Source organism: Pseudomonas sp. GNP012 (assembly GCF_054343835.1).
The window spans coordinates 2,727,653-2,785,158 of sequence record NZ_JBTGUU010000001.1 but is presented as its reverse complement, the minus strand read 5'-3'; the positions used below and the strand labels follow the sequence as shown (position 1 = coordinate 2,785,158).

47 protein-coding genes and 5 pseudogenes (2 of these 52 running past the window's edge) are annotated in these 57,506 nt (G+C 61.8%); 20 read left to right on the top strand and 32 right to left on the bottom strand.

Going from position 1 to position 57,506, the window contains the following annotated elements; genetic code table 11:
• Both ACXX83_RS12395 and ACXX83_RS12390 read right to left on the bottom strand, forming a co-directional pair.
• A protein-coding gene (locus tag ACXX83_RS12395) for a GNAT family N-acetyltransferase (protein ID WP_458548604.1) crosses the window boundary here: on the bottom strand, positions 1-461 show its 5' portion. It extends 43 nt beyond the left edge of the window; 461 of the gene's 504 nt are visible here — the first part of the coding sequence; the start codon lies at positions 459-461; the stop codon falls past the left edge of the window.
• Positions 462-631: 170 nt separating this feature from the next.
• A complete protein-coding gene (locus ACXX83_RS12390) occupies positions 632-2,578 on the bottom strand; it encodes a DNA topoisomerase III (protein ID WP_458548603.1) in 1,947 nt (648 codons plus the stop codon).
• Between the two features lie 257 nt (positions 2,579-2,835).
• Here ACXX83_RS12390 and ACXX83_RS12385 point away from each other — a divergent pair, with 257 nt between their 5' ends.
• Entirely contained in the window at positions 2,836-3,204 is a 369-nt protein-coding gene (locus tag ACXX83_RS12385; protein WP_102675744.1) for a DUF427 domain-containing protein, read from the top strand.
• 54 nt (positions 3,205-3,258) lie between these two features.
• Here ACXX83_RS12385 and ACXX83_RS12380 read toward each other — a convergent pair whose 3' ends face one another.
• Both ACXX83_RS12380 and ACXX83_RS12375 read right to left on the bottom strand, forming a co-directional pair.
• The gene (locus tag ACXX83_RS12380; RefSeq protein WP_458548602.1) at positions 3,259-4,881 is read right to left on the bottom strand and encodes an MFS transporter; all 1,623 of its coding nucleotides are present in this window, start codon (positions 4,879-4,881) and stop codon (positions 3,259-3,261) included.
• Between the two features lie 141 nt (positions 4,882-5,022).
• Positions 5,023-6,684: a GMC family oxidoreductase gene (locus tag ACXX83_RS12375; RefSeq protein ID WP_458548601.1), complete on the bottom strand. Its 1,662-nt coding sequence runs from the start codon at positions 6,682-6,684 to the stop codon at positions 5,023-5,025.
• A gap of 132 nt (positions 6,685-6,816) precedes the next feature.
• On the opposite strand from ACXX83_RS12375, the gene ACXX83_RS12370 reads away from it, so the two are divergent.
• Positions 6,817-7,707 (top strand): LysR family transcriptional regulator, encoded by an 891-nt coding sequence (locus ACXX83_RS12370; protein ID WP_458548600.1) that lies wholly within the window; start codon positions 6,817-6,819, stop codon positions 7,705-7,707.
• A 105-nt stretch (positions 7,708-7,812) separates the two neighbouring features.
• Here the strand turns inward: ACXX83_RS12370 and ACXX83_RS12365 are convergent, their stop codons facing one another.
• The 3 genes from ACXX83_RS12365 to ACXX83_RS12355 form a co-directional block, all read right to left on the bottom strand.
• The gene (locus ACXX83_RS12365) at positions 7,813-8,910 is read right to left on the bottom strand and encodes a DNA alkylation repair protein (RefSeq protein ID WP_458548599.1); all 1,098 of its coding nucleotides are present in this window, start codon (positions 8,908-8,910) and stop codon (positions 7,813-7,815) included.
• A gap of 160 nt (positions 8,911-9,070) precedes the next feature.
• Positions 9,071-10,879 carry a monovalent cation:proton antiporter-2 (CPA2) family protein gene (locus tag ACXX83_RS12360; RefSeq protein ID WP_458548598.1) on the bottom strand — a complete coding sequence of 603 codons (1,809 nt, stop codon included), beginning with the start codon at positions 10,877-10,879 and terminating at the stop codon, positions 9,071-9,073.
• 238 nt (positions 10,880-11,117) lie between these two features.
• Entirely contained in the window at positions 11,118-11,783 is a 666-nt protein-coding gene (locus tag ACXX83_RS12355) for a LuxR C-terminal-related transcriptional regulator (RefSeq protein ID WP_458548597.1), read from the bottom strand.
• 204 nt (positions 11,784-11,987) lie between these two features.
• On the opposite strand from ACXX83_RS12355, the gene ACXX83_RS12350 reads away from it, so the two are divergent.
• The 4 genes and pseudogenes from ACXX83_RS12350 (at position 11,988) to ACXX83_RS12335 (ending at position 21,802) form a co-directional block, all read left to right on the top strand.
• On the top strand, positions 11,988-12,275 hold the full coding sequence (locus tag ACXX83_RS12350; protein ID WP_458548596.1) for a PilZ domain-containing protein: 288 nt from the start codon (positions 11,988-11,990) through the stop codon (positions 12,273-12,275).
• Positions 12,276-12,364: 89 nt separating this feature from the next.
• A pseudogene (locus tag ACXX83_RS12345) lies at positions 12,365-13,603 on the top strand (VCBS domain-containing protein); the annotation flags it as partial.
• Positions 13,604-13,675: 72 nt separating this feature from the next.
• Positions 13,676-13,906, top strand: a pseudogene (locus ACXX83_RS12340) (VCBS domain-containing protein); the annotation flags it as partial.
• Between the two features lie 120 nt (positions 13,907-14,026).
• Positions 14,027-21,802: a VCBS domain-containing protein gene (locus ACXX83_RS12335; protein ID WP_458550197.1), complete on the top strand. Its 7,776-nt coding sequence runs from the start codon at positions 14,027-14,029 to the stop codon at positions 21,800-21,802.
• A 98-nt stretch (positions 21,803-21,900) separates the two neighbouring features.
• On the opposite strand, the pseudogene ACXX83_RS12330 reads toward ACXX83_RS12335, so the two are convergent.
• Positions 21,901-21,990: pseudogene (locus ACXX83_RS12330) on the bottom strand (hypothetical protein); the annotation flags it as partial.
• Positions 21,991-22,441: 451 nt separating this feature from the next.
• Here ACXX83_RS12330 and ACXX83_RS12325 point away from each other — a divergent pair.
• Together ACXX83_RS12325 and ACXX83_RS12320 are read left to right on the top strand one after the other, a co-directional pair.
• A complete protein-coding gene (locus ACXX83_RS12325) occupies positions 22,442-22,999 on the top strand; it encodes a chalcone isomerase family protein (RefSeq protein WP_420832590.1) in 558 nt (185 codons plus the stop codon).
• Between the two features lie 10 nt (positions 23,000-23,009).
• A complete protein-coding gene (locus tag ACXX83_RS12320; RefSeq protein ID WP_217835441.1) occupies positions 23,010-23,546 on the top strand; it encodes a DUF3833 domain-containing protein in 537 nt (178 codons plus the stop codon).
• 56 nt (positions 23,547-23,602) lie between these two features.
• Here the strand turns inward: ACXX83_RS12320 and ACXX83_RS12315 are convergent, their stop codons facing one another.
• The 7 genes from ACXX83_RS12315 to ACXX83_RS12285 form a co-directional block, all read right to left on the bottom strand.
• On the bottom strand, positions 23,603-24,091 hold the full coding sequence (locus ACXX83_RS12315; RefSeq protein ID WP_458548595.1) for a DUF2878 domain-containing protein: 489 nt from the start codon (positions 24,089-24,091) through the stop codon (positions 23,603-23,605).
• A 1-nt stretch (position 24,092) separates the two neighbouring features.
• Positions 24,093-25,352: an SAM-dependent methyltransferase gene (locus ACXX83_RS12310; RefSeq protein WP_217835439.1), complete on the bottom strand. Its 1,260-nt coding sequence runs from the start codon at positions 25,350-25,352 to the stop codon at positions 24,093-24,095.
• Entirely contained in the window at positions 25,327-26,139 is an 813-nt protein-coding gene (locus tag ACXX83_RS12305; protein WP_458548594.1) for a DUF1365 domain-containing protein, read from the bottom strand. The genes ACXX83_RS12310 and ACXX83_RS12305 overlap by 26 nt, the downstream gene beginning before the upstream one ends.
• Complete coding sequence (locus ACXX83_RS12300) at positions 26,136-27,383, bottom strand: NAD(P)/FAD-dependent oxidoreductase (protein ID WP_458548593.1); 1,248 nt, start codon at positions 27,381-27,383, stop codon at positions 26,136-26,138. Before ACXX83_RS12300 ends, ACXX83_RS12305 begins: the two co-directional genes overlap by 4 nt.
• Before the next feature lie 6 nt (positions 27,384-27,389).
• A complete protein-coding gene (locus ACXX83_RS12295) occupies positions 27,390-28,139 on the bottom strand; it encodes an SDR family NAD(P)-dependent oxidoreductase (protein WP_217835436.1) in 750 nt (249 codons plus the stop codon).
• Positions 28,136-28,558 (bottom strand): nuclear transport factor 2 family protein, encoded by a 423-nt coding sequence (locus ACXX83_RS12290; protein WP_458548592.1) that lies wholly within the window; start codon positions 28,556-28,558, stop codon positions 28,136-28,138. Before ACXX83_RS12290 ends, ACXX83_RS12295 begins: the two co-directional genes overlap by 4 nt.
• 125 nt (positions 28,559-28,683) lie before the next feature.
• Positions 28,684-29,130: a PAS domain-containing protein gene (locus ACXX83_RS12285; protein ID WP_217835434.1), complete on the bottom strand. Its 447-nt coding sequence runs from the start codon at positions 29,128-29,130 to the stop codon at positions 28,684-28,686.
• Positions 29,131-29,306: 176 nt separating this feature from the next.
• Here ACXX83_RS12285 and ACXX83_RS12280 point away from each other — a divergent pair, with 176 nt between their 5' ends.
• Together ACXX83_RS12280 and ACXX83_RS12275 are read left to right on the top strand one after the other, a co-directional pair.
• Positions 29,307-30,212, top strand: coding sequence for a MerR family transcriptional regulator (locus ACXX83_RS12280; protein WP_458550196.1), 906 nt, complete (start codon positions 29,307-29,309; stop codon positions 30,210-30,212).
• A 34-nt stretch (positions 30,213-30,246) separates the two neighbouring features.
• Positions 30,247-30,596: pseudogene (locus ACXX83_RS12275) on the top strand (PrpF domain-containing protein); the annotation flags it as partial.
• 13 nt (positions 30,597-30,609) lie between these two features.
• Here ACXX83_RS12275 and ACXX83_RS12270 read toward each other — a convergent pair.
• A pseudogene (locus ACXX83_RS12270) lies at positions 30,610-30,753 on the bottom strand (citrate-proton symporter); the annotation flags it as partial.
• A gap of 36 nt (positions 30,754-30,789) precedes the next feature.
• Positions 30,790-31,863, bottom strand: a complete 1,074-nt coding sequence (locus ACXX83_RS12265; RefSeq protein WP_458548591.1) for a diguanylate cyclase domain-containing protein — start codon at positions 31,861-31,863, stop codon at positions 30,790-30,792.
• A gap of 173 nt (positions 31,864-32,036) precedes the next feature.
• Between ACXX83_RS12265 and ACXX83_RS12260 the strand changes: the two genes are divergently transcribed.
• A complete protein-coding gene (locus tag ACXX83_RS12260; RefSeq protein WP_007981061.1) occupies positions 32,037-32,375 on the top strand; it encodes an FKBP-type peptidyl-prolyl cis-trans isomerase in 339 nt (112 codons plus the stop codon).
• A gap of 19 nt (positions 32,376-32,394) precedes the next feature.
• Here the strand turns inward: ACXX83_RS12260 and ACXX83_RS12255 are convergent, their stop codons facing one another.
• Together ACXX83_RS12255 and ACXX83_RS12250 are read right to left on the bottom strand one after the other, a co-directional pair.
• Positions 32,395-32,718, bottom strand: a complete 324-nt coding sequence (locus ACXX83_RS12255; protein WP_015095452.1) for a protealysin inhibitor emfourin — start codon at positions 32,716-32,718, stop codon at positions 32,395-32,397.
• Positions 32,715-33,776, bottom strand: a complete 1,062-nt coding sequence (locus ACXX83_RS12250; protein ID WP_015095451.1) for a M4 family metallopeptidase — start codon at positions 33,774-33,776, stop codon at positions 32,715-32,717. Before ACXX83_RS12250 ends, ACXX83_RS12255 begins: the two co-directional genes overlap by 4 nt.
• 200 nt (positions 33,777-33,976) lie before the next feature.
• Here ACXX83_RS12250 and ACXX83_RS12245 point away from each other — a divergent pair, with 200 nt between their 5' ends.
• Entirely contained in the window at positions 33,977-34,453 is a 477-nt protein-coding gene (locus tag ACXX83_RS12245; protein WP_015095450.1) for an MEKHLA domain-containing protein, read from the top strand.
• 7 nt (positions 34,454-34,460) lie between these two features.
• Here the strand turns inward: ACXX83_RS12245 and ACXX83_RS12240 are convergent, their stop codons facing one another.
• Positions 34,461-35,582 carry a cytochrome P450 gene (locus ACXX83_RS12240; protein WP_015095449.1) on the bottom strand — a complete coding sequence of 374 codons (1,122 nt, stop codon included), beginning with the start codon at positions 35,580-35,582 and terminating at the stop codon, positions 34,461-34,463.
• 79 nt (positions 35,583-35,661) lie between these two features.
• Here ACXX83_RS12240 and ACXX83_RS12235 point away from each other — a divergent pair, with 79 nt between their 5' ends.
• Positions 35,662-36,435 (top strand): ArsR/SmtB family transcription factor, encoded by a 774-nt coding sequence (locus tag ACXX83_RS12235; RefSeq protein ID WP_458548590.1) that lies wholly within the window; start codon positions 35,662-35,664, stop codon positions 36,433-36,435.
• A gap of 277 nt (positions 36,436-36,712) precedes the next feature.
• Here ACXX83_RS12235 and ACXX83_RS12230 read toward each other — a convergent pair whose 3' ends face one another.
• From ACXX83_RS12230 to ACXX83_RS12210, 5 genes are all read right to left on the bottom strand, one after another.
• The gene (locus tag ACXX83_RS12230) at positions 36,713-37,732 is read right to left on the bottom strand and encodes a branched-chain amino acid aminotransferase (protein ID WP_015095447.1); all 1,020 of its coding nucleotides are present in this window, start codon (positions 37,730-37,732) and stop codon (positions 36,713-36,715) included.
• 242 nt (positions 37,733-37,974) lie between these two features.
• Positions 37,975-39,357 (bottom strand): dihydrolipoyl dehydrogenase, encoded by a 1,383-nt coding sequence (gene lpdA, locus ACXX83_RS12225; RefSeq protein ID WP_458548589.1) that lies wholly within the window; start codon positions 39,355-39,357, stop codon positions 37,975-37,977.
• Positions 39,358-39,375: 18 nt separating this feature from the next.
• Positions 39,376-40,647 (bottom strand): dihydrolipoamide acetyltransferase family protein, encoded by a 1,272-nt coding sequence (locus ACXX83_RS12220; protein ID WP_217835426.1) that lies wholly within the window; start codon positions 40,645-40,647, stop codon positions 39,376-39,378.
• The gene (locus ACXX83_RS12215) at positions 40,648-41,706 is read right to left on the bottom strand and encodes an alpha-ketoacid dehydrogenase subunit beta (RefSeq protein ID WP_015095444.1); all 1,059 of its coding nucleotides are present in this window, start codon (positions 41,704-41,706) and stop codon (positions 40,648-40,650) included.
• A 1-nt stretch (position 41,707) separates the two neighbouring features.
• A complete protein-coding gene (locus ACXX83_RS12210) occupies positions 41,708-42,943 on the bottom strand; it encodes a 3-methyl-2-oxobutanoate dehydrogenase (2-methylpropanoyl-transferring) subunit alpha (protein WP_007976592.1) in 1,236 nt (411 codons plus the stop codon).
• 185 nt (positions 42,944-43,128) lie between these two features.
• On the opposite strand from ACXX83_RS12210, the gene bkdR reads away from it, so the two are divergent.
• Positions 43,129-43,617 carry a Bkd operon transcriptional regulator BkdR gene (gene bkdR, locus ACXX83_RS12205; RefSeq protein WP_007976593.1) on the top strand — a complete coding sequence of 163 codons (489 nt, stop codon included), beginning with the start codon at positions 43,129-43,131 and terminating at the stop codon, positions 43,615-43,617.
• A gap of 117 nt (positions 43,618-43,734) precedes the next feature.
• Here the strand turns inward: bkdR and ACXX83_RS12200 are convergent, their stop codons facing one another.
• A complete protein-coding gene (locus ACXX83_RS12200) occupies positions 43,735-44,598 on the bottom strand; it encodes an MBL fold metallo-hydrolase (protein WP_458548588.1) in 864 nt (287 codons plus the stop codon).
• A gap of 96 nt (positions 44,599-44,694) precedes the next feature.
• Between ACXX83_RS12200 and ACXX83_RS12195 the strand changes: the two genes are divergently transcribed.
• The 6 genes from ACXX83_RS12195 (at position 44,695) to nahK (ending at position 52,650) form a co-directional block, all read left to right on the top strand.
• A complete protein-coding gene (locus ACXX83_RS12195; protein ID WP_007976596.1) occupies positions 44,695-45,036 on the top strand; it encodes an ArsR/SmtB family transcription factor in 342 nt (113 codons plus the stop codon).
• Between the two features lie 165 nt (positions 45,037-45,201).
• A complete protein-coding gene (locus ACXX83_RS12190; protein ID WP_458548587.1) occupies positions 45,202-46,446 on the top strand; it encodes an NAD(P)/FAD-dependent oxidoreductase in 1,245 nt (414 codons plus the stop codon).
• Positions 46,447-46,455: 9 nt separating this feature from the next.
• Positions 46,456-47,262, top strand: coding sequence for a sulfite exporter TauE/SafE family protein (locus ACXX83_RS12185; RefSeq protein WP_458548586.1), 807 nt, complete (start codon positions 46,456-46,458; stop codon positions 47,260-47,262).
• 209 nt (positions 47,263-47,471) lie between these two features.
• On the top strand, positions 47,472-48,656 hold the full coding sequence (locus tag ACXX83_RS12180) for a porin (protein WP_126046098.1): 1,185 nt from the start codon (positions 47,472-47,474) through the stop codon (positions 48,654-48,656).
• Positions 48,657-48,929: 273 nt separating this feature from the next.
• Complete coding sequence (nosP, locus tag ACXX83_RS12175) at positions 48,930-50,087, top strand: nitric oxide-sensing protein NosP (RefSeq protein WP_458548585.1); 1,158 nt, start codon at positions 48,930-48,932, stop codon at positions 50,085-50,087.
• Complete coding sequence (nahK, locus tag ACXX83_RS12170) at positions 50,017-52,650, top strand: hybrid sensor histidine kinase/response regulator NahK/ErcS' (RefSeq protein WP_083884574.1); 2,634 nt, start codon at positions 50,017-50,019, stop codon at positions 52,648-52,650. Before nosP ends, nahK begins: the two co-directional genes overlap by 71 nt.
• Positions 52,651-52,763: 113 nt before the next feature.
• Here nahK and ACXX83_RS12165 read toward each other — a convergent pair whose 3' ends face one another.
• The 6 genes from ACXX83_RS12165 to ACXX83_RS12140 form a co-directional block, all read right to left on the bottom strand.
• Complete coding sequence (locus tag ACXX83_RS12165; protein WP_007976602.1) at positions 52,764-53,429, bottom strand: response regulator transcription factor; 666 nt, start codon at positions 53,427-53,429, stop codon at positions 52,764-52,766.
• A gap of 56 nt (positions 53,430-53,485) precedes the next feature.
• Positions 53,486-54,043: a PQQ-dependent catabolism-associated CXXCW motif protein gene (locus ACXX83_RS12160; RefSeq protein ID WP_218474427.1), complete on the bottom strand. Its 558-nt coding sequence runs from the start codon at positions 54,041-54,043 to the stop codon at positions 53,486-53,488.
• 226 nt (positions 54,044-54,269) lie between these two features.
• A complete protein-coding gene (locus ACXX83_RS12155; protein ID WP_458548584.1) occupies positions 54,270-55,061 on the bottom strand; it encodes a lanthanide ABC transporter permease protein PedC in 792 nt (263 codons plus the stop codon).
• Positions 55,058-55,789, bottom strand: a complete 732-nt coding sequence (locus ACXX83_RS12150) for a lanthanide ABC transporter ATP-binding protein PedB/LutE (RefSeq protein ID WP_104447418.1) — start codon at positions 55,787-55,789, stop codon at positions 55,058-55,060. The genes ACXX83_RS12155 and ACXX83_RS12150 overlap by 4 nt, the downstream gene beginning before the upstream one ends.
• Positions 55,786-56,745, bottom strand: coding sequence for a YVTN family beta-propeller repeat protein (locus ACXX83_RS12145; RefSeq protein ID WP_458548583.1), 960 nt, complete (start codon positions 56,743-56,745; stop codon positions 55,786-55,788). The genes ACXX83_RS12150 and ACXX83_RS12145 overlap by 4 nt, the downstream gene beginning before the upstream one ends.
• Before the next feature lie 30 nt (positions 56,746-56,775).
• Positions 56,776-57,506 carry the 3' portion of a lanthanide ABC transporter ABC transporter substrate-binding protein PedA1 gene (locus ACXX83_RS12140; RefSeq protein ID WP_458548582.1) on the bottom strand. The gene runs 454 nt beyond the window's last position, so the window shows 731 of its 1,185 coding nt (coding positions 455-1,185); its start codon lies off the right edge, out of view — the gene reads right to left on this strand; the stop codon is at positions 56,776-56,778.

Genomic DNA, 57,506 nt, shown 5'->3' with positions numbered 1-57,506 from the left:
GGATGACCGTCTACCCGCTGCTGATGCAGGGTGAACTCGCCAACGCCGAGCCCCGGCATCACGGTGGCCCAGAACAGGCGTGCCGGCTGATTCGCCTCGAGATGGAAAATCTGCCATTGACCGGGGAATTGACTCAAGAGGGTGGAAACGACAAATCGCGCGACACCCCGGCCACGAAAGCGTCGACTGACAAACAGATAGCCGATGTTGTAGTCGGCACCGGCGAGATGAGTCCGGTTATCCACGGTCACGAAGCCGGCCAGTTCCCCGTCGACCTTGATCAGGAAAGGTCGGGTGGCCGGGTGTCGCCAGTACTCCGGCATGGGCAGGATGTTGAAGAATCCGGATTCACCCAGCTTTAGCGGCAACCATTCGCTGAAGTCGTAGGTGTAGAACTGCATCAGGTTTTCGATGGTTTCCAGTTCGTCGCGTTGGGCGGCGTGCAGTGCTATCGAAGACATACAGGGTGGCTCCCTGATCGGCCAAGGGACACCATCGATTATGGTCGGCATCGGACGATCCGTGGCGAGGGAGCTTGCTCCCGTGGAGTCGCGAAGCGGCTCTCGCTTTCAAACAAAATCATTGGGCCTGCTGCGCAGTCCAGCGGGAGCAAGCTCCCTCGCCACAGGGTTTACGTTTTGCCTGCCGGCTTTGCCCTGCGCCTGGTGCCGCTCGCTGGTTTGCGCGGGGCGCTCTTGCGTTTTTTCTTCCAGGGGGCTGCGGCGGATCCGGTAGGCGGCGGACCGCTGATGCTCAGGCTCAGTCCGGCGCAACGGCTGACCTGCTTGCTCATCCACGCCGCCTGTTTGGTGACGAACTCTTCAAGGCTCATTTCACCGCTTTGCACCATGTCCAGGGCCTGTTCCCAGATCGCCGTGGTGCCCGGGTCGGCAATGGCCCGCGGCACGGCGTCGATCAGGCTGAACGCAGCCGGCGTGGCGGCCAGGGCCTTGCCGTTCTTGACCAGATAGCCACGGTCGAGCAGGCCCTGGATGATCGACGCACGGGTCGCTTCGGTGCCGATGCCGGTGGTGTCCTTGAGCTTTTGCTTGAGCAGCGGGTCTTCCACCAGTTTGGCGACGTTCTTCATGGCCTTGATCAGATCGCCTTCGGTGAACGGCTTTGGCGGTTGCGTCCAGAGGTCCTTGAGTTGCACGCCGGCCACTGCGCAATCGATGCCTTCGGCCAGGTTGGGCAGTGTCTGTGGCGCTGGAGCTTCGCGTCCTCTGGTCGGAGCCAGTGCCTCGGGCAGGGCGCGTTTCCAGCCCGGCTCGATGATCTGCTTGCCGACAGCGCGCAAGGCTTGGCCTGCGCAATCGAAGTCGGCCTGGGTGCGGTCGTATTCGTGATTGGGCAGGAACTGCGCCAGATACCGCGCGCGGATCAGTGTGTAGACCGCGCGCTGCTTGCCCGCCAGCTTGTCGAGGTTCTTCGCCGCCGCGGTGGGGATGATGCCGTGGTGAGCGCTGACCTTGGCGTCGTTCCAGGCCCGTGAGCGCCGTTGCGGATCAAGGTGATCGTGCAAGGCGTTCAACGCCGGGTCAGCCTGGCGCAGCGCCGCCAGAATGGCCGGTGCCTCGCTGTGCTGGCTGAGGGGCAAGTAGCCGCAATCGCTGCGCGGATAGGTGATGACCTTGTAGGTTTCGTACAGAGCCTGGGCGATGTCGAGGGTTTCCTGGGCGCCGAGGCCGAGTTTCTTTGAGCAGACCTCCTGCAGGGTGCCCAGGTCGAACGGCAGCGGGGCCACTTCGCGCATCCGTTCGGTGCGCAACTTGATCACCCGTGCACTGGCCGCGCCGCGCATGGCGTCTGCTGCTTGTTGGGCCAGCGCCTGATTCAGGCAGCGGTCCTGATCGTCGCAAACCTCGGATGCCGCGCGCCATTGCGCTGTGAATGCGGTGCCGTTGTGCAGCAGTTGCACATCGATGGCCCAATAGGGGACGGGCACAAAGTCGGCGATGCTGCGATCGCGATCCACTACCAGGCGCAAGGTCGGTGTTTGCACCCGGCCCACCGGCAGCACGCCTTGATAGCCGGACTGTCGCCCCAGCAAGGTGAACAGCCGGCTCATGTTCATGCCGATCAGCCAGTCGGCCCGGGAACGCCCCAGGGCCGAGTGATAGAGGCTGAACGTCTCGTTGCCCGGTTTCAGTGCCGCGAGGGCCTTGCGGATGGACGCATCATCCAGGGCCGACAACCAGAGGCGGCGGATCGGCCCGCGATAGCGGCAATGCTCCACCAGTTCCCGGGCGATCATCTCGCCCTCACGGTCGGCGTCCGTGGCAATGACCAGTTCGGACGCTTCACCGAGCAGGCGCTTGACCGTCTTGTACTGGCTGGCGGTGCGCGGCTTGACGGTCATTTTCCACTTTTCGGGAATGATCGGCAGGTCGGCCAGCACCCAGCGCTTGTAGCGCGCGTCGTAGGCATCCGGCGGCGCGGTTTCCAGCAGGTGGCCGATGCACCAGGTCACCGTGACATCCGTTCCCAGCCAACAGCCATCGCCTCGGCGCCGGGCGCCGAGGACTGCCGCAATGTCTTTGGCCTGGGAAGGTTTTTCACAGAGGTACAGCCGCATAACCACCATCGTCGATCTATGTGTCAGGGGTGCACAGAATGGCGCTTGATGGACGATGGAGCAATCTTTATCTGTATGGATGTACAGCCTGGTGTGTCGCTCCCGTTCGGCTGTGAAGCCGTCGGGAGGGGGAAACTTGGGTTATACCTGATAAATCGTGGTTTCAGGTTTGGGGCTGCTGCGCAGCCCATCGCGGGCAAGCCACGCTCCCACATCATCGATTTGCAGGTCCATCACCGTCATGAGGAACGTATTCCATGAAAAGCTCCGGTCCTAGTCCTGTCATCACCATCGCCGAGCAGCCTGGCTGTCTGCTGGTGAGGTTTCACGGTATTCAAGTAGCCGCCTCGGCGCGGGCCCTGGTGTTGCTGGAGGCCAACTACCCGCCGGTGTACTACGTGCCGCGGGAGGATATCGACGAGAAATATTTCGCCCGCACCGACCACACCAGCTATTGCCCGTACAAGGGCGATGCGAGTTATTTCAGTTTGCAGGTGCCGGGGCATGAGAGTGCCAATGCGGTGTGGAGTTATGAGAACCCCAAGATATCGGTGCAGCAGATACGCGAATACGTGGCGTTCTACCCGGATCAGGTGAAGTTCGAGTTGCTTGACGCCGAGGTCTGATCGGGGTTGATCGCCGCGACGAGGGAGCCAGCTCCCTCGTCGGCAGGCATAACCTCAGTTCTTGTCGAGATCCACGTTACGCGTCTCACGCAGGCAAATCATCCCCACCACCAGGCTCACCCCGGTGACCACCACCGGATACCACAGCCCGTAGAAGATGTCCCCGGTGTACACCACCAGCGCGAACGACACCGTCGGCAGGAAGCCGCCGAACCAGCCGTTGCCGATGTGGTAGGGCAGGGACATCGAGGTGTAGCGGATGCGGGTCGGGAACAGTTCGACCATCAACGCCGCCAACGGGCCGTAGCACATGGCCGAGATGATGATCAGCGCGACAATCAGCGCCACGATCATCGGCTTGTTGATCTGTTGCATGTCCGCCTGTTGCGGGTAACCGGCGAGAGTCACGGCACCGCGCAAGGCGGCTTCGTCGAATCCATCGATCTTCACGTCACCGACGCTTACCTGCACGTCGCTGCCGGCCGGGGCCGCTGCGCTCTGGTAGGGCAGGCCCTGCTTGACCAGGAAGGTCTTGACCTTGTCGCAGGGGCTGTCGAATTTCGCCTTGCCCACCGGGTCGAACTGGAAGGTGCAGGTGGCCGGGTCGGCCATCACGGTGATCGGTGCCTGGCGGCTGGCCTGGTCGATGGCCGGGTTGGCGTAGTGGGCCAGGGTCTTGAAGATCGGGAAGTACAGCGCGGTGGCCAGCAGCAGGCCGATCATCAGCACCGGCTTGCGCCCGACCTTGTCCGACAGCCAACCAAAGAAAATGAAGAAAGGTGCGCCAATGGTCACGCTGACAATCAGCAAGCCGTTGGCCACCGCCGGGTCCATTTTCAGGAACTGGGTGAGGAAGAACAGCACATAGAATTGCGCGGCGTAGAAGGTCACCGCTTGCCCGGCATTGATGCTGAACAGCGCGATCAACACCACCTTGAGGTTTTCCCATTTGCCGAAGGAGTCGCGAATCGGCTGCTTGCACAGCTTGCCTTCCTCTTTCATTTTCACGAAGGCGGGCGACTCGTGCAGGCTCAGGCGAATCCAGGTCGAGATGCCCAGCAGCACGATGGAAAACAGGAACGGAATGCGCCAGCCCCAGACTTCGAACTGGTCGCCGGTGAAGTAGCGGCAGCCCAGCACCACCAGCAGCGAGAGCAGCAGGCCCAGGGTCGCGGTGGATTGAATCCAGCTGGTGTGGAAGCCGCGCTTGCCCATGGGCGCGTGCTCGGCGACATAGGTCGCGGCACCACCGTATTCACCGCCCAGGGCCAGGCCCTGGAGCATGCGCAGCACCACCAGGATGATCGGCGCGGCGATGCCGATGCTGGCGTAGGTCGGCAGCAGACCGACACAGAACGTCGCCAGGCCCATGAGGACGATGGTGGCAAGGAAGGTGTACTTGCGCCCGATCATGTCCCCCAATCGACCGAACACCAGCGCGCCGAACGGCCGGACGATGAAGCCGGCGGCGAAGGCCATCAGCGCAAAGATGAACGCCGTGGTGTCGTTGACCCCGGCGAAGAATTGTTTGCTGATGACCGCCGCGAGGGCGCCATAGAGGAAAAAGTCGTACCACTCGAAGACGGTCCCGAGGGACGAGGCGAAGATGACTTTCTGGGTTTCCTGGCTGGTGCCCGCGCTGCGCACGGCTTCCAGGGGCTGAACGTGTTCTGACATACCGGTATCCCTCACAGTGATTGTTTTTGTTGTTCCACTGGTGTTGCGTGTTCCATTTCAGGGGTAATGCTCAGTGTCCGTGAATCTAATGCGGTCCTTGTGGGAGCGGGCTTGCTCGCGAAGGCGTCGTGTCATTCAGCATCAATGTGAATGATCCACCGCTTTCGCGAGCAAGCCCGCTCCCACAGGGTTGGTGTATATGTCTGGATTGAGAATCATCTGCGCAGCCTTCTCGGCAATCATCAGCGTCGGCGAGCAGGTGTTGCCCGAGGTGATGCGCGGCATGATCGAGGCATCGGCGATGCGCAGGCCGGGGACGCCACGGACCTTGAGTTGCGCATCGACCACGGCGTCGGCGTCATTGCCCATGCGGCAGGTGCCCACGGGGTGGAAAATCGTGGTGCCGATGCGCGCGGCGGCTTCGTGCAGTTGTTCCTCGCTTTGCAGGCTGGCGCCGGGCAGGTATTCCACCGGATTGAAGGCGCGCAGGGCCGGCGCGGCGACGATGCGCCGGGTCAGGCGAATGGCGTCGGCGGCGACCCGCAGGTCTTCCGGGTGGCTCAGATAATTGGGCTGGATCAGTGGTGCTTGTTGCGGATCGGCAGAGCGGATATCGACCCGGCCACGGCTTTGCGGGCGTAGATCGCAGACCGATGCGGTGAACGCCGGAAAGGCATGCAGCGGTTCGCCAAAGCGCTCCAGCGACAGGGGCTGCACGTGGTATTCGAGGTTGGCTGAAGTCTGTTCCGGCCCCGAGCGGGCAAAGGCGCCCAACTGGCTCGGCGCCATGGACAGCGGGCCGCTGCGGTCATACAGGTAGCGCAGGCCCATGCCCAGCTTGCCCCACAGGCTGCCGGCAATCTGGTTCAGGGTGCGGGCATTTTCCAGCTTGTAGATCAGCCGCAGTTGCAGGTGATCCTGCAGATTGCCGCCGACACCGGGCAGTTCATGGGCGACACCAATTCCCAGCCGCTCAAGCAACGGACGCGGGCCGATGCCGGAGCGTTGCAGGATGCCGGGCGACCCGACCGAGCCGGCACAGAGGACGATCTCCTTGCGTGCCTTGAAGGTCTTCACCTCGCCCTGCCAGCGGGCGCTGACTGCAGAGGCGCGGCCATTGTCCAGCCGCACGCGGTCGACTTCGACACCGGTCAGCACAGTGAGATTGGAGCGTTGGCGAATCGGTTTGAGAAACGCCTTGGCCGCGTTCCAGCGGATGCCGGCCTTCTGATTGACCTGGAAATAGCCGCAACCTTCGTTGTCGCCCTGGTTGAAGTCATCGATGCTGGCGATGCCGTTTTGTTCGGCGGCACTGCGGAAGGCGTCGAGAATCGGCCACGACAGGCGCTGGCGTTCGACTCGCCATTCACCCGCGTCGCCGTGAAATTCGGCGGCGCCGGCGAAGTGGTTTTCACTCTGCTTGAACAGCGGCAACACGTCTTGCCAGCTCCAGCCGGGGTTGCCGTCGGCGCCCCAGCGGTCGTAGTCACCGGCCTGGCCGCGCATGTAGATCATGCCGTTGATGGATGAGCAGCCGCCCAGTACCTTGCCGCGCGGATAGCTCAGGGCGCGACCTTGCAGGCCGGGTTGCGCTTCGGTCTTGAAGCACCAGTCGGTGCGCGGGTTGCCGATGCAGTACAGGTAACCCACGGGGATGTGAATCCACGCATAGTTGTCGCGGCCGCCGGCTTCGAGCAACAACACGCGATGTTGAGGGTTGGCCGACAGTCGATTGGCCAGCAGACACCCGGCTGGGCCGGCCCCGACCACGATGTAATCGTATTCATCAAGGGAAGCCTGCATCCCTGACCTCATTTTGTTGTTCTTGTTGTCTGTCATCCTAGTTGTTAGCTTTCGTCAAAAGAATGTTAGTTTTTGCGCAGCCGCTGTGCGTTTTTAAACAGCATCCCGAACGGCAACGAACAAGGACGCTTCATGTTCGACTGGAATGACCTGCGGTTTTTTCTCGAATTGCAGCGCAGCGGGCGTTTGCTCACGGCTGCCCGGCGCTTGAACACCACCCATGCCACCGTGGCGCGGCACATCGAGGCCATCGAAAAGAGCCTGGGTACGGCATTGTTCGTCCAGCATGCCCAGGGTTATGAGATGACCCCGGCGGGCGAGGCGTTGCTTAAACACGCCGAGGCGATGGAGAACGTGGCGCTGCTGGCCCAGGAGGAAATCACCCAATCCACCGCGCCGCTAGGCAAGATCCGCGTCGGGGTGACCGAAGGCCTGGGCATCATGTTCCTCGCCAGTCGCATGAACGGCTTGTTCGAACGTTATCCGGGGCTGGAAGTGGAGCTGGTGGCGGTGCCGCGGTTTGTCAGCATCCTCAACCGCGAGGCGGAAATCAGCATCCACCTCGAACGCCCGGCCGCCGACATGCTGGTCACCCGCAAACTCACCGACTATCGCCTGGCGTTGTATGCCAGCCAGGACTACCTCGATCGTTCGCCGCCGTTGCGCAGTCGCGAGGACCTGGGGCGTCACGCGTGGATTGGCTACGTCGATGATTTGCTGTTCAGCCAGGAATTGATGTTCCTCAACAGCTTCTGCCGCAACCCGCAGGTGGTGTTTCACAGCACCAGCGTGATCGCCCAGCAACAGGCTGCGCGCTCGGGCCTGGGGATTGCGGTGTTGCCGTGCTACATGGCCAGTGCCGATCCGGGGCTGGTGCCGCTGTTGCCGGATGAAAGCATCCAGCGCAGCTACTGGATCAGCACTCGTCGGGAGTTGCACAAGTCGGTGCGGTTGCGGGTGTTGTGGGATTATGTGGTGGAGTTGTGTGAGCGGGAGCAGGGGTTGTTGTTGGGCGGTGCCTGAACTGGCGCCTTCGCGAGCAAGCCCGCTCCCACAGGGGAACGCATTCCAATGTGGGAGCGGGCTTGCTCGCGAAGGTGTCGGTAGATTCACAATTGATCTAATGGTTTAAGCGAGAATCTCGAACGCGGTACTGGCCAGCCGTTCACCATTAACCATGACATGCACCGCATGGTGCCCCGCATAATGCCGGCGGGTGGTGAGTTCCTTGATGTGTTGCCCACGGCTGACGGCTTCGCTGGCGTTGCCGGGCAGCGTCAGCGCCTTGAGCTTGAAGACCTTCGCCGAGGTGCTGCCGTTGGCCTTGACGTAATCGATGGCGTAGTCGATCACCAGGCGCTGGCTGCTTTCAACGGTGGATCTGATGGCAAACGACAGGGTGATCTTTTCTCCCAGGCCAATCACCGGCGGTTCGACTTTCACATCGACGATCTCGACTTCAGGCTTGCCGCCCGCGCCGATGATCGCCAGTGCCCGCTGGTTGCCCTGTTTGATCAGGCTGCGCAGGGCGTGCCTGGCGATCCATGCCGTGTGCCGGTTGTCCAGCGACCAGCCTTCGATCAGGTCCAGCACCCAGTCGGGGTGGTCCTTGGTGATGTCGTTGAGGTGGTTGGCCACGGACTTGCGCACGTACAGGCTGGTGTCGGCCTTGAGGTTGTCGAGGATCTTCGCGGCGAGTGTCGGGTCGGCCTGGACGGGTTCCAGGCGGAATGACCAGGGCAGGCGTGGCCGGCAGCCTTCACTGGCCAGGCGTCGTACGTGCTCGTTGTCATCCAGTGACCAGTCGTGCATCAGCTTGAGCGAACCCTCGAGGTCGCTGCGCAGAAAGTGGCGGATCGCGAATTCCGAAGAGCCGAAAGCGGTGAAGTACTTCAGTGCGTCCATCGACTGCTCGAACGCATGGGCGCCGTAGCGGGCGACGTAGTGCGGCAGGCACATGCTGACGAAACCGCTGTTCAGGCGCGGGGCGAGGGCGCGCAGCACCTGCAGCGATGCTTCATAGTCCAGCGGCAACACCGCGTGCAGGCATTCGCTGACCCGGGCCATGCGCTGCATGACGCTGAGGTCTGCCAGGCCGGATTGGGCCAGCTTGAGGAATTTCTCGCCGTCAAAATCGGGGTACACCGCCGTCATCTCTGTGGCGATGTGCTTGAGGCGCTCGGCGTTGAAGATTTCCTTGAGGGCGGGGGAGGCTTGGTCAGTCATGGGGGTTCCTTTGAAATTGTGGTTATTCCGTCACACCGCGTTATCGTTCTTCGCGAGCAAGCCCGCTCCCACAAGGGGGCTCTGCCAGGCTCAATATTTGTGAGCACCTCAGATCCAGTGTGGGAGCGGGCTTGCTCGCGAAGAGGCCATTCCCGTCACCTCATTTCTTACCCGCCTGCTCCTGCAGTTGATCCGACTCGAACAACCTGGCCAGTTCCGCCCGCGCTTCCTGCGCCGTCTGCAGCACTTTCACCGCGTCGTCATACACCGCGTGCTGGGCTTCCAGCACCTCTTCGTCGTGCTGCTTGAAACGCTTGATCCGCGCATCGGCCTGGGCCTGGGTCAATCCCAAGCCGATCAGGGTCTGCCGGCTCATTTCCAGGCTCGAGAAAAAGGTCTCGCGCACAGCGTGAGCATCGACGTCCATCAGCCGGTGCACATGCTGGCGGTTACGGGCGCGGGCGATGATTTTCATATGCGGATAGAGCTTGCGCACCAGCTCGGCGGTCTTGATGTTGGTGTCCGGGTCGTCTGTTGCGATCACAAAAAACTCGGCTTCGCCGACCTTGGCCGCGCTGAGGATTTCCGGGCGCATCGGGTCGCCGTAGAACACCGGAACGCCACCGAAGCTGCGGGACAGTTCGATGGTTTCCACCGAGGTGTCCAGGGCCACGAACTTGATGTTCTGCGCGCGCAGAATCCGCGCAACGATCTGGCCCATGCGGCCCATCCCGGCGATCACCACCCGCGGCGCGTCGGCGTCGATTTCACGGAACTTCTCCGGTACTTCCACCGGTTGCACTTTCGGGCTGACCAGGCGTGCGCAAATCAGCAGCAATAGCGGCGTCACGGCCATGGACAGGGTGATGGTCAACACCAGCAAGTCATACAGCCCGGCGGCGAACAGCCCATGATCGCGACCGATCTTGAACACCACAAAGGCAAATTCACCTCCGGCCGCCAACACGATACCCAGGCGGATGGCACTGACGTTCTTCAAACCTCCGGCCAGGCGACCGACAATAAACAGCAGCGGCAGTTTGATCGCGATCAGCAGCAGGGTCAGGCCCAGCACCGCGACGGGCGTGCTCAGCAACAGGCTCAGGTTCGCGCCCATGCCGACGCTGATGAAAAACAGCCCCAGCAGCAGGCCCTTGAACGGTTCGATCTGGGCTTCCAGTTCATGGCGGTACTCGGAGTCCGCCAGCAGCAGGCCGGCGAGGAATGCGCCGAGGGCCATGGAAATACCGACCAGCTCCATCAACCAGGCAGTGCCGATCACCACCAGCAGCGCGGTGGCGGTGGAAACCTCCGGCAACGCGGTCTTGGCCACCACGCGGAACACCGGTCGCAGCAGGTAACGCCCGCCGATCACCACCACGGCGATGCTGGCCAGCACTTGCAGGCCGTGGTTCAGGTTTTCGCTGGCGCTGGTGCTGTGATCGCCACCGGCCAGCAACGGCACCATGGCAATCAAGGGGATTGCGGCGATGTCCTGAAACAACAGGATTGCGAACGCCAATCGCCCGTGGGGGCTGGTCAGCTCCTTGCGTTCAGCCAGGCTTTGCAGGCCGAACGCCGTGGACGACAGCGCCAGGCCCAGGCCGAGGACGATCGCGGTGTTCAACGGCTGGCCAAACAACCACAAAGCCACCACGCCAATCAGCGTGCCGGTCAGCAGCACTTGCGCCAGACCCACGCCGAACACTGATTTGCGCATCACCCACAAGCGTCGCGGCGACAGCTCCAGGCCGATGATGAACAGCAGCAACACCACGCCCAGTTCGGAAATGTTCGCGACGCTTTGCGGGTTGTCGATCAACCCCAGTACCGACGGACCAATGATCACCCCGGCGAACAGATAGCCCAGGACCGCCCCCAGTTGCAGGCGCTTGGCTAACGGAACGATGAGCACGGCCGCCATCAGGAACACGACAGCGGCTTGTAGCAGGTTGCCTTCATGGGGCATGGGCGAAACTCCAGGACTCGGGGCAGCGGGGGGCGTCAAGGATAAAGGTTGGGTTCTGTGAAGATCCACTGCGGGAGTGGTCTGTCATGTCAATTGATGGCGAATCTTACCGCCCTCGCAGGAGATGGGGGGTAGATCGGGTTCTCGATAAATCCGGAAAGAATCGGCGAATGACCTGTGCTGGCGTTTCGGGACAAGGTCAGACTGCGGCAATACGCCCGGCGTGTTGCCGCAGTCCTCAGTCGCCAGTGGACAGCCCATGCTTGTGTGCGTAGGCGTACAGATCTACGCGGTTCGTCAGGCCCAGCTTGCTGTAGATCGATGTCAAATGGTTGCGCAGCGTGTGCTCGCTGATGTGCAGTTTCTCGGCCACCAACTTGCCAGGCGCTGAGGGGTCGCGGGCCAGCGATGCAATGGTTTGCTGCTCGCGGCGCGTTAACTTGGCGATTTTTTGTTGCTCCGGGTCTATATCGCGCTCGGCTTTCTTGCGCGCCAGTTCAAGAAAGATACGGCTGGTGGCATTGCGGTCAATCCAGAGTTCGCCGTCATGCACTTTTTCTATGGCTTTGAGCAATGTTGATGCGGAGGCCGACTCCCGCTTATCCACCACGCCACGTGCGCCCGCCAGCACAGCACGGTCATGCAGCGCCACGTCGCTCGACCCTGTCACGACCAGAATCCTGGCTTTGGTCTGGTTGTGCAAGTCGGCCAGCGACTCGATACAGTCCTCGCTGTCCAGGTCCAGCACCACCACATCCGGTGCGTATTGGTGCGGCGAAAGCAGGTATTGCGCCACCGACGACACCGAACCCGCCAGCGCCAACCTTGGTCGAGCGCTTTCCACCAGACGCTCAAGGCCCCAGGCCACGAGCGGTAGAGCGACTAACAGAACTTGAATTGGCATGCGTGTCGCTGCCCCTTTAGGCGGGTTGTGTTAGCTGATCATGATAGCAATCGTTGCAGTCCTTAGTGTTTTCAATAGCGCTGCAGTCCCCCCCCTCCCATGACATTTGTCCCGCAAAACACTGTTTTGATGGGTGATTGACTCCCAGAAAAAAAGGGATAGCGCGCTCATGTAATAAACAGCGGTGGTTTTTAGACTGCCGACATGAAAGACACACACCGCATTGAGCCCCGTGAACAAGTCACCCTGTCGCTGCAACTGATCGGCGGGGGCAACGGTGTCACCCGTGACATCAGCGCCTCAGGTTTGTATTTCGAAACCGATAGCGAGCAGCAGGTGGGTAGCTTGATTGACTTCGAGATCGAGCTCGACGCTCCCGGCGGCCCCATGAAGTTCAGGGCGCAAGGACAAATCGTGCGCATTGAGCCGCTGGGCGGCAGGGCCGGGGTGGGCGTGAAGCTACTGGCCAGCCGGCTGGTACCGGTGGAGTGAAGTGTTTGTGGGTTGAGCGAGGATCGGCTTGCGGCTGTTGGCGGCCTACAGCGGTTTTTTGCTCTGAGTGACATTCTTGGGAGAAAGACATGGCTAGCACCACCACTACCAGCGGCGGAACCGTTACCTCGTTTTCCAACACGCCGCAGGCGAAGGATGACGTCTTTACCACCACTGAAAATCTGCTGGGGGTCGTGTATTGGGACGTCATGTCCAATGACCTCGGCGGTAACGCGAAGACGCTCTGGTCACTCGACAACGCGGACAGTCTTTCTACTGCCACCAAGGCTTATGCTCCGGCCGACCTCCTGACCCAGGATACGTCGAGGGCTGAGGCGACGAGTTCTGACACCAGTGTGAATGGTGCAAAGATCTGGATCACCCCGGACGGTAAGGTCGGCTACGACGCCGCTACTTTCACCACTGCTTTCAAGGCACAACTTCAGGCGCTTGCTGTCGGAGAGGTCCTGACGGACAGCTTTACCTATGCGATGCGCCTGGGCAACGGCACGCTCAGTTGGGCCACCGCGACAGTGCAGTTCTCGGGCGTGAATGATGGTGTGACGATCAGTCTCGGCGAGCAGGCCGGCATGGTGACCGAAGACGCCGACACCACTGCGAGCGCGACCGACTCGCTGACGGCCAGCGGCACGATTGTGTTCAACGACGTCGACCTGAGTGACACGCACATGGCGACGTTCGCACCGGCGGCGGGCAACGCTACTGATCTTGGTACGTTCGTGCTCTCGCCGGTAAGCGAAGCCGCGAACGCGGCCAATGGTTCGGTGCAATGGACGTACAACCTGAGCAATGGGGCGGCGCAGTACCTGGCCCAGGGACAGACAGTTACCGAAACCTACCTGGTCACCATTAGCGATGGTCATGGTTCGACGGTAACGCAGAATGTGACTATCACCATCACCGGCACCAACGACGGGCCAACGGTGACGGCGGCAGAAATCGAAAGCGGTGCGATGACCGAAGACGGCACCACGCAGGCCAGCGGCAGCTTCTCCTTTGGCGACGTGGACCTGGCCGACGACACCCATGTGGCCAGCGTGAGCGCACCGGCCGGAGCGCTGGGTACGCTGGTGGCCACCGTGAGCGACGAGAGCACGGACGACGCAGCGGGCAACGTGGGCTGGAGCTATACGCTGAACAACAGCGCGGCGCAGTACCTGGCCGAGGGCCAGACCAAGACCGAAGTGTTCACGGTGACCCTGACCGACGACTTCGGGGCGACGGTGACCAAGGATGTGACGATCACCCTGACCGGCACCAATGACGCGCCAACGGTGACGGCGGCAGAAATCGAAAGCGGTGCGGTGACCGAAGACGGCACCACGGTGGCCAGCGGCAGCTTTGCCTTCGGCGACGTGGATCTGGCCGATGACGCCCATGTGGCCAGCGTGAGCGCGCCGGCCGGAGCGCTGGGTACGCTGGTGGCCACCGTGAGCGACGAGAGCACGGGCGACGCGGTGGGCAGCGTGGGCTGGACCTATACGCTGAACAACAGCGCGGCGCAGTACCTGGCCGAGGGCCAGACCAAGACTGAAGTGTTCACGGTGACCCTGACCGACGACTTCGGGGCGACGGTGACCAAGGCTGTGACCATCACCCTGACCGGCACCAATGACGCGCCAACGGTGACGGCGGCAGAAATCGAAAGCGGTGCGGTGACCGAAGACGGCACCACGGTGGCCAGCGGCAGCTTTGCCTTCGGCGACGTGGACCTGGCCGACGACGCCCATGTGGCCACCGTGAGCGCGCCGGCCGGTGCGCTGGGCACGCTGGTGGCCACAGTGAGCGACGAGAGCACGGGCGACGCGGCGGGCAGCGTGGGCTGGACCTATACGCTGAACAACAGCGCGGCGCAGTACCTGGCCGAGGGCCAGACCAAGACTGAAGTGTTCACGGTGACGCTGACTGACGACTTCGGGGCGACGGTGACCAAGGCTGTGACCATCACCCTGACCGGGACCAACGACCAGCCGACGCTGACCATCGATGACACGACCGGGGCGATGAACGAAGGCAATGGCACAGCCACGCTGAGCGACAGCGGGGCGCTGAGTTTTGCCGATCTGGACAGCAACGACGTCGTGACGGTCAGCCAGACCGCCAACAACGACATCGCCTGGAGCGGCGGCACCCTCGGTGCGGCGCAAGCCGCGGCACTGGTGGCCGGCTTCTCGGTCGATCAAACCGGCTGGAACTACAGCAGCAGCGAGAACCTGGACTTCCTGAGCGTTGGTGAAACCATCAGCTTCTCCTACACCGTGGTGGCCAGCGACGACAGCGGCGCAGGCAATGCGACCTCGGCACCGCAGACGGTGACGATCACCCTGACCGGGACCAACGACCAGCCGACGCTGACCATCGACGACACGACCGGGGCGATGAACGAAGGCAATGGCACAGCCACGCTGAGCGACAGCGGGGCGCTGAGTTTTGCCGATCTGGACAGCAACGACGTCGTGACGGTCAGCCAGACCGCCAACAACGACATCGCCTGGAGCGGCGGCACCCTCGGTGCGGCGCAAGCCGCGGCACTGGTGGCCGGCTTCTCGGTCGATCAAACCGGCTGGAACTACAGCAGCAGCGAGAACCTGGACTTCCTGAGCGTTGGTGAAACCATCAGCTTCTCCTACACCGTGGTGGCCAGCGACGACAGCGGTACGGGCAACGCCTCTTCGGCGGCGCAGACGGTGACGATCACCCTGACCGGTACCAACGACGCACCAGTGCTCAGTTTCGAAATGGGAAATGATGCCGGCGCGGTGCAGGAAGACACCACGCTCAGCGTGACAGGCCAGTTCAGTTCGGCCGACATCGATCACGACGCCACCGCCACTTGGAGCATTGCGGGTACGGATACGGGCACCTACGGCTCGATTGCCGTCGATAACAGCGGCCAGTGGACCTACACCCTGGCCAATGGCACCGATGGCGTTGCCAGTGCGGTGCAGTCACTGAAGGCGGGCGAGAGTCATGATGAGGTGTTTACGGTACAGGTCAGCGATGGCCTTGGCGGCGTCGACACCCAACTGGTGAATATCACCATCACCGGCAGCAACGACGCGCCCGTGCTCAGTTTCGCGACCGGCAATGATGCCGGCGCGGTGCAGGAAGACACCAAACTCAGCGTGACTGGCCAGTTCAGTTCGGCTGACATCGATCACGACGCCACCGCCACTTGGAGCATTGCGGGTACGGATACGGGCACCTACGGCTCGATCGCCGTCGATAACAGCGGCCAGTGGACCTACACGCTGGCCAACGGCACCGATGGCGTTGCCAGTGCGGTGCAGTCACTGAAGGCGGGAGAAAGTCACAACGAAGTGTTCAGCGTGCAGGTCAGCGATGGCCTGGGTGGTGTGGACACCCAGCAGGTGACCATCACCATCACCGGCAGCAACGACGCACCCGTGCTCAGTTTCGCAACAGGCAATGATGCGGGCGCGGTGCAGGAAGACACCAAACTCAGCGTGACAGGCCAGTTCAGCTCGACCGACATCGATCACGACGCCACGACCAGCTGGAGCATCAATGGCTCGCCAACCGGCACCTACGGCTCGATCGCCGTCGACAACAGCGGCCAGTGGACCTACACCCTGGCCAACGGCACCGATGGCGTTGCCAGTGCGGTGCAGTCACTGAAGGCGGGAGAAAGTCACAACGAAGTGTTCAGCGTGCAGGTCAGCGATGGCCTCGGCGGCGTCGACACCCAGCAGGTGACCATCACCATCACCGGCAGCAACGACGCGCCTGTGCTGAGTTTCGCAACGGGCAATGATGCCGGCGCGGTGCAGGAAGACACTACGCTCAGCGTGACTGGCCAGTTCAGCTCGGCCGACATCGATCACGATGCCACGGCGACCTGGAGCATTGCCGGGTCAAATACCGGCACCTACGGCTCGATCGCCGTCGATAACAGCGGCCAGTGGACCTACACCCTGGCCAATGGCACCGATGGGGTGGCCGGGGCGGTGCAGTCACTGAAGGCGGGCGAGAGTCACAACGAAGTGTTCAGCGTGCAGGTCAGCGATGGCCTCGGCGGCGTCGACACCCAACAGGTGACTATCACCGTCACCGGCAGCAACGATGCCGCCGTGCTGTCCTCGGCCAGCGTTACGCTGAGCGAAACCAATGCTCCGCTGACCACCGGCGGCAGCCTGACCATTAGCGATATCGACAGCCCGGAAAGCTTCCAGGCGCAGTCCAACACCGCCGGCAGCTACGGCCAGTTCTCCATCGGCACCGGCGGTGCCTGGACCTACGTCGCCAACTCCGCCCACAACGAGTTCGCCGCCGGTACCACCTACACCGACACCTTCGCGGTGAGCAGTGCCGATGGCACCCTCACTTCGGTCACCGTGCATATCCTCGGCACCAATGATGCGGCCGTGCTGTCCGCCGACATCGCCAACCTCACCGAGACCAATGCCGCCGTCGACATTTCCACCACCGGCACCCTGACCATCAGCGACGTCGACAGCGCCGCAACCTTCGTCGCCCAAACCAACACCGCCGGCAGCTACGGCCAGTTCTCCATCGGCACCGGCGGTGCCTGGACCTACGTCGCCAACTCCGCCCACAACGAGTTCGCCGCCGGTACCACCTACACCGACACCTTCGCGGTGAGCAGTGCCGACGGCACCCTCACTTCGGTTACCGTGCATATCCTCGGCACCAACGACGCCGCCGTGCTGTCCGCCGACATCGCCAACCTCACCGAGACCAATGCCGCCGTCGACATTTCCACCACCGGCACCCTGACCATCAGCGACGTCGACAGCGCCACAACCTTCGTCGCCCAAACCAACACCGCCGGCAGCTACGGTCAGTTCTCCATCGGCACCGGCGGTGCCTGGACCTACGTCGCCAACTCCGCCCACAACGAGTTCGCCGCCGGCACCACCTACACCGACACCTTCGCGGTGAGCAGTGCCGATGGCACCCTCACTTCGGTCACCGTGCATATCCTCGGCACCAATGATGCGGCCGTGCTGTCCGCCGACATCGCCAACCTCACCGAGACCAATGCCGCCGTCGACATTTCCACCACCGGCACCCTGACCATCAGCGACGTCGACAGCGCCACCACCTTCGTCGCCCAAACCAACACCGCCGGCAGCTACGGCCAGTTTTCCATCGGCACCGGCGGTGCCTGGACCTACGTCGCCAACTCCGCCCACAACGAGTTCGCCGCCGGTACCACCTACACCGACACCTTCGCGGTGAGCAGTGCCGATGGCACCCTCACTTCGGTCACCGTGCATATCCTCGGCACCAATGATGCGGCCGTGCTGTCCGCCGACATCGCCAACCTCACCGAGACCAATGCCGCCGTCGACATTTCCACCACCGGCACCCTGACCATCAGCGACGTCGACAGCGCCGCAACCTTCGTCGCCCAAACCAACACCGCCGGCAGCTACGGCCAGTTCTCCATCGGCACCGGCGGTGCCTGGACCTACGTCGCCAACTCCGCCCACAACGAGTTCGCCGCCGGTACCACCTACACCGACACCTTCGCGGTGAGCAGTGCCGACGGCACCCTCACTTCGGTTACCGTGCATATCCTCGGCACCAACGACGCCGCCGTGCTGTCCGCCGACATCGCCAACCTCACCGAGACCAATGCCGCCGTCGACATTTCCACCACCGGCACCCTGACCATCAGCGACGTCGACAGCGCCACAACCTTCGTCGCCCAAACCAACACCGCCGGCAGCTACGGTCAGTTCTCCATCGGCACCGGCGGTGCCTGGACCTACGTCGCCAACTCCGCCCACAACGAGTTCGCCGCCGGCACCACCTACACCGACACCTTCGCGGTGAGCAGTGCCGATGGCACCCTCACTTCGGTCACCGTGCATATCCTCGGCACCAACGATGCCGCCGTGCTGTCCGCCGACATCGTCAACCTCACCGAGACTAATGCCGCCGTCGACATTTCCACCACCGGCACCCTGACCATCAGCGACGTCGACAGCGCCACAACCTTCGTCGCCCAAACCAACACCGCCGGCAGCTACGGCCAGTTTTCCATCGGCACCGGCGGTGCCTGGACCTACGTCGCCAACTCCGCCCACAACGAGTTCGCCGCTGGCACCACCTACACCGACACCTTCGCGGTGAGCAGTGCCGACGGCACCCTCACTTCGGTCACCGTGAATATCCTCGGTACCAATGATGCGGCCGTGCTGTCCGCCGACATCGCTCACCTCACCGAGACTAATGCCGCCGTCGACATTTCCACCGCCGGTACCCTGACCATCAGCGACGTCGACAGCGCCGCCACCTTCGTCGCCCAAACCAACACCGCCGGCAGCTACGGCCAGTTCTCCATCGGCACCGACGGTGCCTGGACCTACGTCGCCGACTCCGCCCACAACGAGTTCGCCGCCGGCACCACCTACACCGACACCTTCGCGGTGAGCAGTGCCGATGGCACCCTCACTTCGGTCACCGTGCATATCCTCGGCACCAATGATGCGGCCGTGCTGTCCGCCGACATCGCCAACCTCACCGAGACCAATGCCGCCGTCGACATTTCCACCACCGGCACCCTGACCATCAGCGACGTCGACAGCGCCACCACCTTCGTCGCCCAAACCAACACCGCCGGCAGCTACGGCCAGTTCTCCATCGGCACCGGCGGTGCCTGGACCTACGTCGCCAACTCCGCCCACAACGAGTTCGCCGCCGGTACCACCTACACCGACACCTTCGCGGTGAGCAGTGCCGACGGCACCCTCACTTCGGTCACCGTGCATATCCTCGGCACCAACGATGCCGCCGTGCTGTCCGCCGACATCGCCAACCTCACCGAGACCAATGCCGCCGTCGACATTTCCACCACCGGCACCCTGACCATCAGCGACGTCGACAGCGCCACAACCTTCGTCGCCCAAACCAACACCGCCGGCAGCTACGGCCAGTTCTCCATCGGCACCGGCGGTGCCTGGACCTACGTCGCCAACTCCGCCCACAACGAGTTCGCCGCCGGCACCACCTACACCGACACCTTCGCAGTGAGCAGTGCCGACGGCACCCTCACTTCGGTCGCCGTGCATATCGCCGGCAGCAACGACTCACCGACTATCACTTCCAACGGTGGCGGAGCGACGGCTTCGATCAACGTGGCGGAGAACACCGCGGCGGTTACGACGGTGGTGGCGACCGATGCTGATCTACCAGCGCAGACGCTGAGCTACTCGCTCCTGAATACGGCCGGGACGGACTTCAGCAAGTTCTCGATCAGTTCGAGTGGGGTGCTGACGTTCAATTCGGCGCCCGATTATGAGAGTCCCCAGGATGTCGGTGGTACCGATGGCGACAACGCCTACGTTGTGGATGTTCAGGTGTCCGACGGCAATGGCGGAGTCGACACGCAGACGATTACGGTGAATGTGCAGAACGTCGTTGAGACGCCAGTTGATACCGTGGCGCCAACGGTGACAGTGACAGGGACTGCCTTAGGGAATTCGATGGGTTCAACGTCGACGGTCACATTCCAGTTCAGCGAGACGGTGAGCGGTTTCAACCTGTCTGATGTAGCAGTGTCGACCACGAGCGGAACGCCACGCGGAACCTTCAGTAACTTTACCCAGGTTGACGGCGATACCTACACGGCAACGCTGACCAGAACGCTGGGCGGTAGCATAAAAGTCGATGTTGCCGCGAACAGCTACACCGACCTGGCGGGTAATCCTGGTGCGGCCGGGAGCAGTGCAAACCTTCCGGCAGGCGTTGCCGGCGAACCTGTCAATCTGGCCCTCAACGTTCCACTGGCCGATATCAGCGGCCCCGTGACGGTGACCATCAGCGGTGTTCCTTCGGGGTGGATGTTCAATGCAGGAACCGACAATGGCGATGGCACCTGGACTGTGCAGACCAGCGATCCCGGCGCATTGACTGTGACAACTCCAAGGGAATTCGCCGGTGCGTTGGTGCTCGATGTCAACCTGTACTGGAGCAACAGCGACGGCAGCACCGCAAGCGCCTACGTGTTCAACAACGTCGAAATCTATGCCCCGGACGCACCGATCTTCGCCTTGTCCACCGACGACAACCTGACCGGCTCGTCCGGTGCCGACACTTTCGTATTCGCGCGGCCGATCGGCAACAACGTCATTTACAGCTTCGATGCGACGGCGGACAAGATCGACTTGATCGGCTTCACCGGCGTCAACGATTTTGCGGATGTGAGTATCGTCAACGACGCGAGCGGCAATGCCGTGCTCAGCATCAGCGCCGACCAGACGATCACCATCAACGGCGTGGATGCGGCGGCGTTGAGCGGGGCCAACCTGCTGTTCGATGTGGACCCGGTCACGACCAATACGGGCACCCTCACCATTGCCGACGGCGCGATCATGCCGTTCGGTGGCAGCATCGACAACAGCGGCACCATCGCGCTCGGCTCCACCGGCAGCGAGGCCGAACTCGAGATCCTGTTCCGTGGCGCGACGTTGACCGGTGGCGGGCAAGTGGTTTTGTCCGACAGCGCGCACAACGTAATCTTCGGTGGCAGCGCGGACACGGTGCTCACCAATGCCGACAACACGATCTCGGGCGCCGGCCAGTTGGGCGCGGGGCAGATGATGCTGGTCAACTCGGGCCTGATCCTCGCCAGCGGCGTCAATGCGCTGGTGATCGATACCGGTAGTAGCGCCGTCACCAACACGGGGGTGCTGCAAGCCAGCGGCAGCGGCGGATTGCTGATTGAAAGTGCGCTGGTCAACAGCGGTAGCCTGTGGGCGAACGATGGCAACATCACCATCCACGGAGATGCCGCAGGCGGGGGAAGCGCGACTATCAGCGGTTCGGCGATGCTGGAATTCGCTGCGGCTTCAGATCAGCATGTGACGTTTGACAGCGGCGCGGCAGGCACGCTCAAGCTTGATGTGGCGACGGCGTTCAGTGGCAGCGTCAGCGGTTTTGCCGCAGGTGACAAGCTGGACTTTGGCGATATTGCGTTCGGCGCCGATACGCAGATCACCTATGCCGCGAATGACACAGGCACCGGCGGCCTGCTGATGGTGAGCGACGGCGCACACGCGGCGCAGATCGCGCTGAATGGCCAATACGCGGCGGCCGGTTTGCAGGCGAACGCCGAGGGCAGTGGCAGTGAGCTGGCCTACGATGCAGCGGCGGCAAACCACAGGATGCTGGGCGGTCTGGCCAACGACACACTGGTCGGCGGTGCGGGTGACGATCTGTTCCTCGGCGGGCAGGGCAATGACACCTTCTACGGCGGCCTCGGCAACGATACCTTCATGTTTGCTGCCGCAGGCTTCGGCAACGACTCGATCCAGGACTTCGACATCAATCCGAGCGGAGGGCAGGACTTGCTCAATATTGCGGGGACGGGGATCAACAGCGAGACGTTCGCTGCCAACGTGAGCATTGCGGCTGACGGGGCGGACACGGTGATCGGGATCGGCGTGGACTCTATTCGCCTTGTCGGTGTCAGCAGTGCAGGTATCGATCAGGCGGACTTTATCCTGGCGGTATGATGCTTTTTCTGCCGGCCGTTCGTTGCTAAGCGGTTACAGACCCCATCGCGGATAAATCCACGAAGGGGTCTGTGGGAGGTGTTTTCAAGAACCTCGAGCACTGGATTTTCTTCGGCTACGTAATCGTCCAGGCACTTAGGCAGCAACGTGACTTGCGTCCGAGCCTCACCTTCAATGAATCGCTTCATGATCGCCCCCAATACGATCTAGACGATCAAAAGGTTAGACAAACACTGGCGTTTTCACACAGCCTGGACCCAAAGCGGACATGCTTTGCTCGTTTTAATCTTTAGTGCCTGCGGATATTTTCTGAGTAAAAAGGGCCTTCTATGGGCGTCAATATTGCACGCCCCCCCGCGTACCTTGGCTTTTAACCCAGCTTCACCCCTCTCGACACCTGGTGCGATTCAGCACCCATGGGAGCGTGGTCACTTTGCGAGCTTGCCAGTGACCATGTTCTGCGGCCGCCCGCCATCACCATGGGGCTTGATTCGCATAGCGAGGATGTGATGACGCGCAGCCCTGCGGGCCGAATCATCGAGTTTGGGCCGAAAAAGTTGTACACGTTGTGTACTGATAGTGTAAAAACTATACAGTTAGCTAATCTTGTATAGAATTTTAAAAAGGGCCGAGACGTTGATGAACGTGGCTGATTCCAGACGCTTTCTCGAACATCGTCTGTCGATATGCTGGCTGTTCGCGATGTTGCTCGCCGTGCCTGCCTGGGCGGATTGGCATCCCGCGCTGCCCGATAGGCGTCTGGTGGGCAGCGGCGACTTTACCTGGTTCGGCGTGAGTCTATACACCGCGCGGTTGTGGAGCTCTGGTTTGTCGCTGACCTGGGATCAGCCCTTTGCACTCGAACTGACTTATCACCGTGCCTTTTCCCGGGACACGCTGGTGGAGGTCAGCCTCAATGAAATGGAGCGCATGGCAGAGGCTCGTCCAGAGGAGTCCACCCTCCAACGCTGGTCCAGTGAAATGCGTGAAGCCTTCGTCGATGTTCGGCCCGGAATGCGCATCACCGGGGTCTACCATCCCGGCAAGGGCTGCACTTTCTTCGTCGATGGCCAGTTGCGCCGGAGGGTCGATGACCCTGCATTCGCCCGCGCCTTCTTCGACATCTGGCTTGATCCGCGCACTCGGGACAAGCAACTGCGTCAACGACTGCTGGGAATGGCCGGGCCGGCGGAGTGAGGAGGTTTTGATGCGTCAAATACTGGTACTGCTCGCTGGCCTGTTGCTGGTCAGCTGTAACAACGTTGGCGTGGAGCACTACGCAAAGGAGCAACCGACGCTGGATCTCGTTGCGTTCTTCTCTCGGCCGGTACAGGCTTGGGGTCTGTTCCAGAATCGCTCGGGCGAGGTGGTCAAGCGCTTCCATGTCCAGATCGAAAGCCGCGTCGAGGGCCGGCAGTTGATCCTCGACGAGCGATTTCTCTACAGCGATGGCACTCGTCAGCGGCGCGTCTGGACGCTGGAACCGGCCGGCGCCGGGCGTTGGCGTGGTCGAGCAGACGACGTAGTTGGAGAGGCCAGCGGAGAGATCGCTGGCAACGCGCTGCGCTGGCGCTATCGCCTTGACCTGCCGGTTGACGGCAGGCATTGGGAAGTGGATCTGGACGACTGGATGTACCTGATGGACGAAGACACGATGATCAATCGCTCGAGTATGAGCAAGCTTGGCGTCGAGTTGGGACAAGTGATCCTGTTCTTCCGCCGTCAGCCGCAGTCGCTTCCGTAAACCCTCAATCACCGGCAAAGCAGGTGATATTCACGCATTCAAAAGGCTGTTGTTTATCAGCGGGACGCAGCCAGTCGCAGGATGATTGGCATCCATACAGCCCACAGCGGCGCAAGCAGCAGGGCCGTGCCAAGGGTGCCCCAAGGCAGGCCTACACCGGCCAGCGTTGCACCGGCGATGTAAGCCAGGGGTCCACCGCACAGGCCCAGTAGCGCCCCGTACCAGATGGGACGTCGAGCCCAGGCCAGGCTGTGGCGAAGCCCACTGGCCAGTACCAGCCACAGCATCGCAAGCCACAGGGGAAGGGGTTGCCGGGCAAAGTCGAAGACTCCGAGCGCACCCAGGCTGGCATCCAGTAAACAGCCTGCCATCCCCACACAGGCCAGAGTGGTTGCTTCGTCGCCCGGTCGTGGGCAAGCAGCCACATGCACCAGCAGGCCTGCCACCACGGGGAGTAGCAGCCAAGGATGGCGCTCGCTCAGTACGCAAGCCCACCAGGCGGCCTGCATCCATAGCGCGTTGCCGATCAACCAGGCCCGGCTCAAATCAGGCGCCCGGCAGCGCTGCGCGGCGTGCGGCCGGAGCTGCCCAGAGCAGTTGCGCGACGCCGATAGTACGCTCCTCGAAACCACCCTGGCAGTAACACAGGTAGAACTCCCAGAGGCGCTGAAAGGTGTCGTCATAGCCCAGCTCGGTCAAGGCGGTGCGCGACTGACGCAAGTTGTCGCGCCAGTGCTGCAGTGTCCGCGCATAGTCCAGGCCGAAGTCCTCCATGTGCACCAGGTTCAACGTGGTATGGCAACTGGCGGTCTGCAGCATGACGCTCAGGGAGGGCAGGGCACCACCGGGAAAGATATAGCGCTGAATGAAATCTACCGACCGCCTGGCCTGTTCATAACGCTGGTCACGGATGGTGATGGCCTGCAGCAGCATCAAGCCGTCATCCTTGAGTAGCGACGCGCAGCGCTGAAAGTAAACAGGCAGATAGCGGTGCCCGACCGCCTCAATCATCTCGATAGAGACCAGCTTGTCGAAGCGTCCGCCCAGGTCGCGGTAGTCTTCGCGCAGGACGGTAATGCGGTCCTGCAGACCAAGATCCTGGACGCGCTGCAGGGTATGGGCGTACTGCGCGTCGGACAACGTGGTGGTGGTCACCCGGCATCTGTAGCGGGTGGCGGCATGGATCGCCAGGCTACCCCAACCGGTACCGATCTCGAGCAGATGATCGTCAGGACGCAGCGCGAGTTTGACGCAGATACGCTCCAGCTTGTTCAGTTGGCCCTGCTCCAGGCTCTGTTCCGGGCTATCGAACATGGCTGCCGAGTACATCATGGTCGGGTCCAGCAGTCGCTCGAACAAGGCATTGCCCAGATCGTAATGGGCGAGAATATTGCGTCGCGAGCCACGCCGGCTGTTACGGTTCAGCCAATGCAGCAGGCGCAGGATCGGACGGCCCAGGCGCGCCAACCCGCCTTCAAGGGCGTCGAGCACCTCAATGTTGGCGACAAAAAGGCGAGTGACCGCGGCCAGGTCCGGACTGCGCCAGTAGCCATGGATGTAAGCTTCGCCGGCACCGATCGAGCCGTTGGCAGCCACCATGCCCCAGGCTGCCTCGTCGAAGATCTCGACCTCGGCATGCAGCGCACTGCCGACGTCGCCGAACAGCCACTGCCTGCCTTGGCAGATCAGGCGCAGACGGCCTTGGCGCAGGTTGCGAAGCTGAGTGAGCACGGCGCTCCTGGCCAGGCCGCCGAATAACGGCGCCAGGCCCAAGGATTTGCTAACGCTCAGAGTTGGATCGGACATGCTCGGGCTCCTCGTTGACGTGATGGCCAAGGTTTTGGCTGCTATGACGGGTTGTGTGGGCATAGAGCGGGGTGCGCTTGAGCAACAGGCGCATGGCTTGCCAATAAATGGCGCCGAGGGTGCGCAGGCTCATCCACGGGAAGGCCAGTACGTGGCGTCGTAGTGCTGAGGCATCCAGCGGCTGGCGCTTCAGGGCCAGGTCGGCCTCGAAGACTTTTTGCCCTTTGCGGCGGTTTTCCATGTGGATGCGCATGTGCGCGTCATCGATGTAAAAGCGCATGTGGTACTGCATATCCATTGGCAGAAATGGCGAGACATGGAATGCCTTCTCGACCGAGAACTGCCGGGGCTGACCGGGCGGCACAGACAACACGTAGTGAAAGCGCTCACGCCAAGGGGTGTTACGTACCTCCAGCACAATCGCCGCCAGGAGACCGTCACTGTCGTGGCAAAAGTAGAAACTGACCGGATTGAAGGAAATGCCCCAACTGCGCGGCTGGGTCAGCAAATGAATGCTGCCGCAGGGCGCCTGGCCCAAGGACTTGGCCACTACTTCGCGCACCGCTTCCTTCAAGGAGATACCGCGACGAGTCCAGGCTGGCAGGTAATCGGTTTCTCGCCAGCACAACGGTGCCAGGCGAGAAGCACCGAGTAACGGGGACAGGCCCGGCAACAGATCCTGTTCATCCAGATCCAGATAAAGCATGCCGATGCGATAACGGAATCCATGGAATCGCGGGAGCAGGCGCCGGTGGCTGACCCAACCGTTGCAAAGGCTGCTGTTCACAGGCGCTCCCCGAACCGTTGGGCGACGTCCAGCGCGCTGACCACGCCATCCTCATGGAAGCCGTTTGCCCAATAAGCGCCGCAGAAGTAGCTGTGCCGGGTTCCCTGTAGCTCACCCTGGCGTGCCTGGGCTGCCATGGCGGCAAGGCTGTATTGGGGATGTGCATAATTGAATCGCGCCAGCACCTGCGACGGGTCCACGCAATCGCCCTGATTGAGGCTTACGCAGAAGGTCACCGGGGCGTCGAGGCCTTGCAGAATGTTCATGTTATAGGTCACGGCCGCAGGGGCGTGCGCGGGACCACCGAGGCGATAGTTCCAGCTGGCCCAGGCCTTGCGCCGGCTGGGCAGCAGGCGGATGTCGGTGTGAAGCAATACTTCGTTGGCGGCGTAGCCGAGGGCACCCAGCACCTCGTGCTCGGTGGTCGTAGGTTTCTCCAGCAGCGCCAAAGCCTGGTCGCTATGGCAGGCGAACACGACCTTGTCGAAACGCTCATGGCCTGCCGCACTAGTGATCATCACGCCGTTTTCGTCCCTGCGGACGCTCATCACCTGGCAGTTGAGCCGAATGCGCTCGCTGAAGGTCTTGCACAACGGTGCCACATAGCTGCGCGAGCCACCCTCGATCACTCGCCATTGTGGCCGCTGGCTGATCGAGAGCAGGCCATGGTTACGAAAAAAACGGACGAAGAAGTGCAACGGGAAGCGCAGCATATCGGCCCGTGATACCGACCAGATGGCCGAGCCCATGGGTACGATGTAGTGATGGATGAAGCGCTGCCCGTAGCCTCGCGTGTACAGGTAATCGCCAAGATTCATGCCCGGCTCGATGCGGTGGCTGTCAAGGTCGGCCACCGCCTGGCGGTTGAAGCGCACGATATCGCGCAACATGCCCCAGAAGCCTGGCGACAGCAGATTGCCGCGCTGGGCGAAGAGGGTGTCCAGGTTATTGCCGTTGTATTCCAGGCCGCTCTGCGGATCGTTCACGGAAAAGCTCATCTCGGTGGGGCGTGAGACGACTCCGAGGCGATCCATCAAGCGGATGAAGTTGGGATAGGTCCAGTCGTTGAAGACGATGAAACCGGTGTCTACCGCATAACGCCGGCCCTGCCATTCGATGTCGACCGTATGGGTATGACCGCCGATCCAGTCAGCCGCTTCGAACACGGTTACCTCATTGCGACGTGACAACAGATAGGCACAGGTCAGGCCAGAGATCCCGCTGCCGATAATGGCGATACGCATATGACGCTATTCCTGTTCGGTTCGCGCCAATCGACGACCCAGGGCCAGGCGCCAACGCGCAGGCAGGGCGCCAAGCAAGCGCAGGACGAGAATGAAGAGGCGTGGAAAGTTGATCTCCAGCGGTCGTCGCGTCAGACGCGCGACGACATGCCGCGCGGCGCGGTCGGCCGTCCAGAGTTGTGGCATGGCAAAGGTATTGCGCCGGGTCAGGGGGGTGTCGATGAACCCTGGGCTGACCAAGGTTACATCAATGCCTTCGGCGCATAGATCCAGGCGCAGGGATTCGACCAGATAACGCAGGGCCGCCTTGGAAGCGCCATAGGCTCCAGCCCGCGGCAGCGCCAGCCAGGTCACCGAACTGCCGATCACTACCAGGTGTGGTCTCTGACCGCGGCGCAGCAGTGGAAGGGCCGCCTGCAGGCAGTAACTGACTGCCAGCAGATTGGTACGCATCACGCGCTCGACGGTCTCGGCCTCGAACCTGCCCGGTACAAGATATTCGCAGGTGCCGGCGTTCAGGATCACCAGGTCCAGCGCGCCCCATGCCTGCTCGATGTTCTCGCAGATGGCCGAAACCTGTCGTGGGTCCGTCACATCGCCGGTAGCGAGCAGGGCCTCAGGGTAGCGCAGCACCAGCGGCATCAGGGCTTCCGTCCGCCGGCCACCCAAGGCAACCGCATGGCCTTGCTCCAGCAGTCGCTCAGCCAGGGCGGCGCCGAGACCGCTGCTGGCTCCTGTCAGCCAGCAGCGGCTCATGCGAGCCTCCCCTTGATCCAGCTGATCACCCCGCCAACTACCGGGATGTGCTCGTAGAGCAGGGCGCCGGCATCGAAGTAGTCGTGATGCAGGTAGACATGTTGCGCCCAGCGCAGGTGGCTGCAGCCTTGCAGGCTGATCGGCTGGCCGTGGGACAGGCGCGGATGACGAAAATGCAGGTTCCAGCGCAGATAACCGTGGCCGGGGGTGATTTCATCCACGTCAAGGAGGTCGTAGCGGATATCCTGGACGTTGCTGTACAGCTTTTCAAAGTATCTGCGCAGCGCCGGCAAGCCATCCAGCTGATGCAGGGGATCACGAAACTGAACGTCGTTGCTGTAGAGCTCGCCCAGTCTGTCCAGGCAATCAGCGTTCAGCGTGGCGAACGTCTCGGCGAAGTGGTGGAGATACGCAGACATGGCAGGCTCCAGGAAAAATTGTACAAGTCGGAAAACTTGTACATGTTTATCTGAAGCCTACGGGGAAAAGTGTACAAGTCAATATTCTTGTACAATTTTTGTGTCGATCGTAGCGCTACGCGTCGTCAGCCACCGAGCTTTGCCAGTTTGCTGCGAAGCTCGGCCACTTCGGTTTCAAGTGACTGAATCCTTTCCAGAGCGGCAATCTTGTCGCTGACGTCGTGCTGTATGCCAATGTAGTAGGTCAATTGGTCGGCATCGTTGTGCACGGGAGTGATAGACAGCTCGTTCCAGAACGGGCTGCCATCCTTGCGATAGTTGCGCAGCACCTGCCGGCAAGGCTGACCGAGGCGGATGGCGTTGCGAATTGCCGCGAGGCTGGCCTGATCATGATCGTCTGCCTGCAGGAACCGGCAATCCTGATAGAGAATTTCGTCTGCACTGTAGCCGGTCAGGCGCTCGAAGGCGGGGTTGGCATAGATGAGAATGCTGTCATTGCCTTCCTGCTCGGCCACGACGATGCCGTCATTGGAGGCTTCGACCATAAGTTGTAGGAGTTTGGCTTCAATCATGGTCTGGGCTCTTTTTGATTCGTGGGGTTGCCTCACAGCGTAATCGTCAGCGGCAGCCATGCCTAGATGGCAGGGCGCAGTGCCGTCGGGCATCGATTGGTGCTGGTTAAAAAGTGTCATGCCTGGTTTAGAATGCCAACACACTCAGGATGCAACGACTTTCAATGACCGAGCCCATCGAATCCACCTCCGACGACGCCTTGCTCCCCATGCGGGAAGTCGTCAGCCTGACTGGCGTCAACCCGATTACCTTGCGGGCATGGGAGCGCCGCCACGGGCTGATCCGACCGGTACGCACTGTGGGAGGGCATCGCCTGTATTCGCAACAGGACATCGAACATATTCGTAGCATCATGCTCTGGACCAGCCGGGGCCTGCCCATCAGCAAGATAGGCGCGTTGCTCGTCCGGCAGCAGGACACGCCCGGTATCACTGTATCGGGCCCGGTCGAAGCCCCCCTGGTCCAGTGGCAAGAGGCAGTTCATCGTGCCACGCAGGCTTTTGATGGCGCTGAACTGGAGCGCCTGCACGGGCAACTATTTACGATCTATCCGAAAGCTACTGCACTGGAGGCTATTCTGCTGCCGGTCTGGCGCAGCCTGGCATCCGGTAATCATTTCGGTCGACGCAGTCAGTGGTTGTTCCTTGACGCCTTCTTGCGTGCGCGGATGTTGTTGCGACTGCAGATGAACCAGAGCAACGGTGCTTGCGTGCTGCTGGCAGATGGCTCGGGCCATGCGCGCGAATTGGAGCTGTTGTGTGCCGGTGTGTTGATGAGTAGTGACCAGCTGCGCATCGAGGTGCTGGGCACGGGCCAGCCTCTGGAAGAACTGCCGTTGCTGTGTGAAGCGATTCAGCCCGCCGCGCTGGTGCTATGGGTCCAGGCGCCACTGCAGGTAGATGCACACAAGCGACTGCGTGCCCTTCAAATGGGCGTTACGTGCCCAGTGGCCTTGGCCGGCGACGCAGCTGCCGCTTCGACGGCAGAGTTGCGTGGTTCTTCGATTGCCATTTTGGGCAATGACGAAGCGAGTATTTTGCCCAGGCTGCAAGCCTTGGTAAGGGGAACACTGCAAATTTGAATCCAGTCGTTCCACGTAAGGATGGTTACCTGAAACTGCATTCGACAACGGCATGCCGGTGGTGCTGATCCGAGCTGAAGACCTCGGTCTGAGTGGCCATGAGAGTCCGGCATAACTGGATGCCCATACTGAGTTGAAGGCCCGCCTCGAATCGATCCGCCTGCAAGCCGGGCCGCGTATGAACCTTGACGAAGTGAGCCTGCGTAACGTGCCCAAGATGTGCCTGATTGCGCCAGCACAAGCGGGTGGAGCACTGAGCACCCGGACCTTCATCCCGGACATGATCGATTAATGAGTTGCGGCCGGATGAGAACGGCCCGATTGTTACTGGACGGGGCTGTATGTGTCCCGCAGACGCTATGGGCAGGCCAGCAGGGACATTAAGCGGTGTGTTCAAGGGCACCCGCACAATCAGAATGGTGCCGCTGGCCATGATCGACAGATTCACGATCAATCCTTTTCGTCGACCCACGTCATCGATATAGGCACCCAGCACCACGGCGCCCAACGGACGCATCAGGAAGCCTGCACCGAGCATTGATGTGCAAAATGGATCAATGCATTCGGGGACTAAGCGCTATTCGCTGTGCGCCCGCACCACGCTCTCGGTGCCCAGCCGATACTGATTGTTCCCGCTGCGCTTGGCCTCATACATCGCCAGGTCGGCAATGTGCAGCAAGCGGTCGATGCTCGGCGCATGATCGGGGAACACGGCGACGCCCAGGCTGGTGCCGATGTGGCGCTGGTCGTTGCCGATGGTGACGGGCGGGGAGAGTTCGACGAAGATTTTCTGGCAGATGCTGCGCGCTTCATCTTGCAGGCTTTCGCCTTGGGGCAAGCCCTGGAGGATGACCACGAATTCGTCGCCACCGATCCGCGCGACGGTGTCGGTGCCGCGCAGGATGCGCTTGAGCCGTGTGGCGGTAGTGACCAGCACGCGGTCGCCGGCCGCGTGGCCATAGCGGTCGTTGATGGCCTTGAAACCATTGAGATCGACAAACACCAGCGCCACCCGCGTGGCGCTGGCGCGCGCCTGTTCCAGCGCTTCGGACAGGCGCTCTTCGAGCACCAGGCGATTGGGCAGGCCGGTCAGCGGGTCGTAATGGGCCAGGTGCTTGAGGTAGTTGGCCGAGGCCTTTTCTTCGGTGATGTCGCGTACCACGCCCATCATCTTGATCGTTTCGTCGTGGTCATTCTTGACCACGTTGCCGGTTTCCCGCAGCCAGCGGATCGTTCCGTCGGGCCAGACCACGCGGTACTCCTCATCATGGTTTTCGCCGGTTTCCAGGCAACGCAGTTCGCCGGCCCGGACCCTCAGCCGGTCCTCAGGATGCACGCAGGAGCAGAACAGGGCGTAGGAGGGCGTCACTTCGCCGATCTTGAACCCGAACATGCCGAAAATCGCGTCGGACCAGTACAGGCGGTCGGTGTCGACATCCCAATCCCAGGTGCCGATGCGAGCGAAATACTGGCTGCGCTTGAAGCGCTCGGCGTCACCAGCCTGATGGATGTTCCGGCCTTCGGACAGGCTGTTAATGATTGCGCGGTACTGCGCCAGTTGCTTGTGCAGCGAGCGTTCGCGCCAGATCAGCGCGACGATCAGGGTGAGCGTCATTGAACCAAGGATGACGCTGGTCCAGAGCAGGATCATTCGGGCATGGCCATCAGGGCGTTGAACCGTACGGGTAATAGTTGATTATTTTAGTTCAGCAAACAGCTTTGAACGCAGCGCGCGCAGACGGCAATGGTTGCCAATCGCGGGCAAATCTGGGAAAACGGCGCCCATCAGGCCCTTGAGGGCGAGTGAGCATACGAGTGAATTCAATGAATGACGAGCTTCAGGTAATCGATCTTCAGTTGGGTGACGGAAAAGCCGCGGTAAAAGGCGCGTTGATCACCACCCAGTACCGTGGCTGGCTGGAGGACGGGACCGAATTCGATTCTTCCTACAGTCGGGGCAAACCCTTCCAGTGCGTGATCGGCACCGGGCGGGTCATCAAGGGCTGGGACCAGGGCATCATGGGCATGCAGGTCGGTGGCAAGCGCAAGTTGCTGGTGCCGGCGCACCTGGCCTATGGCGAGCGCACCATGGGCAAGATCACGCCGAATTCGAACCTGATCTTCGAAATTGAATTGCTGGAAGTGCTGACGCGGGATGATTGACCGGTGGGGGCGGGGAGAACTACAGCAACTGCCCCGTATCCCAAAGATGGACCAGCTCTCCCGGTGCCTGGTCCTCCGGCACTTTAAGCACCATCCGGTCTTCCTGCCCGCCTAGCCGATAGTTCAACTCTATCTGGTAAAAGCGCTGGTCGCCACGGCCGGATTCCGTGCTGTCCAGGGGCAGGCATCCCTCCAGTACCGAGCAGATGCGGGAGCGCTGGCTGATGTCGCATTGCGCAAACTCAATCTCCCGAGGGCGGCTCAAGGCGTGAATCGCCGCGAAACCGCCCTGGCGAGAGAGGCGAACCCGGGCGTCGTCGCCCAATGCAGGCAGGGTTTTCATAGGGTCTCCGTGAGTTCGATGCCCGTTTGAGCCCAGCCCTGGCGCACGGCCTCGACTTCTCGCGCACCGAAGCGTTGGGCGGCATGGTCGACGGTCAGCCGGGCGAAGGCATCGAAATCGGCGTCCGGATTCAGGCGTTTGTCGCACAGGGCGTCGTACCAGATCACCCCGGCTTTCTTCCAGGCGAACCCGCCAAGCGCTCTGGCCACCAGATAAAACGCGCGATTGGGGATGCCGGAATTAATGTGCACACCGCCATTATCCTCCTGGGTGATGACGAATTCACGCATGTGATCCGGTTGCGGATCCTTGCCCAACAGCGGGTCGTCGTAGGCCGTGCCCGGGTGGGACATCGAACGCAGGCCTCTGCCATTGATCTTTGGCGTCAGCAAGTCAGCCCCGATCAGCCAGTCCGCCTGCTCGACGGTGTGGCCAAGGACGAACTGCTTGGTGAGGATGCCGAACACATCCGACAGCGATTCGTTCAAGGCCCCGGACTGGTTGGCGTAGATCAGTCCGGCCGTGCTTTCGATCACGCCATGGGCCAGCTCATGGGCGACCACATCCAGCGAGCGGGTGAAGCGCTGGAAAATTTCCCCGTCACCATCGCCGAAGACCATTTGCGCACCATTCCAGAAGGCGTTTTCGTATCCCAGGCCATAATGCACGCTGCCGACCAAGGCAAATCCCTTGTTATCGATCGAGTCGCGACGCAGCACCTTCCAGAAGAAATCATAGCTGGCTCCCAGTGCATCGTAAGCTTCATCGACGGCCGCATCGCCTGTGGCCGGCTGGCCTTCCATTCGCACCGGCATACCCGGCAACAGCATTTTGTTCTGGGCGTCGTGCAGGCTGCGCTGGACCACTCCCGGCTTTCCGGGCGGCGGCAGAATCGCCCGCTCCGGCGGCCGCGAAGGTGGCCCGGGATTGGGCAGCAGGTTTTGCACATGATGCAGGGTGATCATCGCCGCCGTGCGCTGCGGTTCTGAGCCGTGGGCGATGATGCGGTTGAGAATGTAGGGCGGGATAAAACTGCGCAGTGCTGGTGAGTCGTTCATCCGTGCATCCCTGGCGTGACAGCGGTCGATACTGATGTGATCCGGGCACCGCGCGTTCGGTTCCGTACCGGGTCCTTGTGCGAGCTGGTTCGCGATAGCGACAGGTCGGTCAAAAATGATGTTGAATATCACGCCACTGTCGCGAGCCCGCTCGCTCCCACAGGTTTTGTGTTTGAACTCACCCGCCTTACAGGAAGCCCATGTCGCCAGCCAATGAATTTCTGGAGATGGTTCAACAGCTGGATGTCGCTTACCGGCACTGGACCGGTGCGCGCTTGCCGGCTCCGCAATCGCTGAGCGAGGACGAGCGCCTGGCCTGGCTGCATGCTCACGCGCCTTTTGCTTTGCTGGCCCATGGCACCGAGGCCGATCCGCTGTTTTATTACGCCAACGAGCAGGCCCTCGCCAGTTTCAAGTACCCGCGCGAGCAGTTCATCGGCATGCCTTCGCGTTTCAGTGCGTCACCGCTGGACCGGGACATGCGCCAGACGCTCCTGGAGCAGGTCACGGCCCATGGCATTGCCCATGGCTACAGTGGTTATCGGGTGGATCGGCAGGGCAATGCCTTCATGATTCATGAAGGCAAGGTGTGGACGCTGGTTGATCAGCAGGGTGTGCGTTTGGGGCAGGCGGCGTTGTTCTGGCCGGATGCTGCACGGGTTGGGCAGTTGGACTGATCGTCGATCAAGCGACCGGCCAATCCTTGAACAGCGCAATTCGTCCATTCGCGGACGGGCGGTAATGCCAGGTCAGGCGGTCCAATTCCGGCTTCATCGCCAGAATTTGCCGGACGGTAGCGCCAGCAATGCTCAACGCCAGTGACTGCCCCGGACATTGATGGCGCCCCGCACCAAAAGTGAAGCTGCGCCGGTTCGGGCGGTCGAGCAGAAAAGTGTCGGGGTTGTCGTTGAGCTGCGGGTCGCGATTGGCCGAGGCCAGCAGCACCAGGATCACATCCCCGGCATTCAGCCTTGTGCCGTCAATCTCGCAGGGGGCGGCGACGAAGCGGCGGGTGTTTTGTACCGGTGGGTCGAAGCGCTGTACTTCGGCCAGCAGGTCTTCGATAGAGGTTGATTCGCTGTGCAATGACGGGTGTTGAATCAATGCCAGCACGGCATTGCCGATCAGTCCGGCAGTGGCCTCGAAGGTCTGGGAAAACAGGCCGATCAGGTTGGCGATCAGGGTTTGCGGAGCGCCGCCGGTGAAGCGCTGGCGGATGCCTGCAAGCAGGCGGCTGTGGTTGTCCGGGTCGGCCAAAAGCTCGGCACAGTAACCGCTCAGTTGTTCGGCGGCGGCATGGGCGGCGGCCAGCTGTGCCGAGGTACTCAAGGGCGACAGGCAAGCCACGAAGTCCGCCGTCAGTTCGCTGATGATTCGACCCTGAGCCGGGGTGAATCCCAGCAACGCCGCCACCACACACACCGGCCCACGGAACATGGCGTTGTGCAGGCCGACGGCGTCGGCGGAGATCAACCGGGCGCTGACCAGACTTTCGACTTCCCGCGTATCGATCAAATCCAGCCCCGGCGCAATCGCCGACCGTGGGCAATGCTGGCGCTCACCTTCATTCATGCGCATCAATTGGCCGAACACCTGGCCGGCCATGCCATCGGCAATCGCCCTGGGGACTGGCTCCAGCGCGGGACGAACCTGGCAATCGGCATGTGCCAGCACGGCAGCCACCACCCGGGCGCTGCTGGCCACCCACATGTTCAGCCCCGGATGAAAAGCCAGTCCACCCTCGGCACGCAGTTGTGCGTAGTAGGGATAAGGATCGGCATGGGTCGCAGCGATGATCGGGTCCATGGGTCACAGCCTTTTGTTGTTGGAAAGTGTTGCTACTATCTCCAGTCCGAAAGGGCGTTGATTCGTCCGGGAGCGAAATATGAGTGCAGAACAACACGACATGGGCGTCTCGCAGGTGGCGGCGGCCATCGCCGAGCCGGCGCGGACGAAAATCCTCTGTTCGCTGATGGACGGCCATGCCCGCACCAGCACCGAGCTGGCGGCGGTGGCCGAAGTCAGCGCGTCGACCGCCAGTGCCCACCTGGCCAGGCTCAAGGAGCTGGCGCTGGTGCGGCTGCACGTCCAGGGACGTCACCGCTATTACAGCCTGGCGGACAAACGTGTGGCCCAGGCCCTGGAAGCGCTGATGGTGATCGGCCAGAACAGCGCGCCGAGCTTCCAGTCGCGTACCCCGGATCGCCTGCAATTTGCCCGCACCTGCTACGACCATATGGCGGGAACCCTGGCCGTGCTGTTGCATGACCGGATGCTCGAAGCGGGCTGGCTGGAGGAAACCGACGAACAGGCCTATCGCTTGAGTGACAGTGGTTCGGCAATGTTTCAGGGGCTAGGCATTGAAGTGCAGGATCTGAGTACGCTGCGCCGCCGTTTTGCCTGCCCGTGCCTGGACTGGAGCATGCGCCGGCCGCACCTGGGTGGATCTCTAGGGGCGGCGTTGTTGCAAACGGCGCTCAAGCGCAAATGGGTGACCCAGGATCTGGACAGTCGGGCGTTGGCGTTGACGGCGTTGGGGCGCAGGGAGATGGCGGGGCGGTTTGGGCTTGAGTCGCCGCTGCTGGTTGAAGGTAATGGCAAAAGATTACCAATCGCGGCAGCTCCGACCACACCAGGTGCATCCATTAATGATCAATAGCATTTTTCCGGTTGCTTCTGTGGTGACTGACATACTGCCTTCGCGGGCTCGCTCCCACAGGGATTTTCAGTGTGCACAAGATCTGCGAACGACACAAAACCAGTGTGGGAGCGGGCTTGCTCGCGAAAGCGGTGTGTCAGGCAATGATGATGTCGAATCTGACGGCCCCTTCGCGAGCAAGCCCGCTCCCACAGGGGGGGGGACTCGTCAGTACGATGCAAACAAAAAGCCCCCCGTCGGTCACCCGATGGGGGGCTTTTGTGTCTCAGGCGTCAGGTCAGACCTTGACGATCCAGCCCGCTGGCGCTTCGATGTCGCCGGTTTGCACGCCGGTCAGCTCTTTGTAGAGCTTCTGGGTGACCGGGCCGACTTCGGTTTCGCTGTGGAACACGTGCAGGTGGTCGTTGTAGTCGATGCCGCCAATCGGTGTGATCACCGCCGCAGTACCGCAAGCACCGGCTTCCTTGAAGTCGGAGAGCTTGTCGATGAACACGTCGCCTTCAACCACTTCCATACCCAGACGGGTCTTGGCCAGTTCGATCAGCGACAGGCGGGTGATGCCCGGCAGTACCGATGGCGAGTTCGGGGTCACGAACTTGTTGTCGTGGGTGATCCCGAAGAAGTTGGCCGAACCGACTTCCTCGATCTTGGTGTGGGTCATCGGATCCAGGTAGATGGCGTCGGCAAAGTGGGCTTTCTTTGCCTTGGAGCCCGGCATCAGGCTGGCGGCGTAGTTGCCACCGACCTTGGCCGCACCGGTACCTTGCGGCGCAGCGCGGTCGTAGCTGGAAATCTGGAAGTTGTGCGGGGTCAGGCCACCCTTGAAGTAGGCGCCGACCGGGATGCAGAAGATCGAGAAGATGAACTCGGGAGCGGTACGCACGCCGATGTTGTCACCCACGCCGATCACGAACGGGCGCAGGTACAGCGCGCCGCCGGTGCCGTACGGCGGAATGAAACGCTCGTTGGCGCGGACCACGGCCTTGCAGGCTTCGATGAATTGCTCGGTGTCGACTTGCGGCATCAGCAGACGGGCGCAGCTGCGCTGCATGCGCAGGGCGTTCTGGTCCGGGCGGAACAGGTTGATCGAGCCGTCCTTGCAACGATAGGCCTTCATGCCTTCGAAGCATTGCTGGCCATAGTGAAGGGCCGTGGAGCCTTCGCTGATGTGCAGCACGTTATCTTCGGTCAGGGTGCCCTTGTCCCATTCGCCATTGCGAAAGTACGACAGATAGCGCTTGTCGGTCTTGATGTAGTCAAAACCCAGCTTGTCCCAATTGATGCTTTCGTTACCCATGACACCCTCTATCACTTAACAACCGCCGAAACGGTTCAAGGCTTCTGACGTTTTTTGGATGGGGACAACAATACTTCATTCTTGGGCTAAATCGCAGCCCAGACTATCGGCTGATCGGCAGATAATTCGCGTTGACCTTGAGAATTCGCGAGCAAGCCCGCTCCCACATTTGGAATGCATTCCCCTGTGGGAGCGGGCTTGCTCGCGAAGAGGCCATCCCTGCCACCATCCCTCGCCCTGATTTACAGGTGCAACGCATGCCCCAGCGCACGCAACGCCGCTTCCTGCACCGCCTCGCCGAGCGTCGGATGCGCATGGATGGTGCCGCCGATGTCTTCCAGCCGCGCGCCCATCTCCAGGCTTTGCGCGAACGCCGTGGACAATTCGGACACGCCGACCCCGACTGCCTGCCAGCCGACAATCACATGATTGTCCCGACGGGCGACCACACGCACGAAGCCGCTTTTCGACTCAAGGGTCATCGCCCGGCCATTGGCGGCGAACGGGAAGCTCGACACGATGCAGTCCAGGCCAGCAGTCCTGGCCTCGTCCGGGGTCTTGCCGACCACCACCAGTTCCGGGTCGGTGAAGCACACGGCGGCGATGGCGGTCGGGTTGAACTCGCGGGATTTACCGCTGATCAGCTCGGCGACCATCTCGCCCTGGGCCATGGCCCGGTGCGCGAGCATCGGTTCGCCGCTCAGGTCGCCGATGGCATAGACGTTGCGCATGCTGGTCTGGCAACGGTTGTCGATCTTGATCGATGAACCGTTCATGTCCAGGTTCAGCGCTTCGAGGTTCCAGCCCTGGGTGTTCGGCTTGCGACCGACGGCCACCAGCACCTGGTCGGTTTCCAGGTTCAGGGTCGCGCCGTTCGGGGCCAGTACTTGCAATGTATTTTCTTTTGAATCAAAGCCTTGCACGCTATGTTTCAAGTAAAGCTTCACGCCGAGCTTTCTCAGTTCTTCGTGCACAGGCTGGGTCAGTTCGGCGTCGTAGGCCGGCAGGATGCGCTCCTGCGCTTCCACCACGCTGACCTCGACACCGAGCTTGCGATAGGCAATGCCCAGCTCCAGACCGATGTAGCCACCGCCGACCACAATCAAGCGCTTGGGCACGGATGTCGGCGCCAGGGCTTCGGTGGACGAGATGATCGGCCCGCCAATCGGCAGCATCGGCAAGTTCACGCTTTTCGAACCGGTGGCCAGCACCAGGTGCTCGCACAGAATGCGTGTGTCGCCGACCTCGACGGTTTTACCGTCAACCACTTTGGCCCAGCCGTGAACGACCTGGACCTTGTTCTTTTTCAGCAGCGCGGCAACGCCGGTGGTCAGGCGATCGACGATGCCGTCTTTCCATTCGACGCTCTTGGTGATGTCGAGGGTCGGCGCCGAAACGCTGATGCCCAGGGCCGAAAGCTGATGGTGCTGCTGCGTCTGATGAAACTGCTCAGCGACGTGAATCAGTGCCTTGGACGGAATGCAGCCGATGTTCAGGCAGGTGCCGCCCAGGGATTGGCCTTCCACCAGGATGGTCGGGATGCCCAGCTGGCCGGCACGGATCGCCGTCACATAACCGCCAGGACCGCCGCCGATGATCAGCAGCGTGGTGTTCAGTGTCTGCATGACTTTCTCCACAAATGCTTAATCGACAAAGAGCGTGGCGGGTTGTTCGAGCAGGCCACGAATGGCCTGGATGAAGAGCGCCGCGTCCATGCCGTCGACCACGCGGTGATCGAAGGAGCTGGAGAGGTTCATCATCTTGCGGACCACGATCTGGCCTTTGATCACCATCGGCCGTTCGACGATCTTGTTCACGCCGACAATCGCCACTTCCGGCAGGTTCAGCACCGGCGTACTGACGATGCCGCCCAAGGCGCCGAGGCTGGTCAGGGTGATGCTCGAGCCGGACAGCTCATCGCGGCTGGCCTTGCCGTTGCGCGCGGCGGTGGCCAAGCGCGAGATTTCCGCTGCGCTGTCCCACAGGCTGCGGGCTTCGGCGTGACGCACCACCGGCACCATCAGGCCAATATCGGCTTGCGTGGCAATACCGACATGCACGGCGCCGAGGCGGGTGATGACCTGGGCTTCGTCGTCGTAGCGGGCGTTGATCTGCGGGAAGTCACGCAGGGCGACGACCATGGCGCGGACCAGGAACGGCAGCAAGGTCAGCTTGCCGCGAGTCGCACCGTGTTTTTCATTGAGGTGCGCGCGCAGCTCTTCCACGGCGGTGACGTCGATTTCTTCGACGTAGCTGAAGTGGGCGGCGCGCTGGGTGGCGTCCTGCATGCGCTGGGCGATCTTGCGGCGCATGCCGATCACCGGGATCTGCTGTTCATCGGTGCGCTGGGTGTAAGCGCTGCTGACTGTCGATGCATTCGACTGACCCTGAGCCAGGTAGGCGTCCAGGTCTTCATGCAGCACACGACCGGCCGGGCCGGTGCCACGCACCAGACGCAACTGAATGCCCAGGTCCAGCGCATGCTTGCGCACGGCCGGGGAGGCCAGCGGACGTTCATCGGCCGCGCGAGCAACCATCGGGCCCTGGCATACGGCAGCTTTCGGCGCTGGGGCAGCGACCGGTTTGCTTTCAACCACGGCTTCAACTTTAGGTGCGACCACCGGGGCTTCTTTAACGGGAGCCGGTTGCGCCGACTCCTTAACGTTGCCCGCGCCTTCGACTTCAATGCTGATCAGCACACTGCCAACCGCCATGACTTCGCCCGGCTGGCCGCCGAGGGCAATCACCTTGCCATGCACCGGCGACGGGATATCGACCATCGCCTTGTCGGTCATGACATCGGCCAGCACCTGATCTTCGACGACCATGTCGCCGACCTTGACGTGCCAGACCGACAATTCAACTTCTGCAATGCCTTCACCAATGTCCGGCATTTTAATGACGTGCGTGCCCATTCAGACCTCCATGACCCGTTTCAACGCCGCGCCCACTCGGGACGGCCCTGGGAAATACGCCCACTCTTGCGCGTGCGGGTAAGGGGTGTCCCAACCAGTGACGCGTTCGATCGGCGCTTCCAGGTGGTGGAAGCAATGCTCTTGCACCAGCGATACCAGTTCGGCACCAAAACCGCAGGTACGGGTCGCTTCGTGCACCACCACGCAACGGCCGGTCTTTTTCACCGATTTGACGATGGTTTCCAGGTCCAGCGGCCACAGGCTGCGCAGGTCGATGACTTCGGCGTCAACGCCGCTTTCTTCAGCAGCGACTTGCGATACGTACACGGTGGTGCCGTAGGTCAGCACGGTGACGTCCTTGCCCGGACGGGTGATCGCAGCGACGTCCAGCGGCACGGTGTAGTAACCGTCCGGGACTTGCGCGGCAGGGTGTTTCGACCACGGGGTTACCGGGCGGTCGTGGTGACCGTCGAACGGGCCGTTGTACAGGCGTTTGGGCTCGAGGAAGATCACCGGGTCATCGTTTTCGATGGAGGCGATCAACAGGCCCTTGGCGTCGTACGGGTTGGACGGCATCACCGTGCGCAAACCGCAGACCTGGGTAAACATCGCCTCGATGCTCTGGCTGTGGGTCTGGCCGCCGTAGATACCGCCGCCGCAAGGCATGCGCAGGGTCATCGGTGCGGTGAACTCGCCCGCCGAGCGATAACGCAGGCGGGCGGCTTCGGAAATGATCTGGTCGGAGGCCGGGTAGACATAGTCGGCGAACTGGATCTCGGCCACCGGGCGCAGACCGTAGGCGCCCATGCCCACGGCGACACCGACGATGCCGCTTTCGGAAATCGGCGCGTCGAACACCCGGGAGGTGCCGTATTTGTTCTGCAGGCCTTCGGTGCAGCGGAACACGCCGCCGAAGTAGCCAACGTCCTGGCCGAAGACCACGACGTTGTCGTCACGTTCAAGCATCACATCCATGGCCGAGCGCAGGGCCTGGATCATGGTCATGGTGGTCGTGGTCATGGCGGTTTCCAGCTCGATATTGTTGTTGTGATCGTTCATGTCAGATCCCCAACTCTTGGCGCTGGCGCTTCAAGTGCTCCGGCATCTCTTTGTAGACGTCTTCGAACATGGTCGCAGCGCTTGGAATCTGGCCACCGGCGAGGGTGCCGTACTGTTCGGCTTCTTTCTGAGCGGCGATCACTTGGGCTTCGAGCTCGGCGCTGACCGCGGCGTGTTCCTCTTCGGACCACTGGCCGACCTTGATCAGGTGCTGCTTGAGGCGCGCAATCGGATCGCCGAGCGGGAAGTGGCTCCAGTCATCGGCAGGGCGGTACTTCGACGGATCATCGGAAGTCGAGTGCGGGCCGGCGCGGTAGGTGACCCATTCGATCATGGTCGGGCCGAGGCCGCGGCGCGCACGTTCGGCGGCCCAGGCGGAGGCGGCGTAGACCGCGTAGAAATCGTTGCCGTCGACCCGCAGGGAGGCAATGCCGCAACCGACGCCGCGACCGGCGAAGGTGGTGGCTTCACCACCGGCGATCGCCTGGAAGGTGGAGATTGCCCACTGGTTGTTGACCACGTTGAGGATCACCGGCGCGCGGTACACGTGGGCGAAGGTCAGGGCGGTGTGGAAGTCCGACTCGGCGGTAGCGCCGTCGCCGATCCAGGCCGAGGCGATTTTGGTGTCGCCCTTGATCGCCGAGGCCATGCCCCAGCCCACGCCCTGGATGAACTGGGTGGCGAGGTTGCCGGAGATGGTGAAGAAACCGGACTCCTTGACCGAGTACATGATCGGCAATTGCCGGCCCTTGAGCGGATCGCGCTCGTTGGACAGCAACTGGCAGATCAGGTCGACCAGCGGTACGTCGCGGGCCATCAGGATGCTTTGCTGGCGGTAGGTCGGGAAGCACATGTCGTCGATGTTCAAGGCCAGGGCCTGGGCGCTGCCGATGGCTTCCTCGCCGAGGCTCTGCATGTAGAACGACATCTTTTTCTGACGCTGGGCGACCACCATGCGGTTGTCGTAGATACGGGTCTTGAGCATGGCACGCATGCCCTTGCGCAGGATTTCCACCGGCACGTTTTCGGCCCACGGCCCAAGGGCATTGCCCTGGTCGTCGAGCACGCGAATCAGGCCACGGGCCAGGTCAGCCGTGTCAGCCGGTTCAACGTCGATTGGAGGTTTGCGCACCGTGCCGGCATCGGTCAGATGCAGGTAGGAGAAGTCGGTTTTACAGCCGGGACGGCCCGAGGGTTCGGGGACGTGCAGGCGCAGCGGTTCATACGCTTGGGTCATGGCTTCTACGCTCGATCTTGTGAATTTCTTGTAGTGAGCTGACAGATTTCGTTCGGTAGAAGAAATCTTGTCCTACAACAATCATAGGCCCGCCCAAGAAGAATATTTCTCTCTGTTTCGTTGCGCTAAAGATCATTTGCAGATAAAAAACCTGCATAAACATAAAAAACAGGTGGTTTTGTCTCATGCGCAAACTGGACCGTACCGATATCGGCATTCTCAACAGCCTTCAGGAGAATGCGCGCATCACCAACGCCGACCTCGCACGCTCGGTGAACCTGTCGCCGACGCCTTGTTTCAACCGGGTCAAGGCCATGGAAGAGCTGGGGGTGATCCGCGAGCAAGTGACGCTGCTCGATGCCGACCTGCTGGGGTTGCACGTGAACGTGTTCATTCACGTCAGCCTGGAGAAGCAGGTGGAAGAGGCGTTGCAGCATTTCGAAGAAGCGATTTCCGACCGCCCCGAGGTGATGGAGTGCTACCTGATGGCCGGCGACCCGGACTACCTGATCCGGGTGCTGGTGCCGACCATCCAGTCGCTGGAGCGTTTCATGATGGATTTTCTGACCAAGGTGCCTGGGGTGGCGAACATTCGATCGAGCTTTGCCCTCAAGCAGGTGAGGTACAAAACCGCGCTGCCGTTGCCGGCCAATGGGCTGACGCTGGGCAACTGAAATAACGATCACTCTGTAGGAGCGAGCTTGCTCGCGATGGGCGTTAACGATAACGCGAGTCTTCTGAATAAACGCGTTGCCCTCAAGTCCATCGCGAGCAAGCTCGCTCCTACAGGGTCAGAATTTGTTCAGGGGGATTTTCAGGTAGGTCACGCCGTTGTCCTCGGCCGGCGGCAAGTTCCCCGCCCGCACATTCACCTGGATCGCCGGCAGCAACAGTGTCGGCATGCCCAACCCCGAATCGCGCCGGGTGCGCATTTCCACGAAGGCGTTTTCGTCGATACCGTCGCGCACGTGAATGTTGTTTTTGCGCTGTTCACCGACGGTGGTCATGCATTCGGGAGCGCGTCCTTCCGGCGGATAGTCGTGGCACACGTACAGGCGCACGCTGGCGGGGAAGGCCAGCAGCTTGCGGATCGAGGCAAACATCTGGTTGGCATTGCCACCGGGGAAGTCACAACGGGCAGAGCCGACATCGGGCATAAACATAGTATCGCCCACCAGAATCACATCACCGTCGATCAGGTAGGCCATGTCCGCCGGTGTATGGCCGGGCACGTGCAGGGCGGTCGCCCTGAGGTTGCCGATCATGAACGATTCGTCAGGGGCGAACAGGTGGTCGAACTGCGAGCCGTCGACGCGAAATGTTGGCTCCAGATTGAACAGCGCCTTGAACACGTCCTGCACCTTGCTAATCGACTCGCCGATGGCGATTTTTCCGCCCAGCTGCTGGCGCAGATAAGGCGCGGCGGACAGGTGGTCGGCGTGGGCGTGGGTTTCCAGCAGCCATTGCACTTGCAGTTTGCGGGCACGGACGAAGGCGATGATTTTGTCAGCCTGGGTGGTCGCGGTACGCCCGGCGGCAGCGTCGTAGTCGAGCACCGGGTCGACAATCGCACACTGCCCGCCATCAGCCTCGTAGACCACGTAGCTGTAGGTCGAGGAGGCGGGGTCGAGAAAAGCTTCAATCAGTGCGGGCATGGACACGAACCTGTGCAGGGGTGGAAAAGTCAGTTGCAACACTTTATGTAAAAACATAATGTTCGCAGCTTAAGTGACGTTGAAGGCATCCTGCAAATGCAATCCAGTCTGACCGAATGTGAAGTCGCCCAACTGCGCGCCTCGGCCTCCAAGGCCTGTGCGCTGCTCAAGGCCCTGGCCAATGAGGATCGCCTGTTGATCCTGTGCCAGCTGACCCAGGGCGAGCGCAACGTAGGTGAGCTGGAAAAAATGACCGGCGTGCGCCAACCGACCCTGTCCCAGCAACTGGGGATCCTGCGCGATGAAGGACTGGTCGCTACCCGTCGTGAAGGCAAGTACATTTTTTACGGTCTCGCCAGTCACGAGGTGATCCAGGTGATGAAAACCCTCTCCGGGCTGTATTGCGGGGCGGTGCTTAAAAGCTGGGTTCAACCTTGATCTTGTTCAACACACCGAACCTGTGGGAGCGGGCTTGCTCGCGAAGGCGGTGTGTCAGCCAACGTTTATGTCTACTGATACACCGCCTTCGCGAGCAAGCCCGCTCCCACAGTAGTTTTGTGTGTTGACTGGAAAAATCCTTGCGTGCAGCAAAAGGAACAAGCAATGAACGATCAACACTGGGGCCCATCCATCAGTGCAGATATCGTGGTAATCGGCGGCGGCACGGCGGGCATAGGCCTTGTCGCCAGCCTGCTCAAACGTAGCCCGCAGCTGAACATCACCCTGATCGAGCCCGACTCCCGGCATTTCTATCAACCGGCCTGGACGCTGGTCGGCGGTGGCGCCTACAACGTGGAAAACACCGTGCGGCCAATGGCGTCGGTGATGCCGCGCGGGGTCAATTGGGTGCAGGCTGCAGTGACCGGCATCGACCCCGACCATTGCCGGCTCATCCTCAGCGACGCACGCACGGTCAGCTATAAGAGCCTGGTGGTCTGCCCCGGCCTACGCCTGGCCTGGGAGAAAATCGAAGGCCTGGAGGAGACCCTCGGCCAGCACGGCGTGACCTCCAACTACAGCTACCGGCACGCGACCTATACCTGGGACCAGGTGCAGAAACTGCGCGGCGGCAAGGTGCTGTTCACCCAGCCGGCCATGCCGATCAAATGTGCGGGAGCGCCTCAAAAAGCGCTGTACCTGTCCTGTGATCACTGGAACAGGAACGGTGTGCTGAACAACATCGATGTCGAGTTCAATCTCGCAGGCGCGGCACTGTTCGGCGTGGCGACCTTTGTCCCGCCGCTGATGAAGTACATCGAAAAGTACAACGCCCGGCTGGCATTCAATTCGAATCTGGTCAAGGTCGACGGCCCGGCGAAAACCGCGTGGTTCGAGGTCAAGGACGCCGAAGGCACTGTCACCCGCCAGGCAAAAACCTTTGATTTGCTGCATGTCGTACCGCCTCAGGTGGCCCCGGATTTCGTCGCCCGGAGTCCGCTGGCCGACGCCGCCGGCTGGTGCGAGGTCGATCCCCACAGCCTGCAGCATCCGCGTTATCCAGGCGTCTTCGCGCTGGGTGATATCTGCGGCACCAGCAATGCAAAAACCGCCGCGGCGGTGCGCAAGCAGATTGTGGTGGTGGCCGAAAACCTGCTGGCCTTGCGCAAGCAACAACCACTGCCGCTGAAGTACGACGGCTATGGCTCCTGCCCGCTGACGGTGGAGAAGGGCAAGGTGATCCTTGCCGAGTTCGGTTATGCGGGCAAATTGCTGCCGACTTTCCCCCTTGACCCGACGACGCCGCGCCGCTCGGCGTGGTGGCTCAAGGCAACACTGCTACCGTGGTTCTATTGGAACGGTATGCTCAAGGGTCGCGAGTGGCTGACGCGTCTGTCCAGGGTCGACTGAGAACTCCCTATGTTGCTGGCAAGTCTGTTTGGCGTGGTGATGGGGTTGGTATTGGGGTTGACTGGAGCGGGCGGCGGGATTCTCGCGGTGCCGGCCCTGGTATTGGGATTGGGCTGGAGCATGATCCAGGCCGCTCCCGTGGCCTTGTTTGCGGTGGGCAGTGCGGCGGCGGTCGGCGCCATCGATGGATTGCGCCATGGCCTGGTGCGGTATCGCGCGGCGTTGCTGATCGCCGCGCTCGGTGCGGTGTTTTCGCCGGTGGGCATCTACTTCGCCCATCAGTTGCCGGAAAAAATCCTGATGATCCTGTTCAGCCTGCTGATGGTCATGGTGGCCTGGCGGATGTTGCGCCGTGAACGCAAGGACGAAGGCCCGAGCGACCACGGGCACGCCAACTGGGGCCAGAAAAACTGCATGCTCGATCAACAGACCGGGCGCTTTTCCTGGACCGCCAAATGCACCGCGACCCTCGCCGCGCTCGGAGCGGTCACGGGTGTGGTCTCGGGATTGCTGGGGGTGGGCGGCGGCTTCCTGATCGTCCCGGCGTTCAAGCAACTGACCGATGTGCAGATGCGCGGGATCATCGCTACTTCTCTGATGGTGATCAGCCTGATTTCGGCCATCGGCGTGATCGGCGCGTTCCATGCCGGCGTGCGCATCGACAGTGTGGGTGCCACCTTCATTGGCACGAGCATTATCGGCATGATCATCGGCCGCAAGCTGTGCGCCCGGGTGCCGGCGCGGGCGTTGCAGGTCGGGTTCGCCAGCATCTGCGTGGTGGTCGCCGCCTACATGTTGCTCAAGGCCAACGCCTAGCCGGTACCGGTTCCTGTGGATGCCAGTCGGGTCCACAGGCCTACACCCTAAGTGGCGAGCCTCGCCGACGAGCGGTCTTACGCCATAGCGGTCACGCGCCGCCAGCCAATCCAAAGCACCTCAAAACCAGCCCCAAGGCAGCGTATGGCGCCGCCCGTCAGGTTTCGATAATCGCCTCCGACACTCAGTCCCCCGTTTCGGAGCGCGCCATGCACAACAATAAGAACGTCACGCATCGTTTTCTGCCAGCCTTTATCGCCAGCCTGTCTGCCCTGGGCCTGAGCCAGGTGGCTGAGGCGGATATCATGCTGTACGACAAGGACCAGACCACGTTCTCCACCGACGGCTATATCAACGCCTTCTATGTAAACAGCGATGTCGACCGCGCCGGCGATCAATACGACCGTCGGCAGTCACGGGTCAAGATGGGCTTTTTGCCCAACTACCTGGGGTTCAACATGGGCAAGCAGGTAGACGATCTCAAGCTCGGCGCCCGTGCTTCGTTCTGGGTCACCATCAACGACAGCGAAACCAACGGCACCGACACCGCCATCGATGTGCGGCAGTTCTTCGGCACCGTGGCCAACCCGGAGTGGGGCGAGGTGCTGATCGGCAAGGACTTCGGCTTGTTCGCCCGCTCCAACATCCTGCTCGACGAAATGCTCGCCGGTTACGGCCAGGTCAGCGATACGTTGGGGCTGGTGGATGGCGGCGGGGTGTCGTTCGGCAACATCGGCACCGGTTACCCGTATCCGTTCCCGACCTCGCAGATCACCTATCGCACCCCGGTGATGGACGGACTGCGCGTGGCGGTCGGCATCATGGACCCGGTGGACACCAACGACAGCAGCCCGACGGGCAAGGCCTATCAGGAAAACCCGCGTACCGAGAGTGAAGTCACCTATCAGTTCGACCTGGCCGGGGCAAAGATCTACAGCTGGGTCAATGGCAGCTACCAGACCTCGGACAACACCGATTCGACGGTCGAGACCGTCACCTCCAAGGGGGTCGGTTATGGCGTGCAGGCTAAGATGGGCGGCTTGTCCCTCACCGGGTCCGGTTTCCAGGCCAAGGGCATCAACCCGTTTTTCACCAACAACGCCGGCGAGCCGACCCTGCGCAACGTCGACAGCGACGGCTACCTGATGCAGGGCTCCTACAAACTGGGCAAGAACCGCCTGGCCTTGTCCTACGGCAAGACCAATGACGACGGCAACGGCGTGGTCGGCAGCGGTGCGGACTACGAGACCCGCGGCATCGCGTTGTTCCATGACGTGAACGACAACCTCAAGCTGGTGGCCGAGTACAACCAGTTTGAAATCAACGGTCACGACACCGACGAGCAGAACGAAGACACCGACACCTTTGCCGTGGGCGCGGTGCTGACCTGGTAGCAGGCTGAATACAAATAATTGTGGGAGCGAGCTTGCTCGCGATGGCTGGGTGTCAGGCGACATGGATGTTGGCTGTGATGGCCCCATCGCGAGCAAGCTCGCTCCCACAGGGTTACCGGGTGTACGCAACACCTGCGGATAACCAAAACTAGTGTGGGAGCTTTATCTGTCTCATCCCATCGAAGCGGCTACCCGCTACCCAAGTAGCATTCGTCGCACCCCACAGACTTCGTACACTCGTGCCTCATACACACGCACCTGCGGGAGGTAAGGATGCAGCAGAGCGAAGGCGTCGTCAGTGCAATGTCCCAGGCCACCGATGCCCGGCAGGTCGCGCAGGAACTGGCACGACAGTTGTTGCATCCGCACCTGGGGTTCGTGCTGTTCTTCTGTTCCGCCGAATACGACTTGGAGGCGCTGGGCCAGGCCTTGCAGCAAAGCTTCGGCGGCATTCGCCTGGCGGGCTGCACCAGCGCCGGGGAAATCACCCCGCTGGGCTATGGGCGCAATTGCGTGACGGCGGTGGGTTTCGACCACCGGCACTTTTCCATCTCGATCGAGATGATCGACCAGATGGAGCACTTCAGCCTGATCGACGCCCAGCAAATGGTCGAGCGCCTGGTCAGTGGCTGTCGCAGCAACACCCTGGCCCCGATCAAGGGCAACAGCTTTGCCCTGACCCTGCTCGATGGCCTGTCCAGCCGCGAAGAAATGGTCCTGGCGGCCTTGAGCGCGGCCTTGGGCGACATTCCGCATTTCGGCGGTTCGGCCGGCGACGATAACTACCTGACCCATACCCATGTGTACTTCGATGGCGAGTTCCACAGCGGCGCGGCCGTGGTGGTGCTGGTCAATACCTGGCTGGATTTCGAAGTGTTCACCACCCACCACGTGCTGCCCCGCGCCGAAAAGCTGGTGGTCACCGGGGCCGACAGCACCTTGCGCCGGGTCTTCGAGCTCAATGCGGAGCCTGCCGCCGAGGAGTACGCCCGACACATCGGCGTACCGGTGGCGCAGCTCGATCACCGGGTCTTCGCTGCGCACCCGTTGGCGGTGCGGATCAACCAGCAGTACTACGTGCGGGCCATCCAGCAGGTGCATCCGGACCTGAGCCTGAGTTTCTACTGCGCCGTGGAAAACGGCATCGTGCTCACCGCCATGACCCCGGGGCCGATGCTGCCGAATCTGCAGCGCCTGTTCGAGGGGTTGCAGGAGCGCCTGGGCGATTTGCTGCTGACCATCGGTTGCGACTGTTTCCTGCGGCGTCTGGAACTCGAAGACGACGGCAGTCTTGATCAGATCGGCGGTTTTTTGCGTGAGCAACGGGTGATGGGTTTCAACACCTATGGAGAACAGTTCAATGGCATGCACATCAACCAGACCTTCACCGGCGTTGCCATTGCCCGTGGCCGTGCCCCAGGACATCGCTGAGCTGCAGGCCGAACTGGCCGGGCTGCGCCTGGAAAACCACAAACTGCAGCGCATCAATGGCGCGCTGATCGAGCGGGTCGAGTCCGGGGGAACCCGCGGCAACGATCCGTACGCGGCATTCCAGCATTCGGTGGTGCTGGCCGAGCAAGTGCGCGAACGCACCGATGCCCTGAACCAGGCCATGGCCGAACTCAAGGCCGGTAATCATTTGCTCAGCGAAGCCCGCCTGCGCGCTGAAACGGCGCACCAACACCTGATCGATGCCATCGAAAGCATTTCCGACGCCTTCGTGCTGTTCGACGCCGACCAGCGCATCGTGTTGTTCAACAGTCGCTTCAAGGCGTTCTGGAGCAACAGCCGGGTGCGGATCAACGCCGGCATGCGCCTGACCGAGGTCAAACGGCTGATGATGAACAACGCCCTGTTCACCGAAGAGCCGCGTGGGCATGCCGACGAAAACCTGCTTTACCGCCTGCAGAACGGGCGCTGGCTGCAAGTCAGCGAGCGGCCGACCCAGGAAGGAGGGCGGGTGATCCTGTTCACCGACATTACTGACGTCAAACTCAGCGAAACCGTACGCCGTGAGCAGGCGGTGGCGCAGAAGTCGCATCTGTTGCAACGGGCGGTCGACAACCTGTCCCAAGGGGTGGCGATGGTCAGCGCCGAGGGCATCCTGGAGTTGTGGAACCGGCGGTTCCTGGAGTTGAGCGGCCTGGCGCCGGTGGCGGCCCATCGCCCGTTTGCCGAGGTGATCGCCGACAGCGAACTGAACCTGCTGACCCCGGCCAGTCGCGATGGCAACGGACGACCGGTGCGCGAATGCGAGCAACGCCTGTACGATGGCCGGGTCCTGGAAATCCGCACCCATCCGTTGCCCACCGGCGGTTTCGTCAACACCTTCACCGACATCACCGAGCGCTACCAGCACGCCGAGGCGCTGAGTGAAAGCGAACACTGGATTCGCCTGATCACCGATCATGTCCCGGCATTGATTGCCTACCTCAATGCCGACCTGGTCTACGAGTTCACCAACAAGGTCTACGAAGAGTGGTACTGCTGGCCCCGCGGCGTGATGCTCGGACAGAGCCTGCGCGAAGTGCACAGCGAGCAGCATTACCAGCGGCTGGAGCCCTACGTGGCCAGGGCATTGGCCGGCGAGAGCGTGACATTCGAGTTCGCCGAAACCAACGTCAACAACCAGGAGCGCTACATGCTGCGCTCCTATGTGCCCAATCGTCTGGCCAGTGGCGAGGTGGTGGGGATTTTCGTGCTGATCCGCGACATCACCGAACGCCGCCGCACCGCCGAGGCGCTGCATCAGGCGTATCAGAACCTGGAGCTGCGGGTACGCGAGCGCACGGCGGAATTGACCACCCTCAACGACCAGTTGCTGCGCGAGATCGATGAGCGACGCCTGGTCGAGTCACGCTTGCGCGAGGCCAAGCAGGAAGCCGAGCAGGCCAACCTGTCGAAGACCAAGTTTCTCGCCGCCGTCAGCCATGACCTGCTGCAACCGTTGAATGCCGCGCGCCTGTTTACCAGTGCCTTGCTGGAACGGCGCGAGCCGATGTCCAGCGAGATTCTGGTGCGCAACGTGAGCAATTCCCTGGAAGACGTGGAGAACCTGCTCGGCACCCTGGTGGATATTTCCAAGCTCGATGCGGGGGTGATCAAGGCCGACATTGCACCGTTCGCCCTCAGTGAACTGCTGGACAACCTGGCCGCCGAATACACCCAGGTGGCGCGCAGTGAAGGCCTGCAACTGCACTTCATCGGTTGTTCGGCGCTGGTGCGCAGTGACATCCAGCTGCTGGCGCGGATTCTGCGCAACCTGCTGAGCAATGCGATTCGCTACACCTACAGTGGTCGCGTGGTGCTCGGTTGCCGGCGGCATCATCAGTGTCTGACGATCGAAGTCTGGGACAGCGGCATGGGCATTGCCGAGCATCGCCTGGAGGAGATTTTCCAGGAGTTCAAGCGTGGTGATGTGCAGCGCCCCGATCAGGATCGCGGCCTGGGCCTGGGCCTGGCGATCGTAGAGAAGATTGCCGGCATCCTCGGGCATCCCATTCATGTGCGCTCATGGCCGGGCCGGGGCTCGATGTTTTCGGTCGAAGTGCCGTTGAGCGCTACAGCACCGAAGCCGCAGCCCGCGTTGCAGATGAGCGAGCCGATGCTCGAGCGCCTGCGGGGGGCGCGGATATGGGTGCTGGACAACGACGCGACCATCTGTGCCGGCATGCGCACCTTGCTGGAGGGGTGGGGGTGTCGGGTGGTGACGGCGCTGTCGGAGGAGGACCTGGCGCGGCAAGTGGACAATTTCCACGCCGAGGCCGACCTGCTGATTGCCGATTACCACCTGGACAACGATCGCAACGGTGTCGACGCCGTGGCGCGCATCAATGCCCGGCGCGCGTCACCGCTCCCGGCGATGATGATCACGGCCAACTACAGCAATGAACTCAAGCAGCAGATCCGCGAACTGGGCCACACCCTGATGCACAAGCCGGTGCGGCCGATGAAGCTGAAGACGGCGATGAGTCATTTGCTCGGTCGGCCTTGAAATCTTCGAAGCATGGGACGGCCCCTTCGCGAGCAAGCCCGCTCCCACATTTGGAATGCGGTCGAATGTGGGAGCGGGCTTGCTCGCGAAGGGCGCGCCGCGGTCTTGCTGACTCAACGCCGCAGATAAGACCCGAAATCAATATCTCCGGCACTCAGGATCGCCTGCACCCGGTTGTGCACGTTGAGCTTGCGCAGGATCGCCGAGACGTGGGCCTTGACTGTGGTCTCGGCGATTTCCAGGGTGTAGGCGATCTGTTTGTTCGATTCGCCCTTGGTCATGCGTTCCAATACCTGCAACTGCTTGCGGGTCAGGGCCTGGAGCAGTTCGGGCGGGAAGCTCGGGGTGTCGTTCATCCGCCGGTGGGTGCTGCTTTTGGCGGTGCGGATGATGTCCGGGGGCAGGTAGACATTGCCATTGAGAATCTGCTGGATGGCATCGGTCATCTGGGCGCGGGGTGAAGACTTGGTGATGAAACCCACCGCGCCGTAGGTAATGGCCTGCAGCACGATCTGCTTGTCCTGTTCGGCGGAGACAATCACCACCGGAATGGTCGGCGCTTCGTTACGCAGGTTGATCAGGCCATTGAGCCCGTGCATGCCGGGCATGTTCAGGTCGAGCAGGATCAGGTCCAGGTCATCGTGTTCCTGGGTCAGGGCCAGGGCGCTGTCCAGGTCGGCGGTTTCCATCACTTCGCTGCCGGCAAAACCGTCGCTGATGACGTTGTGGATGGCTTCGCGAAACAGCGGGTGATCGTCGGCAATCAGAATTTTGTACATGGCCTTTCACCTCATTATTTTGATTATGGTGTGGCAACAACACGCACGCGTAAAGCTCAGGGAAAGGGTTCGGGCCTGGCTGGCGAAACCGGCAGATTGGCCGCTTGCCAGGCGTCCAGGCCATCGCGATACCAGTACAGGGTCTTATAGCCCATGGTGGCTGCGCGCTTGACCGCATTCCAGCTCAACCAGCAGTCGGAGCGGCAATAGAAGACCAGCGGTTGCGTCGGGTCGCCGGCGGTCAGCTTTTTCAGGTTGGCGGCGAAATAGTCCTGCCATTGCGGCGTCAGCTCACCGTCACCGGTATTGGCCAGCCAATGGCTGCCGGGCAGGTTTTCATGGGGCTGGTCTTCGATGAATTGCCCTTGCAGCCACTGGCGGCGGTAGACATCGATCAGCAGCGGGCGCGGGGTTTGGTCGAGCAGGGCTTGCAGGGCGTGGGTATCGACGATGGTTGCGCCTTGCAGTTGGTCTGGCGTCGGGCTGCGGTACAGGCCGATGCGATAGCCGTCGCTGGAGAACAGCGCAGTGTCGGCCTGCGCGGTGCTCAGCAGCAGGCCCAGCGACAGGGCGGCGAGAGTAGGGCGCAACAGGCAACGTCGGGCACGCGGCATGGGGTCAGTCCTTATAGTTATGGACCTATTACATGCCAGTCGGGGGGTGTTGGGAATGCGACGATAGACAGGGAAACCAGTACTAAAGTAGTAATTTCACCCTGTTCAATGAAGATCCCCCCTGTGGGAGCGGGCTTGCTCGCGAAGGCGGCGTTACATTCAATGAATGAGTTGACTGACACAACGCTTTCGCGAGCAAGCCCGCTCCCACATTGGGATTGTGTTGTTACCCAGATTTACGCAAGGCCGCATGCTGCGGGTTGAAGGTCAGTACGGCGAGCAACGCAAACAGCAGCGTCAACCCCATGCACACCGCCAGCGCGAGCGGATTGAGGCGTTCATACAGGGCAAAACGCACCAGCTCCACCGCATGGGTGAACGGATTCACCGCGCACAGCCAGTACAGCCATTCGCTGGCCTCGCGCATCTTCCACAGCGGATACAGCGCCGATGACAGGAAAAACAGCGGGAAGATCACGAAATTCATCACCCCGGCAAAGTTCTCCAGCTGGCGGATCGCGTTCGACAGCAACAGGCCCAGTGCGCTGAGCATCAACGCCACCAGCAGCAGCGCCGGCAACGCCAGCAACAGGCCCATGGCCGGTGGCCGCACGCCGTAGGCCCAGGCAATCGCCAGGAATGCATACACCTGCAAGAGCGAAATCAGCGACGTGGCCAGCAGCTTGCTGCAGAGCAGGAAGGTACGCGGCAAAGGGCTGGTCAGCAGCACGCGCATGCTGCCCATCTCGCGGTCGTAGACCATCGACAGAGACCCCTGCATGCCATTGAACAGCAGGATCATGCAGGCCAGGCCGGGAATGATGTAGACCTCGTACGGAATGTAGGTGTCGTAGGGCTCGATGATCGCTATCCCCAGCGCCGCGCGAAAACCGGCGGCGAACACCAGCAACCACAGCAACGGCCGCACCAGGGCGCTGAGAAACCGCGTGCGTTGCAGCACAAAGCGCAGCCACTCGCGCAGCACGATACCGCTGAAACATTGCCAGTAATCGTTCATTGGGCAGCTCCCGATGTAGTCAGGCGGGTGAAGGCCGAACCGAGGTCACCGCCGTGCTCCAGGCTCAGCGCATCGGCCTGCCCGCTGGCCACCAGCCGGCCTTGATGCAGGATCAGCAAGTCATCGCTGGGTTGCACTTCGTCGAGCAGGTGGGTGGTCCAGAGCACGCTGATGTGCTCCTCGCGACACAGACTGCGGATGTGCTGGTTGAGCGCCAGGCGACTCGCCGGGTCGAGGCCGACACTGGCTTCATCGAGCAACAGCAGGCGCGGCTCATGCAACAGGGCACGGGCAATTTCCACCCGGCGACGATGGCCGCCATTGAGCTCACGCACCCGTTCGCGGCGGCGCTCGGTCAGGGCCTGGCGAGCCAGTTCGGCGTTGACCCGAAGGTCGGTCTGGCGCCGGGACAGGCCATGCAATGCCGCGTGATAACGCAGGTTCTGCTCGACGCTGAGGTCCAGGTCCAGGGTGCTTTGCTGGAACACCACGCCCAACTGCCTGAGCGCCGGGCGTGCCGCGCTGCGCAACGAACAGCCACCGACGCGGATCTCGCCGTGCTGCAGATCATAGAGTCGGGTCAGCAGGGCAATCAGGGTCGACTTGCCGGCGCCGTTGGGTCCCAACAGCGCGGCAAAACGCCCGGGTTCCAGGCTGAAACTCACTTTGCGCAAGGCCTCCCGGGCGCCGTAGGCAAAGCTCAGGTCACTGACTTCAAGGGCGTTCATGGCGTCACCACCACGCCCCAGGGATAGCGCCCGACCTTCACCGATTTGCTGACCTTGAGGCTGTCGACATCGATCACCGAGACATCGCCGCTGACGCCGTTGGTGGTCAGCAACTGTTTCTGATCCGGAGTGAACGCCATCTGCCAGACCCGTCGACCCACCAGCAGGTAATCAAGAATTTCGAAGGTCCTGGCATCGATCACTGCCACATGATTGGCCGGGCCGAGGGCGACGAAGCCGTACTTGCCATCGGCGCTGAGCTTGATGCCGACGGGCTGGACCTTGTCCGGGTGCACGCCCTTGATCTGGAAGTTCAGGGTCTTGAGCACGGTGCGGCTGGCTACATCGAGAATGGTCACGGTGCCGCCGATTTCCGCCGAGGCCCAGAGCTTGGCGCCATCGGGGGAGAACTCGACGAAGCGCGGACGCTGGTCCACCAGAGTGCTGTCGGCCAGGGTCTGGGTGCTGGTGTCGATCCAGTGCAGCATGTTGGTGGTTTCGCTGGTGTTGACCGCCCACTGGCCGTCAGGGCTGACGGCCATGCCCTCGGGCTCGACGCCGACTTCGATCTGGCCGAGGACGTTGGAGGTCTCGGTGTCGATCACCGTGACCAGCGCATCGTCTTCGTTGGAGACGTACAACCAGCGGTTGTTCGGGTGCAGGGCGAATTGCTCGGGGTCTTTACCCGAGGGCAGTTCCTTGATGATCTTGCGTGTGGCCACGTCCATCACCTGGACCCGGTCCGAGTCGCTGGCGCAGATGTACAACAGCTTGTTGTCATGGGACAACAGCAGGCCCCGGGGGCGCTGGCCGACGGGCAGGGTGTCGGTGACTTGCAGGGTCTGCATGTCGATCAGGCTCAGGCTGTTGTCCTTTTCGTTGGAGACCCAGGCCGTGCTGGCAACGGCATGGCCGGCGGCGAGCAGCAAGGTGCACGAGAGCAGGGTGCGGCGCATGGCGAATTCCTTGTTGTTGTGATGTTCGGATCAGGGAAAGCTGCAGCTGACTTCGGGTTTGTCGTAGCCCAGGCTGTCCATCTCGTTGAACGGGTGCAGAAAGCCGTCCTGGGGTGAAGTGCTGACCAGCGCCCGGGGCTGGACGATGGGAATCGGCTGGCGCAACTGGCCGTTCCACGGCCGGTAGCTGAGCTTGCGACCCTTGAAACCGTCGAGGGGCAACTGGTCGCTGATTTCAAGCGCACGGATCGCCATCGGCTCAGCCTGGCGCAATTTGCTCACGGCACTGGCGATACTGCGCACGGCCATCCAGGCGGCGAAATCGCGGTCATTCATCCAGCGCCCGGTCAGGGCTTCAAAGCGTTTTTGCAGCTGCGCGGCGCCGTAGGTTTCCACGGTCTTGTGCCAGCCCACCGGGGTCAGGCCCTGGGTGCCGGCGACCGGGCGCGGGTACCAGGTCTGGTAGGGCACGTATTCACCGAAGTCGCCGCGTTCATCGGCCACCAGTACCACGTCGTACTCGGCGGTCTGGGTGAACAGCGGCATGTCGGCCTGGGCGCTGCGGCGTTGGTCGTTATCGAAGCTCCAGGTTTTTTCCGCCACCAGTTGCAAGCCGAAACGCTTGGCCCCGCGGCGCAGGGCGGCGGCATAGGCTTGATCGTCGGGCGTCGGGCCGACAATCAGCAGCGCCCGCCGCCATTTGCGCAACACCAGAAACTGCGCCAGCGCATCGGCGAGCATCGCCCGGCTCGGCAAGGTGT

Excerpts from the sequence above, each read along its gene's own strand:
- ACXX83_RS12165 (WP_007976602.1), bottom strand. The coding sequence starts at position 53,429 with ATGTACAAAATTCTGATTGCCGACGATCACCCGCTGTTTCGCGAAGCC.
- ACXX83_RS12380 (WP_458548602.1), bottom strand. The coding sequence starts at position 4,881 with ATGTCAGAACACGTTCAGCCCCTGGAAGCCGTGCGCAGCGCGGGCACC.
- ACXX83_RS12300 (WP_458548593.1), bottom strand. The coding sequence starts at position 27,383 with ATGCGTATCGCCATTATCGGCAGCGGGATCTCTGGCCTGACCTGTGCC.
- ACXX83_RS12385 (WP_102675744.1), top strand. The coding sequence starts at position 2,836 with ATGAAAAGCTCCGGTCCTAGTCCTGTCATCACCATCGCCGAGCAGCCT.
- ACXX83_RS12195 (WP_007976596.1), top strand. The coding sequence starts at position 44,695 with ATGCAATCCAGTCTGACCGAATGTGAAGTCGCCCAACTGCGCGCCTCG.
- ACXX83_RS12150 (WP_104447418.1), bottom strand. The coding sequence starts at position 55,789 with ATGAACGCCCTTGAAGTCAGTGACCTGAGCTTTGCCTACGGCGCCCGG.
- ACXX83_RS12355 (WP_458548597.1), bottom strand. The coding sequence starts at position 11,783 with ATGCCAATTCAAGTTCTGTTAGTCGCTCTACCGCTCGTGGCCTGGGGC.
- ACXX83_RS12215 (WP_015095444.1), bottom strand. The coding sequence starts at position 41,706 with ATGAACGATCACAACAACAATATCGAGCTGGAAACCGCCATGACCACG.
- ACXX83_RS12360 (WP_458548598.1), bottom strand. The coding sequence starts at position 10,879 with ATGCCCCATGAAGGCAACCTGCTACAAGCCGCTGTCGTGTTCCTGATG.
- lpdA (WP_458548589.1), bottom strand. The coding sequence starts at position 39,357 with ATGCAGACACTGAACACCACGCTGCTGATCATCGGCGGCGGTCCTGGC.
- bkdR (WP_007976593.1), top strand. The coding sequence starts at position 43,129 with ATGCGCAAACTGGACCGTACCGATATCGGCATTCTCAACAGCCTTCAG.
- ACXX83_RS12325 (WP_420832590.1), top strand. The coding sequence starts at position 22,442 with ATGAACGTGGCTGATTCCAGACGCTTTCTCGAACATCGTCTGTCGATA.
- ACXX83_RS12375 (WP_458548601.1), bottom strand. The coding sequence starts at position 6,684 with ATGCAGGCTTCCCTTGATGAATACGATTACATCGTGGTCGGGGCCGGC.
- ACXX83_RS12160 (WP_218474427.1), bottom strand. The coding sequence starts at position 54,043 with ATGCCGCGTGCCCGACGTTGCCTGTTGCGCCCTACTCTCGCCGCCCTG.
- ACXX83_RS12220 (WP_217835426.1), bottom strand. The coding sequence starts at position 40,647 with ATGGGCACGCACGTCATTAAAATGCCGGACATTGGTGAAGGCATTGCA.
- ACXX83_RS12185 (WP_458548586.1), top strand. The coding sequence starts at position 46,456 with ATGTTGCTGGCAAGTCTGTTTGGCGTGGTGATGGGGTTGGTATTGGGG.
- ACXX83_RS12320 (WP_217835441.1), top strand. The coding sequence starts at position 23,010 with ATGCGTCAAATACTGGTACTGCTCGCTGGCCTGTTGCTGGTCAGCTGT.
- ACXX83_RS12145 (WP_458548583.1), bottom strand. The coding sequence starts at position 56,745 with ATGCGCCGCACCCTGCTCTCGTGCACCTTGCTGCTCGCCGCCGGCCAT.
- nosP (WP_458548585.1), top strand. The coding sequence starts at position 48,930 with ATGCAGCAGAGCGAAGGCGTCGTCAGTGCAATGTCCCAGGCCACCGAT.
- ACXX83_RS12285 (WP_217835434.1), bottom strand. The coding sequence starts at position 29,130 with ATGATTGAAGCCAAACTCCTACAACTTATGGTCGAAGCCTCCAATGAC.
- ACXX83_RS12230 (WP_015095447.1), bottom strand. The coding sequence starts at position 37,732 with ATGGGTAACGAAAGCATCAATTGGGACAAGCTGGGTTTTGACTACATC.
- ACXX83_RS12200 (WP_458548588.1), bottom strand. The coding sequence starts at position 44,598 with ATGCCCGCACTGATTGAAGCTTTTCTCGACCCCGCCTCCTCGACCTAC.
- ACXX83_RS12250 (WP_015095451.1), bottom strand. The coding sequence starts at position 33,776 with ATGAACGACTCACCAGCACTGCGCAGTTTTATCCCGCCCTACATTCTC.
- nahK (WP_083884574.1), top strand. The coding sequence starts at position 50,017 with ATGGCATGCACATCAACCAGACCTTCACCGGCGTTGCCATTGCCCGTG.
- ACXX83_RS12155 (WP_458548584.1), bottom strand. The coding sequence starts at position 55,061 with ATGAACGATTACTGGCAATGTTTCAGCGGTATCGTGCTGCGCGAGTGG.
- ACXX83_RS12240 (WP_015095449.1), bottom strand. The coding sequence starts at position 35,582 with ATGGACCCGATCATCGCTGCGACCCATGCCGATCCTTATCCCTACTAC.
- ACXX83_RS12260 (WP_007981061.1), top strand. The coding sequence starts at position 32,037 with ATGAATGACGAGCTTCAGGTAATCGATCTTCAGTTGGGTGACGGAAAA.
- ACXX83_RS12180 (WP_126046098.1), top strand. The coding sequence starts at position 47,472 with ATGCACAACAATAAGAACGTCACGCATCGTTTTCTGCCAGCCTTTATC.
- ACXX83_RS12365 (WP_458548599.1), bottom strand. The coding sequence starts at position 8,910 with ATGACTGACCAAGCCTCCCCCGCCCTCAAGGAAATCTTCAACGCCGAG.
- ACXX83_RS12245 (WP_015095450.1), top strand. The coding sequence starts at position 33,977 with ATGTCGCCAGCCAATGAATTTCTGGAGATGGTTCAACAGCTGGATGTC.
- ACXX83_RS12190 (WP_458548587.1), top strand. The coding sequence starts at position 45,202 with ATGAACGATCAACACTGGGGCCCATCCATCAGTGCAGATATCGTGGTA.
- ACXX83_RS12290 (WP_458548592.1), bottom strand. The coding sequence starts at position 28,558 with ATGTCTGCGTATCTCCACCACTTCGCCGAGACGTTCGCCACGCTGAAC.
- ACXX83_RS12235 (WP_458548590.1), top strand. The coding sequence starts at position 35,662 with ATGAGTGCAGAACAACACGACATGGGCGTCTCGCAGGTGGCGGCGGCC.
- ACXX83_RS12210 (WP_007976592.1), bottom strand. The coding sequence starts at position 42,943 with ATGACCCAAGCGTATGAACCGCTGCGCCTGCACGTCCCCGAACCCTCG.
- ACXX83_RS12350 (WP_458548596.1), top strand. The coding sequence starts at position 11,988 with ATGAAAGACACACACCGCATTGAGCCCCGTGAACAAGTCACCCTGTCG.
- ACXX83_RS12265 (WP_458548591.1), bottom strand. The coding sequence starts at position 31,863 with ATGATCCTGCTCTGGACCAGCGTCATCCTTGGTTCAATGACGCTCACC.
- ACXX83_RS12310 (WP_217835439.1), bottom strand. The coding sequence starts at position 25,352 with ATGTCCGATCCAACTCTGAGCGTTAGCAAATCCTTGGGCCTGGCGCCG.
- ACXX83_RS12390 (WP_458548603.1), bottom strand. The coding sequence starts at position 2,578 with ATGCGGCTGTACCTCTGTGAAAAACCTTCCCAGGCCAAAGACATTGCG.
- ACXX83_RS12370 (WP_458548600.1), top strand. The coding sequence starts at position 6,817 with ATGTTCGACTGGAATGACCTGCGGTTTTTTCTCGAATTGCAGCGCAGC.
- ACXX83_RS12255 (WP_015095452.1), bottom strand. The coding sequence starts at position 32,718 with ATGAAAACCCTGCCTGCATTGGGCGACGACGCCCGGGTTCGCCTCTCT.
- ACXX83_RS12295 (WP_217835436.1), bottom strand. The coding sequence starts at position 28,139 with ATGAGCCGCTGCTGGCTGACAGGAGCCAGCAGCGGTCTCGGCGCCGCC.